Origin of the sequence: Desulfonatronum thiodismutans, assembly GCF_000717475.1 — a bacterium.
Taxonomy (GTDB): Bacteria; Desulfobacterota; Desulfovibrionia; order Desulfovibrionales; family Desulfonatronaceae; genus Desulfonatronum; species Desulfonatronum thiodismutans.
The window spans coordinates 115,343-173,013 of the sequence record NZ_JPIK01000021.1 but is presented as its reverse complement, the minus strand read 5'-3'; the positions used below and the strand labels follow the sequence as shown (position 1 = coordinate 173,013).

Here is a 57,671-nt window from a genome sequence, read left to right as displayed (position 1 = left end):
CAGGCCGGAATTTCCGAGGTGGTCGTCCCGCCGCGCTCCAATCTGATCGGCAAGACCTTCCAGGACGTCCGGATGCGCAAGACCCACGGCATCTCGGTTCTGGCCGTGAACCGCGCCGGGAAGGTCATCCGCGGCAACCTGCGGGATCTGCCTTTGCAATCCGGAGACACGTTGGTGCTGCACAGTCTCTGGGAAGACCTGGCAGCCCTGGAGAAGAACCCGGACTTCGTGGTGGTCACCTCCAACTTTCCCCACGAGGTGATCCTGCATGAGAAGATGCCCCACGCCCTGGCCATTTCCCTGATCACCATGGTTTTGGTGCTGTTCAGCGATCTACGACTGTCCGTCTCCCTGATGGCCGGGGCCGCGGCCATGATCGTCAGCGGCGTGCTGACCATGGACGAGGCCTACAAAAGCGTGAGCTGGCAGTCGGTTTTTCTGCTGGCCAGCCTGATTCCCTTGGGCATGGCCGTGGAGTCCACGGGCACGGCGGCCTGGATCGCGGTGCAGACTCTCAACCTGCTGGGCGACGTTCCGATCTGGGTGCTTCAAGCCGCTGTGGCCGTGCTCAGTACGGTCTTCACGCTGCTGATGTCCAACGTGGGGGCCACGGTTCTGCTGGTGCCCCTGGCCGTGAACATCGCCGTGCTGGCTGGGGCCGATCCGGCCATGTTCGCCCTGACCGTGGCCATCAGCACGTCCAACTCGTTTCTGATCCCCACGCACCAAGTCAACGCGCTGATCATGGGCCCCGGCGGCTACCGCAACGCCGACTTCCTGCGCGCCGGAGGGATCATGACCGTACTGTTTCTTATCGTGTCCCTGACAGTGCTCAACCTGCTCTTCTAGCTCCGAGGTACACCCATGCCTATATTGACCATTTACAGTGCCGCCTACTGCCAGGAACAGGAAGTAGCCGGCGCCGTTGCCAAAGCCCTCTCCCTGAAGGTTTTGGAGGATCGCCAAATTATCGCCGAGGCCGCCTCGACCTATGGGCTTTCGGAAAACAAGTTCTACCGCGCCCTGTTCGGCAAACCGTCCGTGTTCAACACCTTCACCCGGGAACGGGAGCGCTGCGTGAGCTGCTACAAGGCCGTGGTAGCCCGGCGCCTGCTCGAGGACGATCTGCTGCTCCTGGGCCTGGCCGGTTCCCTGGTTCCCAAGACCATGACCCATGTGCTCAAGGTCTGCTTAGCCGCGGACGAGGCATTTCGGCTCCAGACCGCGGCCCGGTCCCACCACCTGGACCCCAAGGCTCTGACCAAGTTGATCGCCCAGGAGGACGAGGCCCGAACCCGCTGGACCGACTTCCTGGCTCAAAAGGATCCCGGACGATCCTCGCCCTGCGACATCCTGATCCCCATGGATGCGACCCCGGTCCAGGACGCCGCGGACCTGATCCAGGATCGGGCTCAGCGCGCCGTTACCCTGCCCACCCAGGAATCCTCCCAGGCGGCGATGGACTTCGCCCTGGCGGCCAGGGTGGAGGCGGCTCTGGCCGTCAAGGGCCATGTGCTCCGGACGGACGTGAAGCTGGGCCGGATCGAACTGCACGTGGACAAGAACGTTGTCCGGCCGGAGCGTCTGGAAGAGGAGCTAAGGGCCATCGTCCGGGACGAGGCCGGGGACGCCCCCCTGGAAGTCAGGCTGGGTCCGGATATCTACCGGACCGATGTCTATCGCCCCTTCGACTTTGAAAACCCGGCCAAGGTGCTGGTGGTGGACGATGAACGGGATTTTGCCGTGACCCTGTCCGAGCGGCTCAAAATGCGCGAAATGGGAGCGGCCGTGGTCACCAGCGGGGAGCAAGCCCTGCGGGTGGTGGAGGAAGACGAGCCCGAAGTGATCCTCCTGGACCTGAAAATGCCCGAAATTCACGGCATGGACGTCCTGCGCATGATTCGCCAAGGCCATCCCCGTGTGCCGGTGATCATCCTTTCCGGCACGGGCAACGAGAAGGATTTTCAAACCTGCCTGAACCAGGGAGCTTTCGCCTGCCTGCAAAAGCCCGTGGATTTCAAGGAACTCACTGAAACTATCCGCCGGGCTTACGCCACGCTGGACACCGAGCGGAAAAAGGGATGAGTCACCCTATCTTCCCCTGACTCTCCAACAATTGGCGAATATTCTGAATCAGCACTTCGATTTTCAATGGTTTGAGCAGATACAACGCCCCGGCGCGGGTTCCGGCCTGAAAGTCCCGCTCCGAGGTGTGCCCGGTCAGAAAGATGCAACGCATTCGCGGATGCAGAACATGGAGCTGATCCCACAACTCCAGACCGCTCACATGAGGCATCTTCACATCCAACACAGCCAGGTCGTAGTCGTTTTCTCCAGCCATGCGCAAAGCCTGATCCCCGGTGATGGCATAGTCCGCGGCAATGCCCCGAATCGCCAGCCGCTCGGCCAAGGCGGAAACAAGCTCAAGCTCGTCATCCACAAGCAGAATTCGCACTTTCCTCCTCCTTTTGCGCACGAGCCACAGGCAGCGTTACTGTGAACGTGGTTCCCCGACCCAGCTCCGACTGAACATGGATCAAGCCACCCAGCTTTTTGACCAACCCGTAGGTTATGGACAGGCCCAGCCCCGTCCCTTGCTTGGACTTGGTGGAAAAAAAAGGCTCGAAAATCCGCTTCATGTTTTCCGGCGAAATACCGCATCCATTGTCCGTTATGGAGATTTGAACCTCCGAAGGCTGGGGAACGTCCAAGGCAATGGCAATCATTCCGCCATCCTGGACCGCGGCAAAGGCATTGTTCACGATGTTCAGCAGCACCTGCTGCAGCTGCCCCTTGTCCGTATGGATCATCGGAACATTCTCCTGAATATCCAAACTGACATGGATATCCCGGTACTGGGCCTCCTTGTCCAGAAAACCCAGTACATCCCGCACCGTCTGCACCACATCCACCTGCTCCAACTGGACGTCCACATGCCGGGCAAACCCCAGCAGCCGATGGGTAATGGCGCTGCAGCGCTCCACGGACATCAGGATGGAGTCCACCAAGGACAAGAGTTTCTTGTCCTGGCCGTATTTGTCCGAAAATGAGAAGATATCCTTTATCAGGCCGGCTTTTTCATTGATCACGGCCAGTGGATTGTTGATCTCATGGGCCACGCCGGCGGCCAAGCGTCCGATGGAGGCCATCTTGTTGGTATGTTCCACCGTATGCAAAGCGATGGAGCGCTTTCTGTCCGCCTCATAAATCCGCCGCACCAATACAGTTGCCGAAGTTAAAATGACCGCCACGATGCAGGTCACGCTGATCAGCAAAAAACCAAACATTTCCATACGCAACCGCCACCAGTTGCGCATCATCTCCTGCTGTTGCTTGACCACCATGAAGATGAACGGCGTATTTTCCACATAAACGTATCCCATGTAGGCGGGGTTTTGTCGGATATCCTCGATTTCAAAAATGACCGGAACGTCCGAGTACGGAGGTACGGGGTACGAAATTTCGTTCAACACATCGCCGTGAGAAAAGCTGGGGGTTTGCAGCACGCCTTGTCTATTGACCAGAAACGCGTCCGTCGTGGCTCTCAGGTTCAAAGACTGCACCAGATTGAAGAACTGTTCCGTATCGATGGTTGCTCGAAGAATCATAATCGTGCCGTCATAACAGATCCGCTTCACGGCGATCACGAAATGCGGCACGTCTCGAAAACCGAGAAAAACATCGCTGATAAACACCCGTCGATCCAGGACTTCGGCAAACCAGTCCTGTTCCGAATAGTCCTTGCCCTTCAGATCGAACGGCCCGACATAGGCCAGCTGCTTTCCGTATCCGTCAATCAAACCGACATCCACGAATCCACCAAAAGCGGCCTTCATATTATGATAGAGTTCATGGAGAAAAAACTCGTCTGAGAGTTCTTCCAGCGAATGATCAGCGACAATGAATTCCAGCACTGCCTGACGCTGTTGCAGGAAGGACGCCAGACTCAACTTGGTATTGGAAAGCAGACTGTTGATCGGATAGACGAAATCCGCCTGCATGGCCTTGCGGTTCAGGTTGTAGTCCATGAACGTGATCACCAGCAGCGGAACCACGGATACCGTGGTCACCAGCAGGACCACCAGCTTCCAGATCCGCCGATAGTTGAATCCACCCCCATCCACCCCGGGCTCGGATGGATCGTCGGCGTCCCAAAACGCCGGTTTAAAGCGCTCCCAGAGCATGACAAGGGCGTTACGCGCCATTCTCGTGCTCGGTAGGGCTTGTTGTCCGGGCCTGTTTCTCCTCCTGGACATGGTCCGGATTCCGTGACCGGGCCTGCTCCAGGAGCCGGGTCAGGATGTCGATGTCCACCGGCTTTTGCAGGTAGGCGAAGGCTCCGGCATCCATGCAATTCCGTTCATCTTCCTTGGAACCGTGGCCGGTGAGAATGATCACCTGAACCTGGGGATGGGCCCGCTTGACTCGACGCAGAACCTCCAGGCCGTCAATTCCGGGCATTTTCAGGTCCAGGACCATCACGTCCGGCTCGTCTTCATCCACGAAGGCCAGGGCCTGCTCCCCGTCATACACCACCGCGGAGCCGATTTCCCGCATCAACAGCCGTTCGGACAAGGTGTGCACGAACTCCCGTTCGTCATCCACCAGCAGCAATTTCCCCCGTTGTTCGGGCTGATGTTGTCGGTACATGTTTTTTTGATAGAATTCCGGACTCAGGTTGATGATCACTTCCTTGACTCCAGGGACCCGGATCACGATGTCCCGCAGTTCCTCTTCCAGCTTGGAGAGCATGATCACGTTCTGGGTGATGAGCAGTTCAACCCGGCCGCTCTCCGCCTTGACCTGCCCCGCGTGCCCTTCTTCGGCCAGAGCCAGTTCCACCTCGGCCTGGAGCTGAAAATCCCTGAGCGCCTTGCGGGACAAATCGTCGGGTTGGAGCAGATCCTTTCGGGAATGCTCAACAATGGCAGCCGCGCCCTCTTCCACGCTTTTGCGATCCATGGGCAGGACCAGGTCGTACAGCGTATGGTCCCAGGGCTCCTTGCGAAGCAGCTCCTCGGTCCAGGCCGCCCGGACCCGGTCGTCCCCGGCCACCTGCTCACGGGCCAGTTCCATGGAAAGCTTCAGGTCGGCAATGGCCCGGTCCACCCGGTACCCGAACTCCGCGATCAGGCAAACGTGGAAGACGTGGTTCACGGAACGGGGCACCAGGTGTGCAAGAAAGCCCGAACAAAGGACCTTGTCCTGTTCCAGGTCCACCAGCATATCCGCCAGGGTCCGGCGGACCATGGCCAAGTGAAGCCGCTTTTCAACGGCGAAAAAAGCCCCACTCCACTTCCCCTGAAACAAGGATCGCTCTAACGCCAGGGCTTGCACCCCGAACCGGGCCTGGGTCAGCTCCAGGAGTTTCCGGTCCTCCAGCTCCACCATGCCGATCCGCTGCGTGACCAGCGCGACGACTTCTTTTTCGTGACAGAAGCTTCCGTGAAAAATACTGATGATGCCCATGAGCTTGCCTTATTGAGATTGGAGATCCGATGTCTGATTCAGGACGCAACGCCCATCCTGGACCATGCCCCCGATGTCCGTGCACAGCATAGCCCGGTAATAGGACACCTGATCCGGATTGAGCATGATCATGTCCAACTGCCGGGTATGGATGGTCAGATAACCGAGAATCCGCAAAGCCGCCAATGTTTCCTCCAGGGGGCGACCGCTGATCCGGGCGATGAGCATGTCCTCGTGGGACTCGATTTCAAAGCCTTGCTCCTCCAGCACGGACGCGATGAACCGGGTGCGCATGACCCGTCGCCGCAGGTCCGCGGCTCCGCCCTTGAACGAAAAGCGGGCGTAGTTCTCATACGCCGGATCCCCCGCCAGGGTCTCCACCGTGGAGAAATGAAAGCCCATTCTGGAGGTCAGATTGCAAAAATACCGGGAGATCATGAAGTAGTTACGCTGGGCGTACTCCGAGGCCCCATCCGCGTTGAGGTTCGGATTGGAAGCGGCCTGGAGCATCACGGACATGAACCCCCTGCCGTCCACGGCCGGTGGCCCGGCCCAGGGCTTGGCCGTGATCCCGGCCCACAACGCCTGCATGGGCTGGGACTGAATATTGGAGATATGCACGTGCGGACCCGTCACCGGATCTCGGAACCCGTCCTCCAGGTCCAGCACCCACCACTGCATGGGCACGTCCACCACCAGACGCTTGCCGGCCCGCCGGACCAGGGCCGTCTCTTGCCCAAAGGAGAACATCTCCCGGACGCTCATCTCATGGCAAAAGCGGGTGATATCGTGCAGGGTTTGGCAATTCCCGGCCTTGAAATCCGGTCCGGCCGGGTCGGTCAGGTTCAGCGGCGTGATCAGCCGGACCACCTCCTTCAAGGTCTCATGGACCGGGGTGCCTTCCATCAGTCCCTTGCGGGGCCGCTGCTGGGCCAAAAGCCGCTCCACCCGCCCGGAATGCACCCGGCGCATGTCCGCGTCCAGGGTGACCTCTTCCCCGGTCCCGAGTTTTCGCGTCGCCTCGGGGACGTTGAACAGCGCCGGAAGCCCGAACTCCCGAGCCACGTTGGCCAGATGCCCGGTGATGCCTCCGGTTTCGGTGATCACGGCCGCGGCCCGGGGCAACAGCGTGGCCCAGCGGGGATGGGCCCGCGCGGCCACTAGGACCGCGCCCGTTGGAAACCGCAATATATCGTCGTTGGCCCGGACCACGAAGACCGGCCCCGCGGCAATGCCGGGACTGGCCGTGTCCCCGCCCTGAAGCACCACGTCATCCGGGACCGTTTCGCCGGTCACGCCTCCATCCGGTGCAACGGCTTCCGCGTCCCCTTCTTGCGGCAGCTGCGTCAACGGGCGACACTGCACGATCACCAGACGCCCTTCTTCGTCCAGCACCCATTCCACATCCACCGGCGTCTCAAACCCCTCTTCCAGTCGTATGGTCGCCTGGGCCACCTCAGCGACCATGGCCCGGTCCAAGGAAGGGAGACGTCCCTCGTTCGGATCGAGGGCAACGCGGGTCACGCCTTCCTCAGGCAGACATTGAAACTTTTCCGTCTTCCGCGCCACCACTTCCTTCAATATCCGCTCCGGATCGGTCCGGGAAACAACCCACAGATCCGGAGTCACGCTGCCGTCCACCACGGCCTTGGGCAGTCCGGGCACGGCATTGATCAACAGTGCGTTTGCCCGAATGTCCGTCGGACTGCGGGAGTAGGCCACCCCGCCGGCCCGGGCGTCCACCATGGCCATGCACCCCACGCACATGGGCACGTCCTCGTCCTTGATGCCCCGGTTCAAACGGTAGGAAATGGCGGTCACGGAATACTTTCCAGCCAGAATTTCCTTAAAGGAAGCAAGCAGGTTGTTTGGGTTGACGTTCAACTCCGACCGGTATTGGCCTGCGAAGGATGCTCCGGAAGCGTCTTCCCCCACGGCGCTGGACCGCAGGGAAACTTTGACCCCGGCGCGGGTCCGCGCCTCCAGCCTACCGTAGGCCGCCTCAATGGCCCGCCGCAGATCCTCGGGAATCTCGGCGTTGATGATCGCCAACTGAATCTCCGAGCTGACCCGGTACAGGGCCGAAGGGTCCTCCATTTCCGTGGACTGGAGACGACGGTCGATCTCCTTTTGCAGCATGGTGTGGGCCATGAACCGCTCGTATCCGGCGACGGTGACCACGAATCCGTGGGGAATGCGCAGATCCGGAAAACGCTTCAGAATTTCACCAAGATTGGCCATCTTGCCGCCCACCGCGTCGGCCATTTCCTTGTCTACGGCCTCCAGGTCCAGGACGAAGTCCGTGACCGGACTGACGCGACGTCGCTCCAGAATCCCGCGGATATCGGCGCGGATATTCCGGAAGGCCGGCTCCAGATCCGCGTATCCGCCACCCGCCAGTTCCCGGAGATTTTTGACGATGGAATAGACGTCCACGGTAACTGCCGTACACCGGGACCGCACAAAGACCATGCCGAAGCTGTGCATGCCCTTCAGGGTCTGATCCAGCTCGGTCATCACCCGCAAAGCCTGATTGTTGGCTTCCAAAAGCCGCTTGAAAGAATTGTACTTGCCCTTGAACAGCGCGCCCACCGCCGCGGCCTCGACCTCGTCTATCTCCGGAGTCCGGCTGAACAGGCGTTTGATGCGGGTGAGCAGTGCGGTCATGGGGGGTGTTAGGGGCTCAACGGTTCACGGTTCAGAGGTTCAGCGGTTGCATGATGCAAAATCAAAACTCGTTATTCGGGGTTCAAATAAGGGAGTACTTGCCATCCAGAGAGATGAACGGCCGGGGGCCCACGGCAACCGTTGAACCGTGAACCCCTGAACCGTGAACCCGCCCTTTACACTTCCTTCTTCTTCCCGGCCTTCATTTTCATGCCGATCCCTTCAAACATATACAGGATGGCCATGCCCCACCACAGGGTGTAGATGACGTAAAAGACCAGACTGAAGGTCAGGATGCCGGCCTTGGAACCGGCGCTTTCAGGGACAATACCGTAAAAATTGTACCCCACTTCCACGGACTTGGAAACCACCTCGGCCACGTGCTTGGCATCCGCGAAGCGCTCCTGGTGATTGAACTCATTTTCTAAATCCTTGAACAGTCGATACCAGACATACATCAGCTCACGGGCTTCGGCCTCGCCGTAACCGTACCGGGCCCCGACCCGTTGACCGTCGTTGTGGAACATATCCCGGGAGTCCGTAATCGTGGCCTGGATGACCAAACCCAGGTCTCCGTCGACGTGTACGGTGGTCCCATCCAGGGAGACTCCGGCTCGCGCGGACTGAAGCATGGCTTGGGCCATCACGGCCCGACGCTCGTTGCCCACGTTCAGGCTGGCCTTGAATGTCTTTCCCAGAAACGGTTCATTTTTCTCTTCCATCTGCTCCATGAAGTACGCCGAGCCCTTGGAGATGGAGTTGAACAGGTTGTCCGCGGCGTGGAAGGCGTTGACCTTGTCGTCATCAAGCCCGGGAAACAACGGCGACCACATCAATCCGAAGATGATGAAAAAACTGGCGGCCAGAAACAACCCGATGTTCAGTTCCTTCTTGTTGATCATGACTATTCCTCCCCTTTCAGGATCTTCATGTTCGTAAAAAACATATAGAAGACCCACGCGGCGAAGATGCCGATAATGATGAAGAATAAAACATTGCCCGTGGCGCTGAGCGCTTTGCCCATGCCCTTGGAGATGTTCAGATAGCCCATGTCGCCCATCTTCTCCGGCAACACGAACAGTCGGTTGATGAACCCGCCCAGAATGGTCGTGGCGTAGAAGCCGCGGATGTAGATGCCCTTGACCACCTTTGTGGTCATGGCCCCGATCTGGATGCCGATCAGTGAGCCCAGCAGCATGCCCATGGCCAGAGTGTAGAAGATGAACCCATAGATGGCGTACTGAGCGATGGAGGCGTAGCCCGCGGTGAAGATGATCTGCAGGATGTCCGTGCCGATGGTGGTGAAGGAGGACACGCCCATCAGGTAGACGAAGATGGGGAAGGTCAGGAAACCGCCGCCCACGCCCATGATCGCGGAGACAAAGCCGACCACCGCGCCGCAGATGGCCACGAACCAGGCTGAAAGCTGCTTGCCTCCGGGAACCAGATCCTGGTCAAAGGAGATCATCGGGGGAATCTTCATGGCCTGAATCTTCGCGGCCACCCCCGGCCCGCTGGGCGCGGAGCCGTGCGCCTCATGGCCGCCGCTGCCGCCGTGGACGTCCACGATATCCACCTTGCGCGCCCGCAGGAAGTCCAGCATGGCGTAGGTGCCCAGAAAGCCCAGCAAGACCACGAACATCACGCTGATGAAGGTGTCGCTAAGAATCGGGTTGATTTCGTACAGGGTCCTGTTGACCACGCCGCCGCCGGTCACGCCCACGCCCGCGCCCACCAGAAAGGCCACGGCCAGGGCCACGGAGACGTTGCCCAACTTCCTGTGGATCACGGTACCCATGATCGCCTTGGCGAAGATGTGAAACAGGTCCGTGCCGACGGCCAGGATACCCTTGATCCCGGCGCTCATCAGGGCCGGGGTGATGATGAAGCCACCGCCCGCGCCGATGCATCCGGTGATCAGGCCGGCAAACATGCCGATCAGGATCGAAATATAGAAGATGAAGGGGGAGTAAAAGCTGGGCATGTAGGAATATTTGCCGCCCAGCATCTCGGGCAAATCCGCGTGGGACAGCCCCACGCCGATGGCACAGGGAATAAGCAGAAGCATCAGAATGAACATCCGCTTCCTGCTCCTGAGAATGTTCATGGACGTATCATAGTCCCACTTGGCGTATTGGACCGCCCCGAGGTGCATCATGGCGGCCAGGTTTCTGAAAAATCGCATTGTTGGATTCCTCCAGGGAAGAAGTTCATATGAGGTGAACGATCCTCGAACAGAGCGAGCGTGTTGGCTATCCTGGTCTTGCCTCACCCCCTTCGCCACGGCTCCGGATCGCTTCGGAGATCTTGTCCAGCAGTTCATCAATGGGACAGGGCTTCATCATGTAATCGAACGCCCCCAGTTCCATGCCTTTATCCGCGGTTTCCAGCGTGGCGTGCCCGGTGAGCATGATCACGGGAACCTCGGAATTGATGCGCTTCAACTCCCGCAACGTGGTCACTCCGTCCATGCCCGGCATGCTCACGTCCAAGACCACGGCGTCAAAAATCTTGGCCTGCATGGCTTCCAACGCCTTTTCCCCGGTGTCCACGCCCTCGGCCGCGATACCGCGCAGCCTTAGCCGCGTGATGACGGTTTCCAAAAAGGTCCGTTCGTCGTCTATCAAGAGAATGTGCATGACGCCTCCTCGGGTTTGCTCAGCGCGGTTCCAGCATCTTGCGGCAAGAATCCATGATCTCGGCGTAAAAGGACTCCACGGGATAGAGATTGAACAGCTTGAACCGAACAATGCCCACCACCATGGCAAAAAGAATGACCGCGGTGCGAAACGGCTTGCAGTCCCGAATGGTGCCGTCTTGCTGGCCCTTTTCGATGCCTTCGATAAATAACTCTAGGAAGCAGTTGTAAATTTCCTCGATGCACTTGCGGCAATCCGGATTCACGGCGGCGAGCTGGTAGGGGTAGTTTCGGAACAAAAGCAGAAATTCGAACTCCATGGTTTCCGAGAGCGTGAAAAACTGGTGCACCGCGCGCTCCACCAAATCCATTCCGGTCCCCTGCTTTTCGATATTCCCCGAGACTTCCCGCAAAATATCCTTCTTCACCTTGATCAGCAGTTCGATCAGGATGCCTTCCTTGTTCTTGAAGTGATGAAAAATGGTTCCCTCGGCGGCACCGCTGAGCTTGGAGAGATCGGCGATGGACGTATCCTTGAAGCCGCGTTCGGCGAACAGCTTCGAGGCCGCGTTGAGGATTTCGATGCGATAAGACACGGCGAACTCCTTAGTTTGATAAATTTCGAACAAGCTCCCGAGTGAGTACTCGGTCAGTTCGATTCGGCCTTATCGATTTCAAAAAAACTTGTCAAGCGCCAAACGTAGTCGAACCAAGTTTTCAAGGAAAAAGCATTTCCGGAGCGCCCTTCCCAATGACAATCCGCCAGCTTGTCGAAATCATCGCTCAAAGGTAAGAAACGGCTGGCTCAGCCGAGCAACCAACCTTTTCTCCAATCCCCTATGCCCTTCGGGCCACTGGAAACCGCCCATGAAACGCAAAAACTCACCCCCAAGCAGTGTTGCCAAGCCTCAAAAAATCATGGTTGTCCTGCATGAGGACGATGTGGCTCCCCGATTCGACTTGGCCCTGGGGCTATTCATCGCCGAGTTCGCCCCCGACGGAGACAAAATCATGGAAAAAACCCTGGTCCTGCCGCATCCGTCGGCAGAGGATCTTTGCCGCCTGATTCTCACCGAAAAGATTACCGTGCTCATCTGTGGCGGAATCGAGCAGGAGTACTTCGACTACCTGACCTGGAAAGAAGTCCGGGTCATCGATTCCGTCATCGGAGACTACCAGTGGGCCGTGAGCCGACACCTGGAGTCCCACCTCCAGTCCGGCGACATTCAACGACCAGCCTGACACAGAGCCCCCTTCCCTCCCTTCCCTCTCCCCTGCTCCACCCCCACCGCTTCAAAATGTTTCAATTAGGGACACCCTAATTGATTCATTTCGATTCATCTTGGCACTCTTCACTCACTTTCGTTTTCTATCACACTGATATCATTACTTGTTACATCTGGCACATGATTTGCTCACCTCTTTGCATTCAGGATGAGGCCAAGGACTTCCGAAGGCATTCACTCTGAAGATCCACGTTCGCGAGGCCGCTGCCCGACCCTGTTCGAGAATCGTTGTCAAAGGAGAGTCAATGTGCCTGCTTGTCATCGAGACCGATCATCTTGTTCGCGATAATTTGACCCATCATCTGCGCCAACGGGGTTTCACGGTGCGCACGGGGCAAAACAGGGCCGGCGTTGCGCATATTCTGAAAGAGTGCGCCGTTGAGGTGGCCCTGCTTGGTTTGGAGGGAGTTGGACGCGAGGGACTGGAGTTCCTGCGGGACATCCGCGCGGCAAGCCCCATGACCAGGGTAATTCTGATGACGCCCCCGGACTGTCTGCACGACGCCATCGAGGGCATAAAAATGGGTGCCTATGACGATGTCCCGGTACCGTACGACATCGACCTGCTCTGCGTGAAGATCAAGCGGGCCGCTTCGCAAGGGGCCAGACGTACAAAACCTCCCTGATTTCGGAAAAGCGGCTATGGAAAGCGATCGATTCCGCGTTCATCGCGGGCGACCGAGATGTAAAACCACGCAACCCGCCGTAACGCCGAGGCGTGAACGACGATGTAACCAAGGAGGATAAACGAGTGAACACCACATTTACCATTCGCGAACTGATGCGTCCGGTGGAGCAGTTTCCACGCATTTCCGGCCGGTCCTTTTTTCATGAAGCCATGCTGGCCCTGCAAAAAGCCGACGAGGCGTTTCAATCCGGAAATGCCAGGCAGCGTATCCTGCTGGTGGAAGACGAAGCGGGAAGGATCATCGGCAAGGTCACCCCTATGGACGTGGTCCGGGGACTGGAGCCCAAGTACGACAGGGTCGAAAATTTCAGCGACGACATCCGCTACGGCGTGCCCCAGGTCGTTCAGTCCATGAAGGAGGAACTGCGCCACTGGCAGGAACCGCTTGACGATCTGTGCCGCAAAGCCGCGGAAGTCCAGGTGGCAACCTTCATGAACAAACCGGAACCGAATCAGACCGTGAACATCGACGAGAAGATGGACAACATCCTGCACACCTTCGTCACCTCTCGCCGCAATTCCCTTTTCGTTGCGGAAAACAACGCCATCGTCGGCCTGCTGCGCTTTTCCGACCTCTATGCGGCGATCTGCAAAGTCGTTCAGTCCTGCGGCCTCAAAACGCCCGCGGCATAGCCGCCGTGCCGCGGCAATATCACCGGTGACCGTTCATAAACAGAATCCACCTCACTTTTCTCAAGGAGCAAAAATCGTGAGCACCATACAGGCAACGCCATCCAAGATCGATTACAAGCGGCTGCTTTTTCTCTTTCTCGGCATCTTTCTGTTCACAATCGTCTACTATGCCCCACCTTGGCCCGACGCCGTGGACCCCATGGGCAAATCATTTGTTCTGTCCAAGGAAGGCAAGGCCGCTATAGCCCTGTTCCTTCTGGCCGGGACTTGGTGGGTGTTCGAGGTTCTGCCCATCGGCGTGACCGGGCTGACCATCGGCGTGGTCCAGGCTCTGTTCTTCATCCGCCCGGCCAGCGCGGCCTTCAAGGACTTCATGGACCCCTCGGTGCTGTTCATCTTCGGCTCCCTGGTCATCGGGATGGTCTTCACCAAGGTGGGAATCACCAAGCGCATGGCCTACAAAATGCTCTCCATCGTGGGCGAACGTACTTCCATGATCTACCTGGGCTGCTTCGTGGTCACGGCCCTGCTGACCCATGTCATGGCCCATACCGCGGTGGCCGCCACCATGTACCCGCTGCTGCTGTCCATCTACGCCCTGTACGGCGAAGGCGACAAACCCACCAAGTTCGGCAAGGGGCTGTTCATCGGCATGGCCTTCGTGGCCGGCGCGGGCAGCATCATCACCCTGCTCGGCGCGGCCCGTGGCATCGTGGCCCTTGGTTTTTACAATGAAATCACCGGCAATGAGATCACTTTTCTGGAACTCAGTTACTACATGGCTCCAGTGGGCTGGTTGATGGTCTTCACGCTTTGGGGACTGATGATGGTTCTCTTCAAGCCGGAAAAGTCCAGCATTGTCGGCCTGCGGGACAAGGCCAGGCAACTCAGTCGGGAAATGGGACCCATCAGCCGCAATGAAATCATCGCCGGTTTCATCATTCTCTCGGTCATTGTTTTCCTGTCCCTGCAGTCCTTCATCCCGGCTCTGGCTCAGTTCAACAAGGCCGCCGTCCTGCTGGTTTCCACAGTTCTGTTCTTCATCCTGAAGATCCTGGATATCAAGGACCTGGAAGACATTCCCTGGAACATCGTTCTGCTCTTTTCCGGGGCCATGAGCATGGGCTTCTGCCTGTGGCAGACCGGGGCCGCCGAGTGGCTGGCCATCAACTGGCTGAGCTTTTTCCAGAACGCCCACTGGTTCATCTTTATCCTGGCCATGGCCTTCTTTGTAATGGTCATGACCAACTTCATCATGAACGTGGCCGCCATCGCCATTTCCATGCCCGTGGCTCTGGTGGTCGCTCCCTACCTCGGCATGGCTCCGGAAGTCGTGGTCTTCGCATGCCTGATCACAGCGGGCATGCCCTTCCTGCTCCTTGTGGGCGCGGCGCCCAACGCCATTGCCTACAATTCCAAGCAGTTCACCAGCGGAGAGTTCTTTGTCGCCGGAATTCCGGCCTCCATTCTGCTCATGGCTCTGGTGGGACTTGCGGTTTTGCTGATCTGGCCGTTACTGGGCATGCCGGTACTGCTCGCCCCATAGGCGTTCTGTAACCCCTCAACTCGCGGCCCCCGGTCCGAAAACAGACCGGGGGCCCACCTCCTTATTCCCGCTCCTCACGCCGGATTTTAACAGCCGGACGTTTTCCTTCGATTTCAACCCGCTCAAGCCGTCTTGATTTACGTGAAAAAAAAAACTATCGGAGAATGTCTCGAAATGAGACTAGCCTTGGGGTGGGGATTTGACATGGCTTTCCATGACGAAACAATATGAAACGCCACACGTCGAATTCGATGCGATGGATACTCGTAACACGTTGAAGCCGCTCTCTATTTACGCGCTCCAACAAAGATCCGCTTAACCGTCCTAAGGCCGCGACAAAGGCCAAGCATGTCGATGAAAACCTCCATCGGCATGTGCTTTTTTGAACAAACTGTTCCAGGCCCGTCCATGGCGGCGATCCGGCCGATGGAGAACCAATGCCCCTGCTTGTCGTCGAATCCGACCAGCTTTTTCGGGACAATTTGGTCCATCATCTCCACCAGCGCGACTTTACGGTCTATACCGGTGAGAATCTGGATGACGTTTTGCGTCTACTCGGGGAACGAACATTCCGCGTCATCCTGCTCGGCTTGAGCGGAGTGGGACGTAAAGGACTGGAGATGTTGCGCTCCATCCGCGCGAACAGTCCGCTCACCAACGTCATCCTGATGACCACCCCGGATTGTTTGCAGTATTCCATCGAAGGGATGAAGATGGGTGCCTTCGACGATATCCTGGCCCCCTGCGACATCGATTTGCTGTGTGCCAAGATCAAACTGGCGGAAACCAAACCACAACCTATATTCCCCGATGCTCCGAACACCTGACGGGGAGGCAAACAGGAGGCTCTCTCGTGGAAACGACGTTGCAAATCAGCGAACTTATGCGTCCCGTGGATCAATTCCCACGGATTTCTGATCAGGCTTTTTTTTACGAAGTCATGCAGGCCCTGGAAAAGGCCAATGAGGAATTTCTGGCCGGCAAGGCCAAGCAGCGCATCCTACTGGTGGAGGACCAAAGCGGTTCCGTTGTGGGCAAGATCTCGCCCAAGGATGTGGTTCGTAGCCTGGAACCCCAGTACGACAAGATCGACAGCTTCAAGGACGACATCCGTTACGGCCTGCCACAAATCGTGGAAAGCATGAAGCGAGACTACATGTTGTGGCAGGAGCCTCTGAGCGACCTTTGCAGCAAAGCCGGAGAAATCAAAGCCGAGCGGATGGTCAGCAAACCCGGGGCCGTCGATTCCGTAAAGCTCACCGACCGCATGGACTCCGCGTTCCACCTCTTCGTCACCACCGGCCACGATTCGCTGTACGTCATGGACGGCGAAAACATCGTCGGCCTGCTGCGCTTTTCCGACATCTACACGGCCATCTGCAAGGTGGTTTCAGCCTGCGGCCTCAAGCCCTCCCAGGCATAACCGACCATACCCTTCACAAAAATAGAATCCCCGAAAACCTTTAAGGAGGACGAGGCGTGAGCGCTGCACAAGCAACCCCATCCAAAATTGATTTCAGACGGCTGTTTTTTCTTTTTCTCGGTCTGTTTCTGTTCACAGTGGTCTACTACTCTCCACCCTGGCCCGACGCCGTGGACCCCATGGGCAAAGCCTTCGTGCTCTCTCCGCAGGGCAAGGCCGCCTTGGCTTTGTTCCTGCTGGCCGGGACCTGGTGGGTCTTCGAGGTCTTGCCCATCGGCGTGACCGGGCTGACCATCGGCGTGGTCCAGGCCCTGTTCTTCATCCGCCCTGCCCAGGACGCCTTCAAGGACTTCATGGACCCATCGGTCCTGTTCATCTTCGGCTCCCTGATCATCGGCGCGGTGTTCACCAAGGTGGGCATCACCAAACGGCTGGCTTACAAAATGCTGATTATCGTGGGCGAGCGAACGTCCATGATCTATCTCGGCTGTTTCGTGGTCACGGCCCTGCTGACCCACGTCATGGCCCACACCGCGGTGGCCGCCACCATGTACCCGCTGCTGCTGTCCATCTACGCCCTGTACGGCGAGGGCGACCGGCCTACCAAGTTCGGCAAGGGGCTGTTCATCGGCATGGCTTTCGTGGCCGGTGCGGGCAGCATCGTCACCCTGCTCGGCGCGGCCCGAGGCATCGTGGCCCTGGGATTCTACGAAGAAATCACGGGAAAAAGCATCTCCTTTTTCGAATTGACCTTCTACATGTTTCCCATCGGCTGGTTGATGGTCTTCCTGCTCTGGGGCTTTTTCATGGTCTTTCTCAAGCCGGAAAAGGCCGTCATTCCCGGACTGCGGGACAAAGCCCGGCAGCTCAGCGCGGATATGGGACCGATCACCCGCAATGAGATCCTGGCGTCCGTGATCATCTTTGGCGTGATCCTGTTCCTGTCCCTGCAATCCTTCATTCCAGCCCTGGCTCCCTTCAACAAGGCCGCGGTGCTCCTGGTTTCCACGATTCTCTTTTTCATCTTGCGAATCCTGGACATCAAGGACCTGGAAGACGTACCATGGAACATCATCCTGCTCTTCGCCGGGGCCATGAGCATGGGATTCTGCCTCTGGCAGACCGGGGCCGCGGAATGGCTGGCCATCAATTGGCTGGGCTTCTTCACCGAGGCGCATTGGTTCGTCTTCGTCATGGCCATCGCCTTCTTCGTCATGCTGATGACCAACTTCATCATGAACGTGGCCGCCATCGCCATCTCCATCCCGGTGTCCCTGGTTGTCGCCCCCTACCTGGGCGTGGCTCCGGAAGTCATTGTTTTCGCCTGCCTGGTCACCGCGGGCATGCCCTTCCTGCTCCTGGTGGGCGCGGCGCCCAACGCCATTGCCTACAATTCCAAGCAGTTCACCAGCGGTGAATTCTTCGCCTACGGCATCCCGGCCTCCATCATGCTCATGGGCCTGGTAGGCTTGGCCGTGCTGTTGATCTGGCCGCTGCTGGGCATGCCGATCCTGCTGGATTGATCCGGCTGACCGACATCACCCCAACCCTCCCGGCCCGCTTTTCGGGCCGGGAGGCTAACCATAAAAAAATGGAGAACCCTACATGAAGTGCAAAGAAGAAATCAGCGCCCTGTTCGACAAGTGGAATCAGGCCGTGCAAAGCGGCAACCCGGACAACGTGGTGGCCATGTACGCCTTCAACGGCATCCTGCTGCCCACGGTGTCCAACCAGGTCCGCCACAACCACGCCGAAATCCGGGACTACTTCGTCCACTTCCTGGCCAAGAAGCCCAGCGGCGTGATCAATGAAAGCAACATCCGGGTCTACGGCGACATTGCCATCAACTCCGGCGTGTACACCTTCACCTTCAGCCCCGACGGCCAGGAACCCTTCTCCGTGGCCGCCCGGTTCACCTACGTCTACCAGTGGTTCGGCGACCACTGGCTGATCGTGGAGCACCACTCCTCGGCTATGCCCGAGAAGTAAAGCGAAACCATCAGGACGGAGGAGAGCGTCTCCTCCGTCCTTTACCCCGCTGAACGTACGATTCAGCACTCTGCCGCTTCATATGCCGCATTGAGATGCCACGGCGGTAACGCACGTCCCACGGTTGAAAAAAACTACAGCATGTTCACCGGATCAAGGTCCAAGGCTACGCGCAGGGGGGAGGATGCCGGGAGAGCAGTGCGCATGACCGTGAAGGCTTCACGCAGGTTTTGCCAGGACATGGCCTTGAGCAGGCACTGGAAGCGTTTACGTCCATTAAGCAAACCCAAAGGGGCCGGGGCCGGGCCGAGAACCCGGAGGCCCAGACGGGCTCCTTCCCGGCGCAGGTGTTCGCCGGCCGTGGCCACCAGGGCCGCGCCCTGCTCCCATTCACGGGGATAGCTCAACCGGACCATTGCCAGCTTCACGAAGGGCGGGTAGGCGAATTTGCGGCGGCGCTCCAGCTCCTGGGCGAAAAACCCCTCGTAGTCGCCGGTCCGAATGTGCTCCCAACAGGGATGGTCCGGATTGCGAGTCTGAATCAGCACCCGGCCCGGCCGATCACCCCGTCCGGCCCGCCCTGCCAATTGGACCAGCAATTGAAAGGTCTTTTCCGCGGCCCGGTAGTCCGGAAGGTTCAGCCCCACGTCCCCGTCCACGGCCACGACCAAGGTCACGTTTGGGAAATGATGGCCCTTGCTGAGCATCTGGGTCCCGACCATCACCTGGGCTCGCCCCTGTCCAAAGGCCTTGAGGATCTGGTCCAGGCTGCCCTTGCGTCGGGTGCTGTCCCGGTCCAGGCGAACAATCCCCAGCCCAGAGGCCCCAAGGTTTTCCAGGTACTCTTCCAGCCCCTCGGTTCCCTCGCCCATGGGCAGGAACCGGGTCCCGCCGCACTGGCCGCAGCCAAAAGGGAAAGGCTGGGCAAATCCGCAATAATGGCACAGCAGGCGTTCCCACCCTTTGTGATAGGTCAGCCCCACTTCGCAACGCGGACACTTGGGGGCCGTGTTGCAGTCCAGGCAGGAAACCAGCGGGGCAAAGCCGCGGCGGTTGAGCAGAAACATAGCCTGCTCTCCGCGCTGCAGCACGGCTTCCAACTCGGATCGACAGACCTGGGAAAGCGGGGCGGAGCGCGATTCCGGGCGCATGTCCACGAGTTGGATTTCGGGCAACGGCTTGCGGCTTACCCGATGACGCAGCGTGACGCGGCTGATTTCGCTCTGGTCCGCGGCGTAATAGGTCTTGATGTCCGGCGTGGCCGACCCCAGCAGCAGCAGACCGCCGTGCTGCTTGATCCGGAAGTAGGCCACTTCCTTGGCCTGATACGTGAAGCCCTCGTCCTGTTTGTAGGAGGCGTCGTGCTCCTCGTCCATCACGATCAGCCCCAGGTTGGCGAAAGGCAAAAAAAGCGCGGATCGAGTACCCACAACGATCTGGGGCGTGGCCTGATGGCGCAGGGCGCGAAACACCCCCAGCCTGGCCCCGGCGGGAAGCGAACCGTGATACCAGTGTCGAGCCGTTCCGGGAAAGAACCGATTCACCTCATTCCATAACTGGGCGGACAAGGCCACCTCCGGAGCCAGCAACAGCACGCTCCTCCCCTGGGCCAGGGCGGCCCGAGCCAACCGCAGATACAGCAAGGTCTTGCCGCTGCCGGTCACGCCGTGGACTAAGCGAACCTTAACTTGCTTCGGGGAATCATGAGCACTCCGGACATCTTCTGGTGCATGGTCCAGGGTCAGACGCAGATCTGCTTCCAGAGCCCCGAGCGCCTCGGTCTGCTCGTCGGTGAGAGGACACCCTTCGAGGGGGGAGCTGCCCGAGGAGGCATCTGGAAGGATGCCTGGGCAAGATTGCTCGGAACCGCGTGGGGCATCTGGAAGCTCTCGGGCCGCCCCGTCAGCCTGCCGGTGAGCCTCTTGGGCGGAAAGAACCGGCACGGCCTGAATCAGCCCCTTGCTGACCAAGTCCGTCAAAACACGCTTGAGACCTTGTTTCGTCTCACGCACGAAACAAGAGCCTTCGTCAGTCCGGTTTCGGTCCGTTTCCCCGACGCACGGAGCCTGCGCGCTCTCCGACTCATGGTGTGCGGCGTGGGATTGATCCTGAACAAGGGCCACGCCCTGGGCGATACCAACCAAGGAAGCGCTGCCGTGGGCGAACAGGTGTTCCAGAACGGCTTGTTGCCGTTTGGCCCTGGGACGCAGGCCCCAGGGAGGATCGCGCAGCAAGGTATAGAGGACCTCGTCGTCCCCCTTGCGCTGGTTTTGCTCCAGACAGAGCCGGCCTTCCATCCACGCCTGCCCGAGCCGCGCCGCCGCCTCAGGGGGAAGACGGCTCATTTCCTCCAAGGTCCATCGCCGTGTCGTGGGCCCGTCCACCAGCCTGAACCGTGGTTGCCCGGAACGCAGGGCCTTGGGCAGGATGCTGGAAAGGACGAGCCCCTCCGGGACCATCTGGCGTCTGGCCAGATGCCGGACCAAGTCCAGAACAGCGTCCGTCAGGAGCAGTTCCTGGTCCAGGGGCCAAATCATGGGCTTCAAGGTCCGCCCCCCCCCGTCTTCGACCGCGGAAGGCTCCATGATCACCCCCATCCGCGTCCTTTTGCCCACCGGGACCATCACGCGTTGCCCGGAGGCCCAGGCCGATGGTGGCAGGCAGTCCGGCGTCGTATAGGTGAAGACGCGGTAAGGCGGGCTGCACAGAGCGACGTTCCAAGCCTGACTCATGGCGCTTGTCCCTCAAAATTAACCAAACACGTGTCCATCAGCCCCAAATGGCTCCTTTGCCGTCGAATTGTCCGGGGGAAGAAACGCAACGAGCCGACCGCACGCCACATGGTGCAGCCGGCTCGAAAAACCGGGGGAATGAAAATCGAGTCCGCCGCGATCAACTATTGAAAGGAAGCAAATTCTTCAACTTGCCCACCAACTCGTCGCGCAAAGTCTCGTCCTGCAGGGCAAAGTAGATGTTAGCCGTGAGATAGTCGCTCCAGTCGCCCACGTCGAATCGCATCCCGCGCATCTTCACTGCCAGGAGGCGGTTCTTCTGAGCCAGTTTCAGCAGAGCGTCCGTGATCTGAATTTCCCCGCCGTGACCCGGCTCAGCCCCTTCGAGGTGCTCGAATATTTCCGGCATGAGCACGTAGCGTCCGACCACCGCCATTCGGGAAGGCGCCTGAGCCGGAGCCGGCTTCTCCACCATGGAGCGGACCCGGTAGACTCCGGGAGCAAACTCCTCTCCATGGATGATGCCGTAGCTGCTCACCTTGTCCGCGCCGACCTCGATCACGCCGACTACGGACATGTTTTCGGACAGGGCCACGTCCATCAACTGCTTAATGCCCGGCTCCATGTTGAAAATCAGATCATCCCCGAGCATCAGGGCGAAGGGCTCCTGCTTGATGACCTCCTTGGCGCAAAGCACGGCGTGTCCCAGCCCCAATTGCTTTTTCTGGCGCACGGATATGATGTTGACCATCTCGGCCACGGCACGAACTTCTTCCAAAAGCGCCGTTTTCCCGGTGCGTTGCAGCAGATCCTCCAAGGCCCAGTTGTAGTCGAAATGGTCCTCAATGATTTTCTTATTGGAATTGTTCACGAAAACCACGTCCGTCAGCCCGGAATACATGGCTTCCTCAACGATGTGCTGCACGGCCGGTTTTTTGAATACCGGAAGCATTTCCTTGGGAATGTTCTTGGTTGCCGGCAACGACCTGGTTCCCCAACCAGCCACGGGAATGACGACTTTTCTGATCTGCATCGGAACAATCTCCTTCGTTTGGATCAATGCCGGCGGATATCTCTGGTGAAAACGCCACTGAGGGACACGCCCGGCATTGATGCGAAAAACTCGAAACTATCTAATATTTCCAGCATTCAAATGGGTTACAGCAACATCTGGAAGGCAAAGCGTCAAAAAAAGCAAGCCGTTGGAATTTTTTGTCGGTAGCTTTGCCTCCGACAATCGACTTAAGTTTAAACCCATTCGAACAAACAGTCTATCGCAAAGACGTTTGCAAGACGTCCACCAGTTCATCGGCAAGCCGTTGAACCAGGACGGAATCCTCGCCTTCCACCATGACCCGTGCCACCGGTTCGGTGCCGGAGTAACGCAGCAGCACGCGCCCCCTGGTCCCGAGCTTTTCCTCTGCCATGGCCACGGCCTTGGCCACTTCCGGGGATTGTTCGAAGGGGATCTTGCGCTCCACGTGTACATTGATCAGCACCTGGGGAAACGGCTTCAACTGCCCCGCCAGTTCGGACAGCGGCTTGCCCTTTTCCTGCATGATCCGCATCAGCTGCAGGGCGGCCAGGATACCGTCCCCCGTGGTGCAATGGTTCAGAAAGATCAAATGGCCGGACTGCTCACCGCCGAACACCGCACCTTCGCGGCGCATGGCCTCCACCACGTAGCGATCGCCCACGGGCGTGCGCAACAGTCTGCCGCCATGGTCCCGCATGAACAGTTCCAGAGACATGTTGCTCATCACCGTGGCCACAAGGGTGTTGCCGGGCAACGTGCCGTCCTGCATCATGTCCTGGGCGCAGATGGCCATGATCTGGTCGCCGTCCAGCACGGTCCCTTGCTCGTCCGTGACGATCAGCCGGTCTCCGTCGCCGTCCAGGGCCAGACCGATGTCCGCCCCGGATTCCAGGACGCGATGCGCCATGAGTTCCGGATAGAGGGAACCGCACTTGCGGTTGATGTTCAGTCCGTCGGGCTCCGTGCCGATTTCCTCCACCTTGGCCCCCAGTTCCTCGAACAGCAAGGGGGCGACCTTGTACGTCGCGCCGTTGGCGCAGTCCAAGACAACCTTCACCCCGTCGAAGGTCATGGTTGAAGGGATGGTGTTTTTCAAAAACACCAGATACCGTCCCAGACTGTCCTGAATCCGGGCGGCTTTGCCCACGTTTTCCGGCTGTGGATACTCCCAATCCGTATCCGGAGAGAGAATCAACTCCGAAATCCTGTCTTCCATGGCATCGGCCAACTTGAATCCCAGATTGTCGAACAGCTTGATTCCGTTATCCATGAACGGATTGTGCGAAGCGGAAATCACGACTCCGACGTCGGCGCGCATGTTGCGAGTCAGAAAAGAAATGGCCGGGGTGGGCATGGGGCCAACCAGATAGACGTCCATGCCCGCCGCGCAAAATCCGGAAGTCAGGGCCGTCTCGAACACGTACCCCGACAAGCGCGTATCCTTGCCGATCACCACCCGGTGTCGCCGCGAACCGTTGCGCATCATTTGACCAACGGCCAACCCCAGCCGCAAGGCGATCTCCGGAAGCATGGGAAAAATGTTCACCTGGCCGCGCATACCGTCCGTTCCAAAAAGACCTTTTCGCATTGGGCACCTCGCTCTATCGCTCGTATGTCTGCTTTTTATTGGTTCAATCAGTCACCGGCGGCTTCAACGGAAGGACCGGCTTCTTCAAGCTCAAGAGCCACCCGGATCCGTTCCGGCTCACTCTGCGTCAACGTCACTCCGGCAGGCAATTCAACCCGGTATCCCACCTCATGCTCACCAACGGGCAACTCTCCCAGAGGCGCGGCCACCACCCGGACCTGATTCTCAATCCCAGGATCGCGGGCCAGGGATACCGGAACGGAGAGCGTCAGGCGGATCAAGGCCGGCTCCAGCTTCATGACCATGCCCGAAGGCCGCGTGGCCTGGATTTCTCGATCCAGGGACAATTCAGTCCGCTTCTCGCCAAAATCAAGCTGCACCAGCACCCGGCTGGGGCTGGCCTCCACTTCCGCGGGCAAGACCAATCCAACGGTCGTTTCTACTTGCCCAGGGCGGCCGCTCTCCACCTTGACGGGCTGCGTTTCCAACACGTCCACGGGCTCCACCATCTCCTGGGGCCCACGAAGCGTCACTTCCGGCGGTCTCAGCGCATATCCGCGCAACTCGAAGTCGTCATCCAGTTCGACCACGACGTTCTTGGCCACGGGAACAATTTTGGTCATCAATCGATCCACAAGCAATTCCGCCCGGGAAGGTACGATTTCCACCACTTCGATGGCCCGGGACAAGTTCAAATTGCGGGTCTCGAAGTCAAGCAGGTTAACGCCGGCTTGCAGATTCGCCAGATCCAACGGGTAATAGGCATTGCGCATGTCGATGGTCCGGACCATGGGGCGCGGCCCGCGGACCCGGACCTCGATCCGGTTGACCATGCCCTGCCGCACGACGTATCCTTGCGGCATATTGACCATTTCCACGGGCACCTGAATCCAGGCGTCCACCTTTTCCCGCCCTGAGACGAGATACCAGGAGAACACGGCCAGAGCAAAGGCCAGGACCAGATATTGCCAATTGGCGCGTGGTATCATGAATGCTCCAGAACTTCGCGCAGCACGTCCTTGAGTTGGGCTTCATTCAGGTCTTCAGTCAACCGGCCGCCCTGAGCAATGGAGATGATGCCGCGCTCCTCGGAGACCACCAGGGCCACGGCGTCGGTTTCCTCGCTGACCCCGATGGCGGCCCGGTGCCGGGTCCCGAGCTTCGCGGAGTGATCCACGCCTGAGGACAACGGCAGAATGCAGCCCGCGGCCTCGATTCGCCCCCCCCGGACCACCACGGCGCCGTCGTGTAACGGAGTGTTCGGATAAAAGATGGTCACCAGCAATTCCCGGCTCAAGTCGGCCTTGATCTCCACACCCCGGGCAATGATGTCCCCCAGGGGAATGCTCCGCTCAAGGACGATCAGTGCTCCGATGCGCGACTTGGCCATGTTCAGGGCCGAAAAAACGACTTCGTTCACCAGCCTGTCCGAAACCTTGCGCCGCCGCCACAGGCTTCCGGCCCCCAGTTCGGAAAGGGCCTTGCGGATGTCCTGCTGGAAGAAAATGATAATCACCAGGAAGAGCGAGCCGAGAAAATTGGCCAGCAACCAGTTCAGGGTGAACAAGCCGAACTCGTCGGACAGGTAGAAGATAACCAGGATCAGGACCAGGCCGTAGATCACCGAAACGGCCCGCGTCCCCTTGATCAGCAGAATCAGCCGGTAAAAGGCAAAGGTCACCAGACCGATGTCCACCAGGTCCCGAATGCTGATCGGAATGCTGAACGGCGTCTCTAGCATGCCGGACCTCCCCCGACGCGCAGGGCCTTTTCAACCCGCAATGTTCGCGCCGTGGCTCGCACGTCGTGCATCCGATGGATCCGCACGCCCCGAGCCGCGAGCAAGGCCGCTGCCACCTGGGTGACCGTCCCTCGCTCCTCCAGTTCCAGACCCAAAAGATCCTTCCAGAGCGACTTGTTGGAAACCCCAACCAGAATCGGGCGGCCCAGTTCCTGAAACACTTCGATGTTGCGCAGCAATTCCAAATTGTGCTCCAGCCGCTTGCCGAATCCGATACCGGGATCGAGGACCACATGCTCTTCCGGCAGCCCGGAACGCCCCAAGGCTTCCATCCGCTGCTCGAAAAAGAGACGCACTTCGTCCACGATGTCGTCGTACCGGGGATCTTGCTGCATGCTCTCCGGGCTGCCTTGGGCGTGCATCAGCACGTAGCCGGGCTTGAACTGGCCCAGGACGTCCATAAGTTCCGGGTCGAACCGACAACCGGAAACGTCGTTGACGATGGACGCCCCGTCCTGAAGGCACCGGGCCGCCACGGCGGACTTGGTCGTGTCGATGGAAACTATCGAAGAAGCAACGGAAGATTCAGCCTCCAGAGACGCCGCCGACAGTCCGCGAACCACGGGCAGCACTCGCTCCAACTCCTGTTGAACGCCCACGGGACGAGAACCGGGGCGAGTGGACTCACCGCCCACGTCCAGGATCAACGCGCCCTGAGAAGCCAGCAACAGACCATGACGAAGGGCGGAGTCCGGCTCGACGTGCCGCCCTCCGTCATAAAACGAGTCCGGGGTGCAGTTCACCACCCCCATGATCACCGGATCGGCTAGACCGATCCAACGACTATCCTTGATTTTCCAAGAAGAAACGGGCCGCATCCGAAAACGTCAAGACCGGATCAAGACCGGTTGGTTTTCTCTGGTTCTTCCAGGGCAAACTCGTCCGCGTCGTCTGCGTCGTCCCTGTCTTCAGAACGTCCGTCAGTGGTGTCGGAAGGCACGGAAGGATTGGCGGGCTGCGCGGAGCCGGCTCTCTCTCCTTCCGCCTCTTTTTCGCCCCCGCCCATGTCGTCGCCGGGTCCAACCCCGGATGCCGCTTCAGGTGCTGCTCCAGCGTCCTTCCGGGCTGGCTTCGCGCCCACGGGGCTTATGGGCGGCAGAGGCTCGCCCTTCATCAACAGCGTGATGTCCTCGCCGGTTATGGTTTCTCGCTCCAGAAGCGCGTTGGCCATGGCATGCAGATCGTCGATGTGCTTTTCCAGAAGCTGCTTGGCCTTGCCATGTGCCCTCGTCACGAAGCCCTTGATCTCCGCATCGATCATCTGGGCGGTCTGTTCGCTGTAATCCTTCTGGTGCCCGATCTCCCGGCCCAAAAAGACATGATCGTTGTTTTCCCCCAGGGAAAGCGGCCCCAGGGTATCGCTCATGCCCCACTGACAAACCATCTTCCTGGCCATCTTCGTGGCCCGTTCGATGTCGTTGCCCGCCCCGGTGGTCAGTTGATCGAAGATGATCTCCTCCGCCACTCTCCCGGCGAGCAGCACGGCCAAAGTCTTTTCCAGATAGGATCGGCTGTAATTGTGACGCTCATCGTCCGGAAGCTGCATGGTCACACCCAGGGCCATGCCCCGGGGAATGATGGACACCTTGTGGATCGGGTCCGTGCCGGGAAGCAGACGGGCCACCAGGGCGTGGCCGGCCTCGTGGTAGGCCGTGGTCTTCTTCTCCTCGTCGCTGAGAATCATGCTCCGCCGCTCCTTGCCCATGAGCAGCTTGTCCTTGGCTTCCTCGAAGTCCCGCATGTCCAGCTGTTCCTTGCCTTGCCGGGCCGCATGCAGGGCCGCCTCGTTGACCAGGTTTTCCAGATCAGCTCCGGACATGCCCGGAGTGCCCTTGGCCAGGGATTCCAGATCTACCCCCTTGGCCAGGGGCGTGCGCTTGGCGTGGACCTGCAGAATACGCACCCGGCCACGAAAATCAGGTGCGGGCACCACCACCTGACGGTCAAAACGACCTGGGCGCAGCAGGGCCGGGTCCAGCACGTCGGGCCGGTTGGTGGCCGCTATCAGGATCACGCCCTCGTTGGATTCAAAGCCGTCCATTTCCACAAGCATCTGGTTCAGGGTCTGCTCCCGTTCATCGTGCCCGCCGCCCAGACCGGCCCCGCGCTGCCGCCCCACGGCGTCAATCTCATCGATGAAGATCAAACAGGGCGCGTTCTTCTTGCCCTGGGTGAAAAGGTCCCGGACCCTGGCCGCGCCCACGCCCACGAACATTTCCACAAAGTCCGAGCCGGAAATGGAGAAAAACGGCACTCCGGCCTCTCCGGCCACGGCCCTGGCCAGAAGGGTCTTTCCGGTACCCGGTGAACCGACCAGCAGGACGCCTTTGGGAATTCGCCCGCCCAGGCGAGTGAATTTCTTGGGCTCGCGGAGAAAATCCACAACCTCCATCAGCTCTTCCTTGGCCTCGTCCACTCCGGCCACATCCTCAAAGGTGACCTTGGTGGATTCCTCGCTGAGCATCTTGGCCCGGGACCGGCCAAAGGACATGGCTCTCCCGCCTCCGGATTGCATCTGGCGCATGAAAAAAATCCACACGCCGATCAAGAGGAGCATTGGAAACCAGGAAATAAGCACCGTAAAGTACCATGGCGATTGGTCCTCCGGCTCGGCAACCACGCGCACGTTGTTGTCAAGAAGCGTCTGCACCAGGTTCGGATCGTTGGGATTGAACGAGACAAAACGCTGTTCGTTGAGCAGGACGCCCTGGATTCGCTGCCCCTGAACCTTGACCTCGGTGATTTCACCGGCGCGCACACGGGTCAATAACTCGCTGTAACTCAGCCTTTGCTCCGGCGCGGGCGGTTGGCTGAACATGTTGAACAGAACCACCATGACCACGGAAATGGTGGCCCAGAGCAACAGGTTCTTGGAAAAATTATTCAATGGAAGACTCCTCCGGTATCAGTTTGTCACTTCAACATAATCGAAATCGTAATCGGTATTGCCATGCGCTATTCTCATCCCACGCTTGCGGATCAAGGACGAAATGGATACAAGTCACCGCTGTTCGTTCGCCAAGAAGCTAGCCCAAGCTGGTACCGGGCAAGCATGAAGCACGAATTGAGGAAGCGTTTCGTCACCGGTGTGGCGCCTGGACTTCAAATCCAGTGGACGGTCGAGAGGTCGTCGGTAGGTTCGACTCCTATACGCTTCCGCCATTTCCTCTCGACAACGGCTCATTCCACTCCGACTCCCCCACCATCACCCCGAGAGCCAAGCCCGAAGATCGGCGATTTGTCGGCGTACCGGCCCTTCCCCCGTACCCCCGGGCGCGCATCGCCGGGCTACGGCCTGGTGATAATCCAGCACCGTGAAAACGTCTTCCTCAATCAACGGAGAGAATGACCGCAACGTTTCCAGCGGCAGATCCTCCAGACCCTGCCTCTGTTCCTCGGCAAAGGCCACGGCCCGCCCGACGACATGATGGGCGTCGCGAAAGGGCAAGCCCTTGGCCACCAAGTAGTCGGCCAGCTCCGTGGCGTTGAGAAAGCCTTTGCGCAGCAGGGCCAGCATCCGTTCGGGGACGAACTCCATTTCGGCCATCATCGCGGCCATCAGCCGCAACGAGGACGACACGGTCGTGTCCGCGTCGAAAAACGGTTCCTTGTCTTCCTGCAAATCACGGTTGTACGTCAGCGGCAGCCCCTTGACCAGAGTCAGCAACGCCGTCAGGTCGCCGTAGACCCGCCCGGTCTTGCCGCGCATCAGTTCGGCCACGTCCGGATTTTTTTTCTGGGGCATGATGCTCGACCCCGTGGCAAAGGCGTCGGGCAGCCGCACGAATCCGAAGGCCGGATTGGCCCAGAGGATCAGCTCCTCGCAGAGCCGGGACAGGTGCGCCATGATCGCGCAGGCGCAGAACACGGGCTCCATGACAAAGTCCCGGTCCGCCACCGCGTCCATGCTGTTGGCGAAAATTTCGGGAAACCCCACTTCCCGGGCGACCATTTCCGGGTCAATGGGATAGGTGGTACCGGCCAGAGCCGCGGCTCCCAAAGGGCTGACCTGGACCCGCTTGCGGGCGTCGGCGACCCGGTCGAAATCACGGCGACACATCCAGGCGTAGGCCAGGAGATGCTGGGCCAGGCTGACCGGTTGGGCCGGCTGCAAATGGGTGCAGCCGGGCAGCAAGGTCCGGACGTGCTCCTCGGCCCGGCTGGCCAGTACATGGATCAGTTCGCCCAGGTACGCCTGCCACTGCCCCAGGGCTTCATCCACATGCAACCGGAAGTCCAGGGCCACCTGATCGTTGCGGCTGCGCCCGGTGTGCAACCGCTTGCCGGCTTCACCGATCAGCTCGGTCAACCGGGCCTCGATGTTCATGTGTACGTCTTCCAGTTCGTCTTTCCAGACGAAGGTTCCATCCGCGACCTCGGCTTCGACCCTCCGCAGCCCCTCCAGAATGGCGTCCACGTCCTCGGCTCGCAAAACACCCTGTCTGCCCAGCATCCGGGCATGGGCCATGGAGCCTCGAATATCCTGCATGGCCAGGCGGCGGTCCACCCCGACCGAAGCCGTGTACTGTTCCACGAGCCGGTTCGTAGCCGCCTCAAACCGTCCGCCCCAGAGCTTTTCGGTGGATACTTTTCCGGACATTACTGATTCCAGGCCCGCAGCCGCAGGGCGTTCAGCCGGATAAATCCGGCCGCGTCGGCCTGATCGTAGACCATGTCTTGCTCGAAGGTGGCCAGTTCCGGGTTGTACAGGGAAACGTCAGACTTGCGTCCCAGCACCGAGACCGCCCCTTTGTACAGTTTCAGCCGCACCGTGCCCCGGACCCGTTCCTGGGTCTTGTCGATGAAGGCCTGCAGGGCCTCCCGCTCCGGAGCGAACCAGAATCCGTTGTAGACCATGGCCGCGTATTGCGGGATCAACTGATCGCGCAGACGCATGGTTTCCCGGTCCAGGGTCAGGCCCTCCAGATCGCGGTGGGCGGTTTGAAGAATCGTCCCTCCCGGGGTTTCGTAGACCCCGCGGGACTTCATGCCCACGAATCGACTCTCCACCATGTCCAGACGACCGATTCCGTGCCGCCCGCCCAGAACGTTCAGCTCGGCCATGATCGTCGCCGGAGTCATGGTCTGGCCGTTGAGGGCCACGGGATTCCCGACCTCGAATTCGATGGTCGCGATCTCCGGCCGGTCCGGGGCCTGCTCCGGCGGCACGCACATCAGGTAGGTGTGCGGTCCGGGTTCGGCCCAGGGGTCTTCCAGCTCGCCGCCTTCAAAAGACAGGTGCAGCAGATTTCCATCGCAGGAATACGGCTTGTCCTTGGTCACGGTCACGGGAATGTCGTGCTTTTTGGCGTATTCGACGCAGTCCGTGCGCGAACGCAGATCCCACTCCCGCCAGGGAGCGATGGTCTTCAGGTTTTTATCCAGGGCAGCGGCGGTCAATTCAAAGCGGACCTGATCGTTGCCCTTGCCCGTGGCTCCGTGAGCAATGGCCTGAGCGCCCTCGGCCCGGGCGATTTCCACCATCCGCTTGGCGATCAGGGGCCGGGCAATGGAGGTTCCCAGCAGATAGCGGCCCTCGTACACCGCGTTGGCCCGCATCATCGGGAAAATATAGTCCCTGGCGAACTCCTCGCGCAGATCTTCGACAAAGGCCTTGCTCGCGCCGGTTTCCAGGGCCCGGCGCTCCACTCCGGAAAGGTCTTCTCCCTGGCCCAGGTCCGCTGTAAAGGCGATCACCTCGCAGGAATAGGTTTCCTTGATCCACTTCAGAATCACCGACGTATCCAGACCACCGGAGTAGGCCAGTACGACCTTTTCAACTTTCTGATTCATTTCCGCGCACCCGTCCTGTTCAAGTAGTTTCCGCTAGTTCTGTTCCCCAAAAACCCATTCCAGCAAGGCCTTCTGCATATGCAACCGATTCTCGGCTTGGTCCCAGACCAGGGAGGCCTCGCCTTCCATGACCTCGTCGGTGATCTCCTCCCCACGTTTGGCCGGGAGGCAGTGCAGGACCTTGCAATCCGGACGGGCCAGGGCCAACAGCCGGGAGTTGACCTGGAAGGGAGCGAAAATCTCCCGCCGCTCCTCCGCCAAGTCCTCTTGGCCCATGGAAGCCCAGACATCGGTATTCACGTAGTGGGCTTCGTTCACGGCTTCCTTGGGATCGTTGGTCACCACCACGTTGGCCCCGTTCTCCCGGGCCTGCTGCAAGACCCCCGGATCCGGCTCGTATCCCTGGGGCACGGCCAGATGAAGGGCAAAGGGGAAATGCATGGCCGCGTGCAGCCAGGAGTTGGCCATGTTGTTCCCGTCGCCTACCCAAGCGATTTTCAGGCTCGGAATGTCCGGGGTCTGCTCGAAAATGGTCAGCATGTCGCTCATCACCTGGCAGGGGTGATGTAGATCAGTCAAGGCGTTGATCACCGGAATCCCGCCGACCGAGGCCAACTCTTCGAGTACTTCCTGGGCAAAAGTCCTCACCACCACGCCCTGGACGTAGCGCCCGAAAACCCTTGCCGTGTCCCGCAAGGGTTCGTTCCGGCCGAGCTGAGACTCCTTGTTGGTCATGAACAGCACGTCGCCGCCCAGGGCTCGAATGGCCACTTCAAAGGAAATCCGCGTCCGGGTGGAAGCCTTTTCGAACAGCAGGATCAGCGTCTTGCCGTCGAGCAGGGACGAGCGCCAGTTGGCGGCTTTGATTTCCTTGGCCCTGGTCAGCATGTTCCAGGACTCGGAACGCTTCAAATCGGTTATTTGCAAAAAATGTCGAGCCATAACGCCCTCACGCGCCCCCTCAAACACCTACGGGGGGATTCAAGATGAACAAACTCCACAGCCCTGTCCGCGCCGCGAACAAGTATCGGGAGCAACTCTTGCTGAAAGAAAAATGTCGAACATAGCCTGGGGCATTGCCGGTGTAAAGAACTAATAACCGGCTCACCAGGGCATTATTGTTCTCGACCCACCGGCGCTCTGAATCGGGATCGAAATCGAAATCGTGATCGAAATCGTTTTCTGGTAACTTTCCGATTTCGATCACGATTTCGATTTCGATGGGTGTCGCCCCTCCCTGAGGGATCCCCTTGGACATCCTGCAATCTACTACCATGGAATGATTGTGATTCTACAGAGAACAAAATTGCCCTGGACGCGACATGCCGGAAAATTTGACATCCGCGGCTCTCCTGGGTCAACGTTACAGAAGAACCGTTGAACGGAGCCACCGGGCTCCGTCCCCAACCCCATGCGGCAATCCAAGGAGCAAGCATGCGTCTCGTCATCGTATCCAATCGGCTGCCCATCAATCTGGTGGAAGAGGACGGCAGGATCATTGCCAAGGAATCCGTGGGCGGACTGGCCACGGGCCTGAACTCCTACCTGGACTCCCTGGACCAGAATTCGCCCTTCAGCGACGATCCCCTGTGGGTCGGCTGGCCGGGGATGTATCTGGACGACCCGAGCCGGTTCGACTTCTCTTCCCGAATCATGGGCAAGTTCCGAATCTGCCCGGTCAACGTGACCCCGGACCAGATGGACAGCTTTTACCTCGGGTTCTGCAACTCCACCCTCTGGCCCCTGTTCCACTATTTCCCGTCCTATGTCGCATTCGACGAAGCGTCCTGGGACAGCTACGTCCAGGTCAACGACATTTTCCGCCGGACCGTGGAATCCGTGCTGCAACCGGACGACGTGGTCTGGGTGCACGACTATCAGATCATGCTCCTGCCGGAGATGATCCGCTCCAGCAGGCCGGACGTGACCAGCGGCTTCTTCCTGCACATTCCCTTTCCGTCCTATGAAATCTTCCGCCTCCTGCCCAGCACCTGGCGCACCCGTCTGCTGCGAGGTCTCCTGGGCTCGGACCTGATCGGCTTCCACACCTACGACTATTCCCAGCATTTCCTGCGCAGCGTCTCGGCCATCCTGGGCCTGGAGCACCATCTGGGCAAGATCATGGTCGGGGACCGCCTGGTCAAGGTGGACACCTTTCCCATGGGCATCGACTATCACAAGTACGCCCAGGCCGCCCGGGACCAGCGCACCCAGGATGAAAAGCGTAAACTGCGCGATTCCCTTGGATCAACCAAGATTATGCTCTCCATCGACCGCCTGGACTACAGCAAGGGCATCGCCAACCGGCTGCGGGGATACGAACAATTCCTGGAACTCTACCCGGAATGGCATGAACGGGTCGTCCTGATGCTGGTGGTGGTCCCGTCCCGGACCGGGGTAGGCAGGTACCAGGAAATGAAAAAGCAGATCGACGAGTTGGTGGGGGCGATCAACGGACGGTTCGGCAAGCTTTCCTGGTCCCCGATCATCTACCAGTACACCACCTACCCGCTGCGCGAACTGACCATGCTCTACGACATCAGCGACGTGGCCCTGGTCACCCCGCTACGCGACGGAATGAATTTGATCGCCAAGGAGTATATCGCGGCCAAGACCGACGACCAGGGAGTGCTGGTGCTCAGCGAGACCGCCGGAGCGGCCATCGAACTGGGGGAGACGTTGATCGTCAATCCCAACAGCCTGACGGACCTCGCCGAAGCCATTCACAAGGCCCTGGAAACGCCGGAGGATGAGCAGCGTCAAATCATGACCCTGCTCAAAAACCGGCTGGAGCGCTTCGACGTCAACCACTGGGCCGAAGACTTCATGAACTCCCTGCTGCACGTCAAGACCGAGCAGGAGCGGATGGAGTCCACGTTCATCAGCGCCGACGCGGCCCAGGCGGTTGTCCTCCGATGCAAGTCCGCCCCGAGCCGCCTGCTGCTGCTGGACTACGACGGCACCCTGGTTCCCTTCCATGACGCCCCGTCCATGGCCTGCCCCTCGGAAGAAATCCGGGACACTCTCCGGACCCTGGCCGCCCTGCCCGAGACCCAGGTGGTCATCCTCAGCGGCCGGGACAAGCACAACCTGGAACGCTGCCTGGGCAACCTGCCCGTGGCCCTGGTGGCCGAACACGGGGTCTGGGTCCGGGAGACGGATGGCCAGTGGCGAATGATCCGCCCTTTGCTCAACGACTGGAAGGACCAGATCCGCCCGATCCTGGAGCGCTTCAGCTCACGTGTGCCGGGGACCTTCACCGAGGACAAGGATTTTTCCATGGCCTGGCACTATCGCCAGGCGGATCGCAACCTCGGCGCGCAACGGGCCCGGGAACTTGCCGAAACCCTGCGCGGGCTGGCCTCCAACGTGGGCATCCAGATTTTGCAAAGCCCCATGGTGGTCGAGGTGCGCAGCGCCGGGATCAGCAAGGCCGTGGCCGCCATGCACTTCAGCTCCAAGCGGGAGTGGGGCTTCATCCTGGCCATGGGCGACGCGGAAAGCGACGAGGAAATGTTCAAGACCCTGCCGGACCATGCCGTGACCCTTCGTGTCGGCCACGACCTGTCCCACGCCACCTACAACATCCGCAACCCGCGGGGGGCTGGAGTGCTGCTGAAGAATTTTACATTGTGATCAGTTGATGTGTGCGGGACAAGCGAAGCGCATCAGGCAACCGCAAAAAATCCGTATCGACTCAGCTCATTTTATGTCTGCTCTTGCCCCGGCAATCGGGGGCGGGATCGGAGTCGGAATAGGGAAATAATGGAACGCATCCCAGCGTTTTCGATCCCGATTTCGACTCCAACCCCGGCAACGAAATGACTCTGCGCTGGTATAGTTACAAAAATCGTAACTACTTAGTAAATCCTGGGTTGAGCTCATTTCCGACTCTGGATTCCCGCCTTCGCGGGAATGACGTGTTTTTTCCATGCCGCCTCCCAAGCAGTCATACCCGCGAAGGCGGGTATCCAGACCGCATTTCCTCGAATGAGCTGAGTAGTTACCAAAAATCCTTCACTTCACGTAAATCTTGACCAGGTTCGTGGCCACGCGCTCTTGGCGGGGCTTGGGCTGGCCGGCGGTGATGACCACGGCCTCGCCGGTGGCGAAGAAATCCGGGTTGCTGTCCACGAAATACTCGGTTCGGTCCAGATGGTCCGAAAGCTGTTCCTTGATGGAGTGCGGCAGCACCCCTTTGGAGAAATTCAGGAACTGACGCGCCGGATAGTCCGGGCACAGGGCATGGATCGGCTGCTCCGGGCGACAGGCGCTGAGATGGCGGATCGTGGCCCCGGAAATGCTGTGGGCCACCAGGGCGCGGACCTGGGCCTTTTCCGCCAGTAGGCAGGCGGCATAGGCCAGGAACCAGGCCGGATCGGACTGATCCTTGGGCGCCTTCGGTCCCCGATGGTGCTTCGCGCCGAAACGTTCAGCCTCCAGGCCGATTTCCCGCATGGTCCGGACCGCCTCCAGGGGGTGATTGCCGATGGCGGTTTCCTCGGAGAGCATCACGCAGTCCGTCCCATCGTGAATGGCGTTGGCCACGTCCGTGATTTCAGCCCGGGTCGGCATGGGGTTGTCCACCATGGACAGCAGCATCTGGGTGGCCACGATCACCGGCTTGCCGGCTTGGTTGCAGGCCCTGATGATCTCTTTTTGCAGGCCCGGCAGAGTGGCCAGGGGACATTCCAGGCCCAGATCGCCCCGAGCGACCATGATCCCGTCCACCAGTTCCAGAATCTCCTGAAGATTCTCCACGGCATTGCGTCGCTCCAGCTTGGCGATCACCGGCACCCGGTGCCCCAGACGCTCCATCTCGTTGATCAGGGAGCGGATGTCCTGGGCGTCCTGAACAAAGGACAGAGCCACCACGTTCACGCCCAGTTCCAGGCCGTAGGCCAGGTCCATGCGATCCTTGGGCGTAAATGCCGGCAGGGGACTGACTTTGCCGGGAAAGGCCACGCCCTTTTTTGACGATAACAATCCCGCGTTGAGCGCCTTGAGCAGAACCGTCCGGGCGTCGAGCTTCTCCACGATCTGGAACTGCAGGCCGCCGTCGCTGAGGGTCACCGTATCCCCCTTCTCCAGGACTTCCAGCATATCCGGCTGATCCAGATCCACCCAGCGCAATCCTTTGATGCTCTGGCCGGTGGCCTCCAGATCTTTTTGCCCACCCGGCAGGCCCATATACAGTAAATCATCCTTATGCACGTCCCAGGGAGCGTCCGCTATTTCACCGATCCGGATTTTTGGCCCCGAAAGATCCTGCAAGAGACTCAGAGCAACGTCCATCTCCGCCTCCAGCTTCTTCAGCCGGGCGATGATGGTTTCAAAATAGGACCGGTCGCCATGGGAAAAATTCAACCGAAAGATGCGCACCCCTTGCTCGATCATCCGGCGCAGCATGTCCTCCGAATCGATTGCCGGCCCTACCGTGACCACGACTTTTGTTTTCATGCGGCTGTCTCCTGAGTTGAAATAAATAATTGGGAATAAGATGTTTTACTCTGACAGTTTTGCGAAAATCCGACTCAAATAGCTCTCGCCGTCCCGCAACCGCGTGGAAGTCTGGCCCTGTTCGTTCTTCTCGTGCCAGTCCAGACGCAGGACGCCCTTCTGGATCATCCTCTCAGCAAGGTCCATTTCACCGTCGTTGGCCGCCGCCCCCTTGAAGCGTCCGAGCGGGGACGAGTCCCGGAGCAGGATAAAGGAGTGGATCGTCCAGGTTCGGCCGGTTTTGTGGCTCATCTTTTGGGCCAGCTCCTTCAGATGTCCGCTGGTGGCCACCCGGACCTTGTCGTTCATCGCGTCCGGTCCACGCAGGCCAAGATCGCTCTCATCGCTGATTCCCGACTGCCCCTTGGGGTCGAAGAGGGCCAGGGTCGTCTTGCGGCGTTTTTCATCGACGATCCACAACACGAAGTCCGGATAGAATACCCTTGTTTCGCCTTCGAGATACAGGCCGATGGAGCGCAGGGACTCCACATTGCGCATCAGGTAGAATTCGCGGTGGTCGCGGGCGTACCTGATCTCGATGAAGTCCAGGATGTCGCGGAGAAACTTGCGCTCCCCGGCATTGAGCCGGTCCGGGGCAATGCCGATCCGGCGCAGCTTGTGCTGCTTGAGCAGATATTGCTCGACCTCGCCCAGCAAGGGCTCGTAGATGTGATACTCCCCCCGGTTCTCCTCGAACTGGAATTGGAGCTGCTTCCACGCGCCGGGTTGCTTTTCAAAAGCCTGCTTCTCGGCCTCCTTGGCGAACTCAAAGGTCACGGTGTAGCGGTCGATGAAATCGCCGGGGGTGGTGGCCGTCTTTTGTTCCACCGGGCCGAAGCGGTAATTGCGCTTGTCGATGTCGTAGCGGACCTTGTGGAAGATCTTTTCCAGAACATCCCGTCGCGTCTCGTCCAGCAGGCGCTCGGCCACGGACCAGGAGCGGTCGTCCAGGGGCTGATCGTACAGCACCTCGCCGACGGCCGGCAGAATGTCCGCATGGCGCAGACATCGGGTCCGCCCGTCCCGGCGCAGATAAAGCTGAACCCGTTGCTGCCGGGACCAGGTCAGCAGGCGTTGGTGCAAGTCATCGACGGGCAGAAAGGCCGATTGATGCTCCAGGCAGTGCATCAGAGACAAATTCACGTTTTCCCCCGCCGCGTTGCGGTTGGCCCGGTAGTCCAGCCCGAAGCCCGGATTGGGAAGCGTGCCGCTGACGGTTTGGCCGTCCTGCACATGCTCCCACTCCCAGGCGTGGCTGCCCGCATCCAGGGTCACCCGCAGCGGTGCGTCGAATTCGGATTGTCCGACCTTGAAGGTCTCCAGCTTGGCTTGATACTGCGCGAAGGAAAGCTGCTTCTTCCTGCCGACCCTGACCACGCCCGGTTTGACGTCAATGGAAAAGGGGCCGGAAATGTAGGAAATCTCCTGCTCCAGAGCCTTGAGAAAGGTTTCCAGCCAGGAGCGTCTGAGGCTGTAGACGTTCAGCGTTTCCAGGCGGCGCAACTGGTTGTCCGGGGTATTGTCCCGGACCAGGGCGGGATAATCAAGGTTGTGCTCCAGGTTCCGGCGCTTGCCGTCGCCGCGCAGGCCCTTGAGGCGCACGCCGCGGCCGAAGATCTGAATGATTTTGTTGCCCTTGGTCGAGCCCAGATTGATCAGCCCGATGATCGAGACGCGGAAGCAGTTCCAGCCCTCGGCGAACTTGCGGCTGCCCACCAGCACGTTGATGGGCGAGGCCGGGTCGTCGATGGCCGAAAAATGGTACCGGGGGTTGACGATGCCCGCCTTGGCCAGGGTGACCAGCGGCTCCCCGCCGGAAGCGCTCAGTTGGGGATGCTCGCCGCAATCCGCGAAGAACCTGTCGCCGTTGCCCACGTTGATCAGCCCCCAGTACCCGCCGTCGCCCCAGGACAGCCAGATTTCGTCCTGGATGCCCGGGGAGCGGGTCAGGGTCAGCCTGCCGTCGTACTGGTCGTTGAAGATGGTCTGGTACTGCCCGCGCTCCTCGGGCCGCAGATGGGCCAGCCAGACCACGAACTTGCGGATGTCCGAAACCTCGTCCCTGTCGCTGCCCTCTTTCCTGGAATCTTCCACCGTGTTGCCCATGAAGGCCAGCAACGGCTTGTCCGCAAAGCGTCCGGCAAATCCGCTCCGCCCGGCCTGCCAGGTCTGGCTGACGGCCAGATGGGCGTGGGCCGTGAGTTTGTCGTGCAGGGTGGCGAAGGTCGCGTCGAAAAAGTCGGCCTCGCTTTTTCCCAAATCCGCGAAACGGTCGTCGTTCAGGGATTGCAGGGCATAGTCCTTGCCGTAGCCGTCCTTGAAGAAGCGGTAGTAGTTGTAGTCGTAGACAATCTGTTCCTCGTATTCGCGCACGTGCTGTTCGGCGATGCCGTGATAGGTGGCCGAATACTCGAACAGAAAGCTGTTTTCCGGCCTGAGCAGATCCTGGCGCAGCCTCTTGAATGCGCCGATTTTCTCCCTGCCCCCGCCAGCCAAGCCGATATGCCCCTCGTCCACCAGCACCAGGCGGAACAGGCGTCTGCTTTCCGGCATGTTGAAAAAGCCGGGCTCCCGGTTCAGCAGCGCCCCGGTGGTGGCCACGATCAGCTTGATGCGGTTGTTGCAGAGGCGGTTCAACCGCCGGACCAGCTCGCCCAGCTCCCGCTCGTGCTGCTGGATGAGATTCACGCCCGGGGTGGTCAGGATCAGTTGCAGCTCGTCAAAGGCCTGTACTCCGCCGATATGATCAATGAACTGCAAAATGTTCAGATGCATCAAAAGGGTTTTACCGCTGCCCGTGGCCATCCAGTACACCAGGGCCTTCTGATCGACATACCCGCTTCCGGCGCGTTTTTGGCTGAGAACGTACTCGGTGAAGTACAGGGCCAGGATCTGGTAATAGCGCAGATGAAACGGACGGGTCGCCTGGAGCCGGTTGTACTCGGCCAGCCAGCCCTGAATCCTGCGCCCTTCGGTTTTCGGCAGGCCGCTGTGCTGCCTGGACGCGAAGGATTCCACCTGCCGCTGGTACGCACGGTCGTTCCCTTCGGCGGATTGATACAGGTCGCCAAGCAGGTCGCGCTTGAGGCGATTGTAAAGCTTCAGCTCCATAAGATAACAACCTTTTCCGTCATTGACGCCCCGGCAACTCGCTTCCTTCGTTCACGCCGGGCTCCCGGTCCTGCATTTCTTCAACAATCTTTCCGTCTTTCATCACGATCACCCCAATCCCGGCCTGCCCTGCTCATTCCACTGTTCTACCCGTCGAATACGCCTGATCAGCCCGGTTGGGTTTGTCGGGGTAGCGCAACTGCAGCAATCCATGGGCAACCATCGGGGTCAGAAATCGTGATCGCAAATTATCCGGATTGCGGCGCAGAAGAGCCGCAAGATCACGCCGGGTCACCCAGCGGCCCAGGCACAGATCGAGAATGATCCGTTCCATTTCATCCGGGGGAAGGCGTTGGGAGTGCCTTGCCGGGCCCGCAATCCGCTCTGCTTCCGGGTCGTTGGACCAGAAATGACCGACACTCCGTTCGATTCCGGAATCCTTATGTACGGAGTCAATGCTCTTATGTACGGAGTCAGCCTCCTTATGTACGGAGTCAATGCCGTTATGTACGGAGTCAGCCTCCTTATGTACGGAGTGCCCCATCAACGGCACAAGACTGACGTGCCCTCGTCCGGAGCCGGGGAGACTTCCGGGCAATCGGTAGCGTGACCAGCGCCCCTGGCCCTCCTGATGCAAAGCCCTTTTGGCCACAAGTCCCTGCAGAAGTCGCGTCATGTCGCTGGCATGGCTTCCCGTGATCTGTCGCAACCGGGCATTGTCCACAGCGCCTTCGATATCCGCTGTCACCAGGGCCTGCACCTCCAATTTCATGAATCTTCCGAATCGGGTGCCGAAAATTTCTTTCAAGCGGGCCAGGGATTCCTCCGGAATCAGACTGATCATCGGCAATACCCATAACACTCTGTCGGGTTGCACCTGTTCCCGGACGATGGGAAGCCGCCAGTGCTGGGATTCCCAGCCCTGCCTGATCTTGTCGATCCCTGAGCCGGCCTTTTCCGCACCGCCGATCATCATGAAGATGGTTTGCAGGGACTTGTTGCGGCACTCGCTGACATTTCCGCGCATCAACTGGTCGAATGAAACCAACAAGGTACCGGGGTTGGAAAATTCGAAACGGTTCTTGAATTTTTCCACGACAACCCCGCCCACTCCCTGGTAGTCGGCATGAATCAGGGCATTGACCAGGGCCTCGCGGATCGCTTCGTGAACAATGGTTTCCCCGCGTCGAAACAGATCGCCGCCAAGCTGGAAAGGAAGCTTCAAGTCCTGGGTCAACCGCTGGATCACCTTCAGGTAAAACTGAAACAGGTTTGCCGTCCAGGTGCCGTCAACGGTCAGCCGATCAGTCCAGCGGACTTCAGGATCAATGGCGTACTTCTCCCGATAATCCAGGTGAAATCGGGGCAATGCTTCGCGGATTGCCTCATCCGTGCCGAACATCAACAGACCGGCGACAGTCAATCCCTCCAAGCCGCTGCGCCGATCCCGCCGCCAACCGCCCAATTTGGCCAGCAGCCCCTTGTCGTCTTCGCTCATCCAGGGGTGGGAAGGCTTGTGCGAGGCGAAACGTTGCCGGTACTGTTGCAGGCTCGGCCTGTCGATGTCGTCGAGCGTAAAGTTTTCGAGAATCCGGCTGTCCGCGGGCTGCTCGTCCCTGTCGGAGAGCATGCGGCTAACTTCCTGCTCGGTGCAGCGATAATCGCCGTCGAAATTTCGCCGATAGGTGCCTGTCAGGGGATTCTGGCCCAGAAAAACCGGCCGCTGGCGCCGCGCAGCCTGGGGAATGCGAATGGCGAGAATCAATCCATACGGGGTCTTGATCTCCGCCACGTCAGTATCGTTCAGGAGGTTCAGGTTGACCTTGCCCCGGTTGTTGATCGTATTCCAGAAATTTTTCCTGAGCGTTGCCGGTTCCCGAACTCCGCTGACCTGGCCGTCATCCTCCACGCCCAGCAGAATCACCCCGCCGTAGGTATTGGCCATGGCGCTGTAGGTCTCCCACAGACTCAACGGCAGGCCGCCTTTGGCCGACTTGAATTCCAGATCGTCGTTTTCCGCCCAGTCAAGCCGGGTCAGGATGTCGGTCGGGTTGACGGCCGGGGATTTGCGGCTCACCACCGCGCCCCCCGCATGAAGTCCGCGGCGCTGATTAGAACCGTGTCCATGGTCAGCCTCCGCAGGTCCGCGTCGTGGTTGACCTCCAGCCGCCGCAGCGTGGTGGAGCCGTCTTCGCGAACGTATTTGGCGAGAATGGTGTTGAGATTGGCCGTGTCGTCCTCCGCGTCGTCGATGTTCCGGAGCACGACCAGGGTGCCGTGGGTGGTCTCCACCGCCAGATAGAGCCGGTCGAATTCGCGGTACAACCGGTTAGATTTGATCCAGTAGCCCTGCAAATAGCACCAGGTTTCCATCAAATCGATGGTCTTCTCCTCCCGCTTTTTGCCGACACGGATGGTCTGGTCAAAGGGCCGGGACAGATCCAGGCTGGAGGAAAGGACGTTTTGTTCGGGCCGGTACAGGTAGCTGACAGGCACCCGGGACGGCAGGGCCGCGTCGTCCCAGGCCGGAACGAGGTTGTCGAGAACGTCTTCGTATTGCTCGAAGGCCTGCACCTTGATGATACGCCGCTGCAAGCCGCGGGTGGCTGGAGCGCCGTCCTTCCACTGGTTGGAATACATCACCCGCTTGATGCGCGGCTTGAGAATGGAATCAAAATATCCGCCCATTTCCGTCAACACAAACCGCCGCTGCTCGTCGCTGCGCATGACCGCGTGGCCGGTGGTTCCGGATCCGGCAAAAAAATCCAGAACCCATTCACCGACGGCTGTGGTCTGTTGAACAAACCTTTCAATGAGACTTACGGGCTTTGGACTTGCAAATGTTCTTGTCTTACCTGTTGTAGATGTTAGATCTTTTTCGCCATCTGAGTAATCCAGAATAACTGATTTACCAACGTTAGTTTCAACTTCATGAAGATAGCGTTTTATCTGAGGAACCTTGCTTTCATTTCTACCCCAAACGATCCTTTTATCTGCATCTAGCTCAACAAAACAGTAAGTTTGACCATCCATACGATTTAAAGGCCAAGCCCAACCTCTTTTAGGGTGAGGACATTCCCTTTTTGTTAATGGATGCAAAGGTTTATAAAAACGAAAGGCTGGGTCATTTGGATCTCTAAATTCAGCTTTTTGTGAGTCTTGCTTTACCTGTGGCATTGAAGCATCACTTTCACGCCAAATCCAAATCTTAGCTTTTTTATATTTAGCATCATTCTCTGAAACGTAACGACCTTTATCATCACGATATTCAGCATTTTTATAATTATAAAGGCCTTTCCATAGATCAAGGTTTTTATCAAATTCAATGCCCTGGTCCTCAAGATCATCCCTAAAATCTTGGCGATGCTTATCAAACAATTGAAGAAGAGCAAGCTCAATTTCTTTAATTGACGGGTAATCAGATTCAATTTGAACTAGTAATTCCATAATGTCTGAGAGTCCTGGCTTTGCCTCTCTAAACATAGACTGCTCTGCTTTTACGATGTCAAGGTCACGTGAAAAAACCTGTACATATTCGTGATTCGTAGAATAGGTCGGAGACTTATTCTTATTGCTATTCTGCGCCCAGATCAGTTCCTCCACCCGGTTGCCCGGGCCGAAGATCAGCTTGAGCTGGGTTTCGAGCTGGGTGCGTTCTTTGTCGTCGATGCTGGCGAAGAGCACACCACTCTTGCTTAAAAGCGGGTAGGCCAGTTGCAGCCGGTCGTGGATCATTGAGGCCCAGCTCGAATGGCGGAAGCTGTCCTTGTACAGGAATCCGTCGCCGCCGGTGTTGTAGGGCGGGTCGATGTAGATGCACTTGATCTGTTCGCGGAATTTTTCCTGGAGCAGGTTCAGGGCCTGCCAGTTTTCCGAGTTGATCAGCAGGCCGTCGGTCTGGGCGTCCAGGTCGTCGAATTCGGGCAAGCTGAGCAGGTCGGCCTGGAAGTCGGGGTCAGTGTCGCGGTAGAGGCTGGTGTCCACCACCAGGGTCGGGTGGGCGGCAAGCTGGTCAGGGTCAGCGACATCCACCTTGAACACCTCCCGCCATTCGTCCCGCTGGGCCTCGCTGGCCAGGATACGCAGGTGAAAGCTCGCGGGAACCTTGCCCACGGAAACCATGTAGTGGGTATCCACCACCTTTTTCTTCAGCTCGAACAGCCCTTTCTGGAAATTCTCAATGGCCGCGAGAAAGCTGATCAGAGTGTCGGCCACGATATTGAAGGCCCGGGCGATCAGGGTGGTGGCGTTGTCCTCCCCGGCGTGCAGCAGGGCGTCCAGGTCGGAGAAGATCACCTGCCTGATGAAACGGGCTTTTTCGCGGGTCAGGAAGCCGGGCAGATCCTTGTGGATGAAGTAGTCGGAATCATTGCCCACGTAGAACCTGTTCAGATTGCGGTCGAGCTGCCAGAGAGCCTTGGCCACGGCGTCCCGTTCCAGGGCCTGTTTGCGCTCGTCGGCGTTCTTGCCGAAGTCCTTGAACTCGTCCCGGCCGGTTAGCTCTTCGCAGTATTTGTCAAATTTCAGACGCAGTTGCCCGATCCCCTTGACCGCGCCGCCGTCGGTCTTGTCGTAGTCGTCGCCCAGGTCGTTGAACAGCGGCTTGCCGGGCGGGTCCTCGTTTTTTCCCGGCTTCTTGTAGAGATAGGGCGTGAGGTCCGTGTCAGCGGCCAGAACGTCCCGCCACAGGCGGGAATAGATTTCGGTCTTCGGGGTGGACGCGGCGGCCAGGGCGAAACGGACCCGCCACAGGGTGCGGGCATTGCCCTGGGCGTCCATCTCTTCCACCGGCTGAATGTCCAGCAGGCGGTAGTGCTTGATCGCTCCATCCTTGTTGTTGTTCCGTTCCTCAGTCCCGGCCCCGCCATCGCTCCCGCTGAGCCGAAACTCGATCCACTGCCCGTTCACCTCGCAGCGCACGCTGTGAAAACCGTTGCCGGTCTTGATGTAGTAGCTGTCCTTGTGCTTCCAGTGAAACAGGGTGTCGGAGCCGTCGTAGTCCGCCTCATAGGCCACCTTGAAGGCGCTGGCTGCCCGGGTGTTGTAGCCGAAATCGCCGTGCTGGTAGTACAACTCGAAAAAGTTCAGCAGGTGATTGTAGACCCGGACTTCGAGATCAGCGACGGAAAGCCGACGGGTTTCGATGAAGATCTTGAATTGCGCTTCCACCTGCTCGCGTTCCTGTTCATCGGCCAGACCCAGCATGACCCGAAAATCATCCTGCACCGCCCTGTCGGCTGGCGCAGCCTCCAGGGCTTTCCACTTGGCGCTTCCTTTATCACCAAAGGTCGCGGCAAACGCCGCAAGCCAGTTCCGGGCCGCCTCCCCCTGGGTGTTGTGTACGCCGCTCAAGGCCCGGGTGACCGTGGTCCGCAGGCTGTTTTCGCCGTCCCCGTCAATGAACGTCTCGATAAACCGCCGCTTGAGGCGAATGATGCGGTAAATGCCGAAGTCCAGGTCGTGATCCTCGAACTGGAACATTTCCTTGAGAAAGCCGCGCAGTTGGTCAAATTCGGTGGTCATTGAAAATCCCTGGAAGAATCAATGGGTAGGACATTAGGCTCCGGACGTGGGCCAAGGCATGCGCCAAGATATGCGCGAAAGGTTGCTCATATCGTCAAACTTGCCAGTTTGAAAAGCTCTCGATCAAGGCCTTGACGGCCTTGATCGAAGTATCGAACACAGAACCATAAGGCTGTTTTAAGTTGTCATGTGTTTCGCCATTTCAGGGCTCTTCTTGTTTTGTCACCACGGTCCCAGGGCGTTGCCCTGGGCTATCGTATGCCGCCCCGTTGGGGCTACGAGGCAACCCTGAAAGGGGCCCACGAGACGACACAAATTACTCGAGAGGCGGGAATCAGGGGAGGCACTGCCCTCATTGCTTCACCGCCACAGGTCGCTGACAGGGGTTTGCGGGGTGAATCGCCATGCGGCCTGGGCTTGGAACAGTTCGGCGGTGGCCAAGGCGTCGGTCAGGGCGTGGTGCGGGGAGTAGACGGGCAGGTTGTAGCGGGTCCGGCTGGCCGCGAGGCGCAGGGATTGCTTGTCACGGCCCCACAGGCGGTTTTTCAGGTAGGTCCACCATCCCTTGTCGTCCGGGCGATGGAGGCGGGCCTCAATGTCCATGGTATCGATGACCGGAAAGATGATTCCCTCATCCCATCGTTGTCGCACCGCGGCATCCAGGAATCGGCGCTCAATCCGCCGATAGTGCACGACGACGACGGTTTGAGAAAGAGCCCTGATCAATTCGGGCAAGACTTCCTCTATGTCGGGGCTTTTCAGAACATCAGAATGGGTAAGGCGATGGAAGACCACCGATTCCTTCTTCAACTCCCTGGCTGGGTTGACGACCCAGTATCGAGCGCGACTGCCGAATATTCGACGCAACGTGAACGGGACGAGGCCGATGCTGACAATGGCGTCTTTGTCGGGGTCAAAGCCGGTGGTTTCAAAATCCAGCGCCACCATCGGCACCTCGGCCAAGGCCGTCCCGGCTTCGACGACCCCGGCTTTATAGAAGTCCCGAATCAAAGGGTGCCGGGCCTGGGCCCGCCGTTTTTCGTACAAGTCTTTCCAAGGAATTGGCTCGCTCTTTCGGCGCTTCCTTTTCTCAGGACGTGGAAAAAACACGCTTTGTCCCTCTATAACGCCCTTTGGCGGGGCGCACTTTGAGATAGTTCTGGGCGTCGTTGAGGACTTGGAAGGCTTCCTTGAGGTTGCGACGGTCGAACTGGCTCAAGTCTTCGGGATTGATATTGTTGTCCACCTTCTGTTTCCGGCTGATTTGGTCGGCATGGTGTCGCTGACGGACCACGGACATGATTTCCATGGCGTCGCGCAGGGCCTCAGCCCGGCCTGGCGGCAGGTGGCGCGCATCCTTGATGTCTTCCAGCCGCTCAAAGGTATTCTGAGCCGTGGACCCGACAGCCAGCGCATGGACGCGGACCAGGGCCGCCAAGGGGGCCGTGCCGCGTCGCTTGAGATTCAGGGAATTCTTGTGCTCCCCATCCTGCTCGAGCACGAAATCCTTGAAAAAACCCAGGGGAGGAGTGCGGTACAGGGCGGCCCGCCCCAGGGAACTCAGAAACAGATTATGGTTCGCGGCCTGGCGGGCGATCTGTTGCCGGAAAGGGATAACCCATTCGGTATGTCCCCAGACCCCGTCCAGATCGAAAAACATCGAACTGTTCAACATCGCCTCCTTGGAGGGATAGGCGATCCAGTCCGCGAAATACTTCTTCCACACATGCCGGGGCTGACGCCATTTGTCCGTGGTGGCCATCACCCCGCCTTTGCAATAGGCAAACCCGTTGGCAGCCAGTCCGTCGGAAACAAAAGCCGCCAGTTTTTGGAAATACCCATCGTGTTTGGCGGCATCAAAACTGTCGTCCAAGACCAGGGCGTTGTCCTGGTCCCCGCCGGGCAGCAGCTCGTCCCTGGCCATGGATCCCAGGGTCAGAAAACAGCAGGGGATCGGCGGGGGGCCGAGTTGCTCCTCGGCCAGTTCCAGCAGTCGCTGGAAAATACTGCGCCCGAACACGGTCATGGCACTGCCGACCATGTGTGAATTGGCGTCCTCGTTGACCATGCGCACGAAACTGGCGTCGATATCTTTTCCCAGGTTCACCAGTTCTTCCTGATTTTGGGCTCGCAAAAGCTTGGCCACCACGAACAGACTGTTCTGGGATTCGTAACGGATCAGATCGGACAGCGCGATCACTCCCACGGCTTGCTGGGAGCGCATCAGGGGCAGGTGATGCACGTTGTGGCGCAGCATGGTCAGCATGGCGTCGAACACATACAGGTTGGCGTCAAGAGTAACCGGGTTGGCAGACATGATGGCCGTGATCGGCGTATCGAACTCCAGCGCGGGCGAGATGAACCGGGTGCGCAAGTCCTGGTCCGTCACGATACCGACCACGGTGGATTCACCATCCTCGTTCATGTCCGTGACCAGCACTGAAGAAACGCGCTCTTCGGTCATTTTTATCGCGGTCTGATGCACGCTGGCCGTCTGGTCGACGCTCACCGGTTCACGCCCGATCAGCCTGCTCACCTTGGTCCGCATCATCTCATTGGACTGCTGAGCTCTGGAAATCGCCTGCTGGAGCCGAGAGTGGTCTCCAAACTCGACGAAATCGGCAAAGACGTCATGCTGATCGCACAGCTCGTCGAAAATCGTCTCGGGAATGATATACAGCAAGGTGTCTTCCAGCGCTCGTGCCGGGAAGCGCACCCGGTTGCGCATCATCAGACCCGTTTGCCCCAAAAGTTCCCCTTCTCCCAACCGGTTGAAAAACTCTCCATCGCGGCGGAAAAGTTCCACCGCGCCGCTACGAATAAAATAGAGGTCATGTATCTCGTCGTTGAGCAGCAAAATATCGCTGCCCGCCTTGTAATAAGCCACATCAGCATTCGCGGCCACGCGGGCCACGGCCTCCTCCGGCAGGGCGTCAAAAGGCTCAAATCGTCGCAGGTGGTTTGCGATTTCTATCTGTTCGACTTCCATGGGATTTGCCGCGTGCGCGATAGTTTTGGTTAACCAACGGCTGAATAAACCTTATCCGACAGTCCGTTCAAAAACCCCAAGTGCAAGGAGCAAAAAAAGCTCAAGGTCGAAGCGTATTTTTTCATACGTAAGAGTTTGAACTTTTTGCAGTGACGCAGCAATTGGGAGTTTTTCAGCGGACTGTTAAACCCAGGCCGGGAGCGGAGCTGGAGAGTCGAAAACGATGTCCCGCCCCGGGTATGCATTACTGAATCGAACGGACTCAGGACTTCCGGTCAGACTTTCTTGAGACGCGGCTCCGAGGCCAAGCCCTTGATCAGCGACCAGCAGGCCACCAGCAGCACGATGGTGAACGGGAAGCCCGTGGAGACCGCCATGGCTTGCAGCGCCACCAGCCCACCGCCAAGAATCAGGGCAATGGCCACCAGCCCCTCGAAGGTACACCAGAAAACGCGCTGCACTACCGGCGCTTGCACCTTGCCGCCGGCACCGATGGTGTCGATGACCAAGGAACCTGAGTCCGAGGAAGTCACGAAAAAGACCACCACCAGGATGATGCCGATGAACGATGTGATCTGGGCCAGCGGGAGAACGTCGAGCATGGCGAAAAGCTGCAACGGCAAGGCGGCATCCGCGGCAGCCGTGTAGCCGTCTCTGACAACCTGACCAATGGCGGTGGTCCCGAAAACCGTCATCCACAACACGCAGGCCGCGGAGGGTATCAGCAGGACCGAGATGAGGAATTCGCGTACGTTCCGCCCCCTGGAAACCCGGGCAATGAACATCCCCACGAACGGCGACCAGGAAATCCACCAGGCCCAGTAGAATGCCGTCCAGCCTTGGGCAAAATTGGCGTCTTCGCGGCCAATGGGGTTGGCCAGGGCCGGCAGATGCTGGAGATAGCCGGCCAGATTGGTGAAAAACCCGGTCAGGATGGCCAGGGTCGGTCCCACGATGATCACGAAGAGCATCAACAACGCGGCCAGGACCATGTTGATCTGCGACAGGCGCTGCACCCCGGCTTCCAAGCCGGCAACCACGGAAATCAGGGCCAGCAGGGTAATGCCGATGATTAACAGGACCTGCATCGTGCTCCCGTCGGGCAGATTGAACAGGTAGCCCAGCCCCGCCGCGGCCTGGGAGGCACCAATCCCCAAAGAGGTGGCCAGTCCGAAGAGGGTCGCGAAAATGGCCAGAATATCGATGACATGTCCTGGCCAGCCCCAGACTCGTTCACCGAGGATGGGGTAAAAAATGGAGCGGACCGTCAAGGGCAGACCCTTGTTGAAACTGAACAGGGCCAGACCCAGGGCCAGGATCGAATAGATCGCCCAGGGATGCAGGGCCCAGTGATAGATGGTGGCCGCCATGCCCAGGCGGATCGCGGCCTGGGTATCGCCCGCGGCCCCGCCCAGAGGGGCCCAGTCCGTGCGGATGCCGTTCTCACTGGCTGTTCCGCCCAGGGCGCTGCTGAAATGGGACAAGGGCTCGGAAACCCCGTAGAACATCAGGCCTATGCCCATCCCCGCCGCAAAAAGCATCGAGAACCAGCCGAGATACGAAAAGTCCGGGGTGGCCTCGGTGCCGCCGATCCGGACCCTGCCCAGGGGGGAGACGATCAGAAACAGACAGACCAGGACGAAAATATTTCCGGCGCTGATGAAAAACCAGTCCAGGTTTGAGGTCAGCCAATTGCGCAAGCTGCCGAACAGCGGCTCAGCCTGGGTTTGAAACAGCATCGTCACCACGACGAAAATGACGACAACAGCCGCTGCGGTGCCGAAGACCGGGTTGTGGATGTCCACGCCGTACCGACCGAGTTTGTAGGATACATTGTCCTGGCCGATGGTGTAGTCCGTGTCGATGGGATTGACCTCGCCTTCGGGCGGGATCATGTCGATGGATTCCTGTGTTTCCTTCTTTTCAACCATTACTCCTTCCCTCCCTGTTCATGTCCTCTCCAGCAATATGCCCCCTACTCCAATATGAACCGAGGTGCAAAGAATGAAAAAAAAGCCGCGGTCCATCGAATCGAATACCAATGTGGAGAACTGTCACTGCCTGAACAGTCCCGCGATCCTCCGCTCCAGCTCTCTCAAGGTCGCGGAGTCCGCGAGGCGTTGGTCCAGGACGTGGATCCGGGCTTTGTCGCCCTGAAGGTCCACGGCGGCCGTGCCCGGCAGGAGACTGACCACCCAGAGGAAGAGCACCCGAGCCGACTCGGATTCAAGGGCGAAGACATGGGTGATCACGGTGGGCGTCACGTCAACCCGGAGCCGCATGGCCCGCGAGGCCACGTCCAGGCCGCCCAGCAGGGATTGCCGCAGAAAGTACGGCGAAAAACGGATCACGGCCAAGGGCCGGAGGGGCCAGGACCGGGGCGGGAGCAGCCGGAAGCTGGCCGGCACGGCCAATCCGACGCCGAGAAGTCCAAGGACGGAAAAGAGTGATCCGCCTTCAGTCAGAATCCACCAGAGCAGGCTGAATCCCAATATCCGGACCATGACGCCGCCCGGGCCGGGAAAACTCCACGACGACTCGGGACTTGGAGCCGATTCAGACGAATTATCCCTGGACTCAATTCTCGGTTCCGCCATGGCCGTCTCCTACCGCCCACTCCAGCAAGTCAAAAAAACAAAACAGACAAAGCTTACTTCAGCGCTTCTCCGCCGTCTTGTATACCGAACCACGCTCACGCTTCCCCACTGCGACGACCACGACCACGAAAACCGTATCACGGACTTCATAGACCAGACGATATCCGGCACTTTTCAGCTTGATCTTGTATCGATTGGCGCCTCTGGACAGACGAGAGGCGGGGACATGCGGGTTATGGAGTCTTTCCTGGAGCTTGCGTTTGAATTGTTCTCGAAGATGTTCGTCCAGCTTTCGCCACTCCTTCAAGGCCTGCTCCTTGAACCGCAGCTTATAATTCATCAAGGGCCACTTCCAATTCCGGCTGATCCTTGCGGGCATCGGCCAATGCGTTCAACTCCAGATCTTCCAGCCTGTCCATCAGGGACTCGTAGGCCCGCGACGGAACACAGTAAAAGGCCGGCTTGTTCCGGTTCAAAATCGCCACGGCAAAGCCGTCGCCCGCCTCCACGGTCTTCATGGGATTTTTCTTAAGATCGGATATGCTGGCCGTAACATCCGTGAGAACGAGATTTGTCGGCATGAGACGTCTCCTGTTTTTTTTGTTCAAGACCTAATATAAGACCTCGGAAAAAGTCTCGTCAAGTTTGGGCCGGACTTATAGCCTGCGGCAACAACGACCTCAGTGTTCAGGGTCAAAAATAACCCCACCATGCGGCTAGATCGCTCATAAAAAAGCACTCTAATACGTCCCCCTGTGTCGTATACATCCGGACGCGTTTTGATAACATTCACGTAAAAGCTTAATGGGAAAGCGCAGCGGCGAAGGCCTTGTCCGCTCAGGCGGAAGAGGCCCGACAAGGTGCGAAACGTGAAAAATAAGGATATTGCTCATCCAGGCTGCCTCTCGGTGGCTTGCGCGGATCCCCCCAAGGGCTGGTCCGGGGACGGTGGGGCCGAATAACGGAGCCCCCCCTAACAAATATCCCCAAAAACCTGAATCCGTGGGCGATTGTGCGTCCATGGCGACTCTGATGACCTGAAACAATGTCGAAGCACCCAAAAACTCATCTTCAATCCAACGCCACGCATACCGACGTGCCGACTATCCACAAGCTTGGCAGTCGCTTGCGATATTTACGTTCAGTAAAGAACCTGACCCAGGCCGAAGTGGCGGAAAAAGCCGGGCTCAGCCTCCGGCAGGTCAATCGCATCGAGTGTGGGGAACGATCCCCTTCTTTCCCGGCCTTGGAGAGTATCAGTCAGGCCCTGGAAACCAACCTGCTCAACCTGTTCCTCTTTGCCGACGATATCCTGGAAAACGACCCGCCAGGAGAACACCCGGGCTTCGCGGAGACTGGCGGCGCGTGGCCAGGCGACTACTGCACGCCCGTCTGGGTTGGAACTTGGACCTTGGCGTCTTCAGACGGCAGGCGGACAAGTTGGAGTTCGTCCGTTTATTCCATGCTGGGCTATCAGCCGTACTCCGTCAAACCCACGGTAAAACGCTTCCTCAAACACATCCGTCCTGAGGATCATTCAGCGGTGCAAGAGTTCCTCGACAAAGCCGGGCACGGACAAAAGATCAGCCTGGTGCTTCAGGTGAAGACAAAATCCTTGAGTCAACGGACCTTGTGCATCAGTGTGGATACCCAGCGGACGAAAGCCGACGCGCCTGAGGATGTTTTGCTCATTCTTCAAGATATTACGGAATTTGGAGAACTTGCCAGGACCCTCGTCCACAACAAATGCGAATTGGAGGAGCATGTCCGCGAGAGGAACAGAGAACTGAGCCTTGCCGTTGAAAAGTACCAATTCGAAGCGTTGGAGAGAAGTAAAGCGCAAGCTCGACTGCGCATAAGCGACCTGATGGTCTGGCATTCCTCGAACGCCCAGGTTTTCGTGGACAAGAACGGGATTATCGGCTCGGTAAACGCCGCTTATGAACGACTGGTCGGAGCATCCTCCCAACAGTTGCTGGGCAGAATTTATGCGGACTTTCTTGTCGAGCTGCTCAGTAAGGAGTTTTATGATCAAGAAGTGAGACCGCAGCTCGTCCGGGTTTCACGGTTGGGGGAAGCTGCGTTTTGGAAAGGTTGGGTGGAAGTCAGGCACCTGGCACGTCTTTTTCTGAGGATCAGCTACTCCCCTTGTTGGGAAGGCGAAGAAATTCTCGGCCTGGTCGTCACGATCCACGACTTGACGGCCCTCGTCACATCACAAAGAGAACGAGAGGAAAGTGAAACCAGATATCGCTCACTTTACGAAGATACCCCCGCAATGCTGCATTCCATCGACAAAGATGGAAAAATCATCAGCATCAGCAATCTGTGGCTAGAAAAACTCGGTTATACACGAGATGAGGTTATAGGACGCCGATCCGTAGACTTTTTCACGGATGAGTCCAGATGTCGGGCGCTGGAAGAGAACATCCCGAAGTTTTTTGAAACCGGTTCCGCGAAAGACCTGCCCTATCAGATGGTGACCAAGGACGGGCGGATACTGGACGTGTTGATGTCCGGCGTATCCGAGTTCGATAAAGAGGGCGTTTTCGTCCGATCCATGGCCGTCACCGAGGACGTTACCGTACGCAGAAAGGCTGAAAAAGCGCTTCTGGAGAGTGAACAACGCTTCCGTGCATTGGCTGAAAACCTACCGGTGCTGCTCAATGCCGGTACGAAAGACGCACGGTTTACTTACTGGAACAAGACCTCTGAAATCATTACCGGCTACTCCAAGGAAGAGGCGATCGACAATCCCAAGGCCTTTGCCCTGATGTATCCGGACCAGGTTTATGCCGCGCGGATGTTGCGCGAATGGGAGGAAGCAGGGAGCGAATTTACCAACAAGGAGATTACGCTGACCGCCAAGGACGGAACAGCACGCCACATCGTTTGGTCCAATCTGCCCCCGGAACTGAGCTACACCGGGGACGATGTCTGGGCCGTCGGCGTGGATGTCACGCGGCGCAAGCTGTCCGAGGAGGCGCTGATGCAGCGGGAGAAGCTTCTGGAAGTCGCTGCGAGCGCCACCCTGAATCTCTTGCGCGACGTGGAGTTGGGGCCATGCGTCACCGATATTCTGGCTGGTTTGGGGCAAGTCACCAACACCGACCGGGTCTACGTATTCAGAGACCATGTGGATGAGGAAACCGGACTGCTCCTGACCAGCCAGACCTGGGAATGGGTCAACACGGGCATCGTGCCGCAAATCGACAATCCGAACTTGAAAAACGTACCGTATCTCGCGGCCTGTCCTCGTTGGCGGCAGGCAATGGAGGCTGGAAAATGCATCTCAGGGCATGTCCGACATTTTCCGGATGAAGAACGAGGCTTTCTTGAGCCTCAAAACATTCAGAGTCTGCTCGTCGTCCCGATACATTCCGACGAACGGGTTTGGGGCTTTCTGGGTTTTGATTCGGTGCGCACGACACGCGATTGGACCTTTGCGGAAGAAAACGTCCTGCACATCGTGGCCTCGGCCATCGGAGCGGCAATCGCGCGCAAGGCAAGCGAAACATTCATCAAGCAGCAGGCCGAGGCAACGAGTCGGGTCAAGTCCGCCTTCCTGGCCAAGATGAGCCACGAAGTCCGCACTCCGTTGTCCGGCGTTATGGGTCTGACGGACTTGCTTCTGGACACGCCGCTCAGTCCGGAGCAGCGGGAGTATCTCGAACTTGTCCGGGATGCCGGAAACAGGATGCTCACCCTGACCACCGACATTCTCGATCTCTCAAAAATCGAGGCCGGCAAGCTGGAACTGAAAGACGCGGCCTTCGAACCGCGTCGGACAGTGAACGACGTTGTCCGCTTGTTGGCCGGGCAGGCCCTCAACAAGGGCCTGGACCTTGCCTGGGACGTCAATGCGGCAATCCCGCGCCTGCTCGTGGGTGATGAGGGGTGTCTGCGACAGGTGTTGTTGAATCTTGCGGTCAACGCCCTGAAGTTCACCGACCAGGGCGTGGTCCTCGTCCATGCGGGCCTGGAAGAAGACCGGGCGAACAAAACTCTGCTGCGCTTCACGGTCAGGGACACGGGTCCCGGCATTCCTCCGGACCTGATCTCCGACCTGTTTTCCTCGTACAGCCAGGTCGGCAAGACGTCTCGTCATGGGGGCACGGGGCTGGGCCTGGCCATTTGCAAGGAACTGGTGGAGTTGATGGGCGGTACTATCGGGGTGGAAAGCACCGAAGGTCGCGGTTCCACATTCTGGTTCACGGCGTGGTTCAAGAAGGAGCCGGTGCCAAAGGCGGACTCCGCGTAGCCGGAGCGGCTGAGCAGAATACGCATTTTTCGGGATTAATGTCGTATCGATACCATCAAACGGAGCCCCCAGTGCCAAGCCCCATGCAACAAGGGAAGAACGTATGATTGCCGGACCAATAGCACGTCCATTCGCAGCTCCTTTTCTCCTCCTGCTCCTCTTCCTCTCGCCGGCCTGGGCTGTCATTCCCCGTGCCGGCCCGTCCCCGCCGTCCGAAAATCCGCGGGTTCTGATCCTGATCGGCCCGCAGTACGGGCTACCCATGCTGGAGGCCGTCATCCCACCGCTGGTGGGCACGTTGACGGACGGCGGGTTCAGCTTGGACGACATCTTCGTGGAATTTCTGGACCTGCAACGCAATGACGATCCGGAACACCGCACCTTAGTCCTGGCCCTGCTCCGGAACAAGCTGGCGGACTCGAGGGACGGCCTGATCATCGCCGTCAATCAGGGTGCCGTGGATTTTGTGATCCAGGAGGGCGCTGACCTTCTTCCAGACGCGCCCATGCTCATTCCCATCCAGGAAAAGCAGCCTGACTGGCGGAACGCCTCCCGCAAGCTGATCACCCTGATCTCCCGTCAAGACGCCGAGGGCACACTGCGCCACGCCCTGAATCTTTTTCCCGACACCAGGCGGGCAGCGGTGATCATGGGCAAGGATGATCACAGAGCACCTTTCGTGGAGCCGATATCCATGGCACTGGCGGCGTTGCCGCGACAACTGAAAGTCGAGACCACGGCCCACCTTTCCTGGGATGAAATGCTGAAACTGGTTGCGAACCTCCCTCGAGACGCCATTGCATTTTATGGGTCCTACTTTGAGGACATCACCGGCCGCTCCTTCGTTCCGGCCGAGGTTGCGGGCAGGGTGGCGGAAAAGGCCAACGTCCCGGTCTTTGCCTTCCGGGACATGCACATCGCCCAGGGGCTGACGGGCGGTAGCGTGGCCATCACTTCCGATCTGGGCCGCCAGGCCGGGCGTATCGCCCTGGACTATCTGCAAGGCCGCCTCCGGCTGACACACCCGGTGACGGCCTTCGACGTCCCCAACGCTCCCCTGTTCGACTGGCAGCAGCTCCAGCGCTGGGGCGCGGACGTCCGAAAATTGCCGGAGAACACGATATTCCTGAACAGACCGACATCCTCTTGGGATGAACACATGGACGCCGTGTTTGTTGCGGTGGTCAGCTTTACCCTCCTGCTTCTCCTGGCGGCCGCGTTGATCATCATCAACCGCCGCCAAAAGGCGGCCCTGGTCCGGCTCAGGCAGACCGAGAAAAGCCTGTGGGACAGCGAGGAACAGCACCGCTGGCTGTTTGAAACCATGGCTCAGGGCGTGATTTATCAGGCCGCGGACGGGACCATCATTTCCGCGAACCCCGCCGCGGAGCGGATTCTGGGTCTGAGCTTCGACCAGATGCGCGGCAAGACGTCCATGGACCCGCGCTGGAAGATGATCAAGGCCGACGGCAGCGAGGTGCCTGGAACCGAACATCCGGGCATGGTCGCGCTACGCACCGGGGAAACCGTGGGGCCGGTAATCCGGGGCGTGTTTCACCCGGGAAGGAACGCCTTTATCTGGTTGTCCATCACGGCCATCCCGCTGTGCCGAGCGGGAGAATCCCAACCTTTCGAAGCCTATGCCACATTCAACGATATTACGCGACAGAAAATGCTGAACGATCAACTGGAACAGCACGTCCGGGACATGGAGCAGCGTTATGGGGAGCTGGAATCATTTCGAAATGCATCCGTGGGACGCGAACTGGATATGATCGCCCTCAAGCGCCGGATCAACGAGCTGTCCCGGCAACTGGGTCAGGCCGAGCCCTATGACCTGGGCTTTGCGGACGCCCTTCCGGAGGATGAGCGATCATGACGCATGCACCCCGGGAACGACCAGAAATCACGCTGCGTATATTTCTTTCAGGGTTGATCTGGGTGTCCCTGTTGCCCCTGCTGCTGATGGGAGCATGGCTGGCCTGGGACAGCAAGCGTACGGCGTTGATGGAGCAGGAAAATAGCGCGAAGCGTCTGGCAAGCAACTTCATGACCACAATGGACGAGTATCTGGATGCCCGGATGCAGGCACTGAACCTGCTGGCCGCCACGCCCATGCTGGACGATCCGGCGCGGTGGCCGGAATTTTATGCCCTGGCGCAATCCTTTCAGCGCTTTTTCGACGGCCATGTCATCCTGGCCGAGGCCGACGAGCCCAGGCGCATGCTCTTGAACACCCGGGCGCCCCTGGGCGCGCAACTGCCGGTGCTGCCTCGGGCGGACCGGCAATCCTCCGTTTCCATGGCCATTGCCCACGGCAGACCCGCTGTGGGCGACATTGTTTTTGGACCGGTGGCCGGGGAACCGTTGAACTGCATTGCCGCTCCGGTGGTGCGACACGG

Annotated in this window: 42 protein-coding genes and 1 tRNA gene (2 of these 43 running past the window's edge); 15 read left to right on the top strand and 28 right to left on the bottom strand. The window is 59.0% G+C overall.

What is annotated here, in order from left to right; all coding sequences use genetic code 11:
* Nucleotides 1-849: the 3' end of an SLC13 family permease gene (locus tag GY33_RS0116170; RefSeq protein ID WP_031388334.1), read on the top strand. The gene continues 1,011 nt to the left of window position 1, outside the view; the window shows 849 of its 1,860 coding nt (coding positions 1,012-1,860); the start codon falls outside the window, past its left edge; the stop codon is at nt 847-849.
* Nucleotides 850-864: 15 nt separating this feature from the next.
* A complete protein-coding gene (locus GY33_RS0116165; protein WP_031388333.1) occupies nt 865-2,085 on the top strand; it encodes a response regulator in 1,221 nt (406 codons plus the stop codon).
* A 1-nt stretch (nt 2,086) separates the two neighbouring features.
* On the opposite strand, the gene GY33_RS0116160 is transcribed toward GY33_RS0116165, so the two are convergent.
* The 8 genes from GY33_RS0116160 to GY33_RS0116125 form a co-directional block, all read right to left on the bottom strand.
* Complete coding sequence (locus GY33_RS0116160; RefSeq protein ID WP_031388332.1) at nt 2,087-2,455, bottom strand: response regulator; 369 nt, start codon at nt 2,453-2,455, stop codon at nt 2,087-2,089.
* Nucleotides 2,433-4,205, bottom strand: a complete 1,773-nt coding sequence (locus GY33_RS0116155) for a sensor histidine kinase (RefSeq protein WP_031388331.1) — start codon at nt 4,203-4,205, stop codon at nt 2,433-2,435. The genes GY33_RS0116160 and GY33_RS0116155 overlap by 23 nt, the downstream gene beginning before the upstream one ends.
* Nucleotides 4,195-5,469: a response regulator gene (locus GY33_RS0116150; protein ID WP_051822740.1), complete on the bottom strand. Its 1,275-nt coding sequence runs from the start codon at nt 5,467-5,469 to the stop codon at nt 4,195-4,197. Before GY33_RS0116150 ends, GY33_RS0116155 begins: the two co-directional genes overlap by 11 nt.
* 9 nt (nt 5,470-5,478) lie before the next feature.
* Nucleotides 5,479-8,136 carry a PEP/pyruvate-binding domain-containing protein gene (locus tag GY33_RS0116145; RefSeq protein WP_051822739.1) on the bottom strand — a complete coding sequence of 886 codons (2,658 nt, stop codon included), beginning with the start codon at nt 8,134-8,136 and terminating at the stop codon, nt 5,479-5,481.
* Between the two features lie 176 nt (nt 8,137-8,312).
* Nucleotides 8,313-9,038, bottom strand: coding sequence for a hypothetical protein (locus GY33_RS0116140; RefSeq protein WP_051822738.1), 726 nt, complete (start codon nt 9,036-9,038; stop codon nt 8,313-8,315).
* Between the two features lie 2 nt (nt 9,039-9,040).
* Complete coding sequence (locus GY33_RS0116135; protein WP_031388327.1) at nt 9,041-10,321, bottom strand: sulfite exporter TauE/SafE family protein; 1,281 nt, start codon at nt 10,319-10,321, stop codon at nt 9,041-9,043.
* Between the two features lie 67 nt (nt 10,322-10,388).
* Nucleotides 10,389-10,775: a response regulator gene (locus tag GY33_RS0116130; RefSeq protein ID WP_031388326.1), complete on the bottom strand. Its 387-nt coding sequence runs from the start codon at nt 10,773-10,775 to the stop codon at nt 10,389-10,391.
* A 19-nt stretch (nt 10,776-10,794) separates the two neighbouring features.
* Nucleotides 10,795-11,370 (bottom strand): TetR/AcrR family transcriptional regulator, encoded by a 576-nt coding sequence (locus GY33_RS0116125; RefSeq protein ID WP_031388325.1) that lies wholly within the window; start codon nt 11,368-11,370, stop codon nt 10,795-10,797.
* Between the two features lie 271 nt (nt 11,371-11,641).
* On the opposite strand from GY33_RS0116125, the gene GY33_RS0116120 reads away from it, so the two are divergent.
* The 8 genes from GY33_RS0116120 (at nt 11,642) to GY33_RS0116085 (ending at nt 18,339) form a co-directional block, all read left to right on the top strand.
* The gene (locus GY33_RS0116120) at nt 11,642-12,016 is read left to right on the top strand and encodes a hypothetical protein (protein ID WP_051822737.1); all 375 of its coding nucleotides are present in this window, start codon (nt 11,642-11,644) and stop codon (nt 12,014-12,016) included.
* Nucleotides 12,017-12,305: 289 nt separating this feature from the next.
* On the top strand, nt 12,306-12,686 hold the full coding sequence (locus tag GY33_RS0116115) for a response regulator (protein ID WP_031388323.1): 381 nt from the start codon (nt 12,306-12,308) through the stop codon (nt 12,684-12,686).
* A gap of 125 nt (nt 12,687-12,811) precedes the next feature.
* The gene (locus tag GY33_RS0116110; RefSeq protein ID WP_051822736.1) at nt 12,812-13,381 is read left to right on the top strand and encodes a hypothetical protein; all 570 of its coding nucleotides are present in this window, start codon (nt 12,812-12,814) and stop codon (nt 13,379-13,381) included.
* A gap of 76 nt (nt 13,382-13,457) precedes the next feature.
* On the top strand, nt 13,458-14,927 hold the full coding sequence (locus GY33_RS0116105) for an SLC13 family permease (protein ID WP_031388321.1): 1,470 nt from the start codon (nt 13,458-13,460) through the stop codon (nt 14,925-14,927).
* Nucleotides 14,928-15,364: 437 nt separating this feature from the next.
* The gene (locus GY33_RS20040) at nt 15,365-15,754 is read left to right on the top strand and encodes a response regulator (RefSeq protein WP_051822735.1); all 390 of its coding nucleotides are present in this window, start codon (nt 15,365-15,367) and stop codon (nt 15,752-15,754) included.
* 26 nt (nt 15,755-15,780) lie between these two features.
* The gene (locus tag GY33_RS0116095) at nt 15,781-16,350 is read left to right on the top strand and encodes a CBS domain-containing protein (protein ID WP_051822734.1); all 570 of its coding nucleotides are present in this window, start codon (nt 15,781-15,783) and stop codon (nt 16,348-16,350) included.
* A gap of 56 nt (nt 16,351-16,406) precedes the next feature.
* Nucleotides 16,407-17,873: an SLC13 family permease gene (locus tag GY33_RS0116090; RefSeq protein WP_031388318.1), complete on the top strand. Its 1,467-nt coding sequence runs from the start codon at nt 16,407-16,409 to the stop codon at nt 17,871-17,873.
* A gap of 82 nt (nt 17,874-17,955) precedes the next feature.
* The gene (locus GY33_RS0116085) at nt 17,956-18,339 is read left to right on the top strand and encodes an SgcJ/EcaC family oxidoreductase (RefSeq protein ID WP_028571243.1); all 384 of its coding nucleotides are present in this window, start codon (nt 17,956-17,958) and stop codon (nt 18,337-18,339) included.
* 134 nt (nt 18,340-18,473) lie between these two features.
* Here the strand turns inward: GY33_RS0116085 and priA are convergent, their stop codons facing one another.
* The 7 genes from priA to ftsH form a co-directional block, all read right to left on the bottom strand.
* Nucleotides 18,474-21,071 (bottom strand): replication restart helicase PriA, encoded by a 2,598-nt coding sequence (priA, locus tag GY33_RS19390; RefSeq protein ID WP_035272474.1) that lies wholly within the window; start codon nt 21,069-21,071, stop codon nt 18,474-18,476.
* 160 nt (nt 21,072-21,231) lie between these two features.
* Nucleotides 21,232-22,104, bottom strand: coding sequence for a UTP--glucose-1-phosphate uridylyltransferase GalU (gene galU / locus GY33_RS0116075; RefSeq protein WP_031388316.1), 873 nt, complete (start codon nt 22,102-22,104; stop codon nt 21,232-21,234).
* A gap of 238 nt (nt 22,105-22,342) precedes the next feature.
* On the bottom strand, nt 22,343-23,695 hold the full coding sequence (gene glmM, locus GY33_RS0116070) for a phosphoglucosamine mutase (protein ID WP_031388315.1): 1,353 nt from the start codon (nt 23,693-23,695) through the stop codon (nt 22,343-22,345).
* A gap of 47 nt (nt 23,696-23,742) precedes the next feature.
* Entirely contained in the window at nt 23,743-24,684 is a 942-nt protein-coding gene (locus GY33_RS0116065) for a CdaR family protein (RefSeq protein WP_031388314.1), read from the bottom strand.
* On the bottom strand, nt 24,681-25,436 hold the full coding sequence (cdaA, locus tag GY33_RS0116060) for a diadenylate cyclase CdaA (RefSeq protein ID WP_031388313.1): 756 nt from the start codon (nt 25,434-25,436) through the stop codon (nt 24,681-24,683). The genes GY33_RS0116065 and cdaA overlap by 4 nt, the downstream gene beginning before the upstream one ends.
* Complete coding sequence (gene folP / locus GY33_RS0116055) at nt 25,430-26,314, bottom strand: dihydropteroate synthase (protein WP_031388312.1); 885 nt, start codon at nt 26,312-26,314, stop codon at nt 25,430-25,432. Before folP ends, cdaA begins: the two co-directional genes overlap by 7 nt.
* Before the next feature lie 20 nt (nt 26,315-26,334).
* Nucleotides 26,335-28,383, bottom strand: coding sequence for an ATP-dependent zinc metalloprotease FtsH (gene ftsH, locus GY33_RS0116050; protein WP_084185247.1), 2,049 nt, complete (start codon nt 28,381-28,383; stop codon nt 26,335-26,337).
* Between the two features lie 181 nt (nt 28,384-28,564).
* On the opposite strand from ftsH, the gene GY33_RS0116045 reads away from it, so the two are divergent.
* Nucleotides 28,565-28,658 (top strand) — tRNA-Sec (locus tag GY33_RS0116045).
* 43 nt (nt 28,659-28,701) lie between these two features.
* On the opposite strand, the gene argH is transcribed toward GY33_RS0116045, so the two are convergent.
* From argH to argF, 3 genes are read right to left on the bottom strand one after another with little or no spacing between them, the layout of a single operon-like run.
* The gene (argH, locus tag GY33_RS0116040) at nt 28,702-30,096 is read right to left on the bottom strand and encodes an argininosuccinate lyase (protein WP_031388310.1); all 1,395 of its coding nucleotides are present in this window, start codon (nt 30,094-30,096) and stop codon (nt 28,702-28,704) included.
* On the bottom strand, nt 30,096-31,289 hold the full coding sequence (locus GY33_RS0116035) for an argininosuccinate synthase (protein ID WP_031388309.1): 1,194 nt from the start codon (nt 31,287-31,289) through the stop codon (nt 30,096-30,098). The genes argH and GY33_RS0116035 overlap by 1 nt, the downstream gene beginning before the upstream one ends.
* A gap of 33 nt (nt 31,290-31,322) precedes the next feature.
* On the bottom strand, nt 31,323-32,231 hold the full coding sequence (argF, locus tag GY33_RS0116030) for an ornithine carbamoyltransferase (protein ID WP_031388308.1): 909 nt from the start codon (nt 32,229-32,231) through the stop codon (nt 31,323-31,325).
* 492 nt (nt 32,232-32,723) lie between these two features.
* Here argF and GY33_RS0116020 point away from each other — a divergent pair, with 492 nt between their 5' ends.
* Nucleotides 32,724-34,925: a bifunctional alpha,alpha-trehalose-phosphate synthase (UDP-forming)/trehalose-phosphatase gene (locus GY33_RS0116020; RefSeq protein ID WP_031388306.1), complete on the top strand. Its 2,202-nt coding sequence runs from the start codon at nt 32,724-32,726 to the stop codon at nt 34,923-34,925.
* 381 nt (nt 34,926-35,306) lie between these two features.
* On the opposite strand, the gene pyk is transcribed toward GY33_RS0116020, so the two are convergent.
* The 10 genes from pyk to GY33_RS0115965 all read right to left on the bottom strand — a co-directional run bounded on the left by pyk (nt 35,307) and on the right by GY33_RS0115965 (nt 51,589).
* A complete protein-coding gene (pyk, locus tag GY33_RS0116015; protein WP_031388305.1) occupies nt 35,307-36,749 on the bottom strand; it encodes a pyruvate kinase in 1,443 nt (480 codons plus the stop codon).
* A gap of 45 nt (nt 36,750-36,794) precedes the next feature.
* Nucleotides 36,795-39,899, bottom strand: a complete 3,105-nt coding sequence (locus GY33_RS0116010) for a DEAD/DEAH box helicase family protein (protein WP_031388304.1) — start codon at nt 39,897-39,899, stop codon at nt 36,795-36,797.
* A 133-nt stretch (nt 39,900-40,032) separates the two neighbouring features.
* On the bottom strand, nt 40,033-41,976 hold the full coding sequence (locus GY33_RS0116000; protein WP_084185263.1) for an RNA-binding domain-containing protein: 1,944 nt from the start codon (nt 41,974-41,976) through the stop codon (nt 40,033-40,035).
* Nucleotides 41,973-45,422, bottom strand: a complete 3,450-nt coding sequence (locus GY33_RS0115995; RefSeq protein ID WP_031388302.1) for a site-specific DNA-methyltransferase — start codon at nt 45,420-45,422, stop codon at nt 41,973-41,975. Before GY33_RS0115995 ends, GY33_RS0116000 begins: the two co-directional genes overlap by 4 nt.
* A 360-nt stretch (nt 45,423-45,782) precedes the next feature.
* Nucleotides 45,783-46,532, bottom strand: a complete 750-nt coding sequence (locus tag GY33_RS0115990; RefSeq protein ID WP_084185245.1) for a 3'-5' exonuclease — start codon at nt 46,530-46,532, stop codon at nt 45,783-45,785.
* Nucleotides 46,513-48,411 carry a putative nucleotidyltransferase substrate binding domain-containing protein gene (locus GY33_RS0115985; RefSeq protein ID WP_031388300.1) on the bottom strand — a complete coding sequence of 633 codons (1,899 nt, stop codon included), beginning with the start codon at nt 48,409-48,411 and terminating at the stop codon, nt 46,513-46,515. The genes GY33_RS0115990 and GY33_RS0115985 overlap by 20 nt, the downstream gene beginning before the upstream one ends.
* A 275-nt stretch (nt 48,412-48,686) precedes the next feature.
* Entirely contained in the window at nt 48,687-50,342 is a 1,656-nt protein-coding gene (locus GY33_RS0115980) for a BCCT family transporter (RefSeq protein ID WP_035272470.1), read from the bottom strand.
* A gap of 123 nt (nt 50,343-50,465) precedes the next feature.
* A complete protein-coding gene (locus GY33_RS0115975; protein ID WP_084185243.1) occupies nt 50,466-51,008 on the bottom strand; it encodes a Na+/H+ antiporter subunit E in 543 nt (180 codons plus the stop codon).
* A 58-nt stretch (nt 51,009-51,066) separates the two neighbouring features.
* Nucleotides 51,067-51,348, bottom strand: coding sequence for a type II toxin-antitoxin system RelE family toxin (locus GY33_RS0115970; RefSeq protein WP_031388297.1), 282 nt, complete (start codon nt 51,346-51,348; stop codon nt 51,067-51,069).
* Nucleotides 51,338-51,589 carry a type II toxin-antitoxin system Phd/YefM family antitoxin gene (locus GY33_RS0115965; protein WP_031388296.1) on the bottom strand — a complete coding sequence of 84 codons (252 nt, stop codon included), beginning with the start codon at nt 51,587-51,589 and terminating at the stop codon, nt 51,338-51,340. The genes GY33_RS0115970 and GY33_RS0115965 overlap by 11 nt, the downstream gene beginning before the upstream one ends.
* Nucleotides 51,590-52,053: 464 nt before the next feature.
* Here GY33_RS0115965 and GY33_RS20035 point away from each other — a divergent pair, with 464 nt between their 5' ends.
* The 3 genes from GY33_RS20035 to GY33_RS20030 form a co-directional block, all read left to right on the top strand.
* On the top strand, nt 52,054-55,269 hold the full coding sequence (locus GY33_RS20035) for a PAS domain S-box protein (protein WP_051822733.1): 3,216 nt from the start codon (nt 52,054-52,056) through the stop codon (nt 55,267-55,269).
* A 103-nt stretch (nt 55,270-55,372) separates the two neighbouring features.
* Nucleotides 55,373-57,148: a PAS domain S-box protein gene (locus GY33_RS0115955; protein ID WP_031388294.1), complete on the top strand. Its 1,776-nt coding sequence runs from the start codon at nt 55,373-55,375 to the stop codon at nt 57,146-57,148.
* Nucleotides 57,145-57,671, top strand: partial view of an ATP-binding protein gene (locus tag GY33_RS20030; RefSeq protein WP_051822732.1) — the start only. Its footprint extends 2,239 nt past the window's final position; the window shows 527 of its 2,766 coding nt (coding positions 1-527); the start codon lies at nt 57,145-57,147; its stop codon lies off the right edge, out of view. Before GY33_RS0115955 ends, GY33_RS20030 begins: the two co-directional genes overlap by 4 nt.

Bases quoted from the DNA above. Each gene is read 5' to 3' on its own strand.
- GY33_RS0116165 (WP_031388333.1), top strand. From the start codon at position 865: ATGCCTATATTGACCATTTACAGTGCCGCCTACTGCCAGGAACAGGAA.
- GY33_RS0116155 (WP_031388331.1), bottom strand. From the start codon at position 4,205: ATGGCGCGTAACGCCCTTGTCATGCTCTGGGAGCGCTTTAAACCGGCG.
- GY33_RS0116150 (WP_051822740.1), bottom strand. From the start codon at position 5,469: ATGGGCATCATCAGTATTTTTCACGGAAGCTTCTGTCACGAAAAAGAA.
- GY33_RS0116145 (WP_051822739.1), bottom strand. From the start codon at position 8,136: ATGACCGCACTGCTCACCCGCATCAAACGCCTGTTCAGCCGGACTCCG.
- GY33_RS0116140 (WP_051822738.1), bottom strand. From the start codon at position 9,038: ATGATCAACAAGAAGGAACTGAACATCGGGTTGTTTCTGGCCGCCAGT.
- GY33_RS0116135 (WP_031388327.1), bottom strand. From the start codon at position 10,321: ATGCGATTTTTCAGAAACCTGGCCGCCATGATGCACCTCGGGGCGGTC.
- GY33_RS0116130 (WP_031388326.1), bottom strand. From the start codon at position 10,775: ATGCACATTCTCTTGATAGACGACGAACGGACCTTTTTGGAAACCGTC.
- GY33_RS0116120 (WP_051822737.1), top strand. From the start codon at position 11,642: ATGAAACGCAAAAACTCACCCCCAAGCAGTGTTGCCAAGCCTCAAAAA.
- GY33_RS0116115 (WP_031388323.1), top strand. From the start codon at position 12,306: ATGTGCCTGCTTGTCATCGAGACCGATCATCTTGTTCGCGATAATTTG.
- GY33_RS20040 (WP_051822735.1), top strand. From the start codon at position 15,365: ATGCCCCTGCTTGTCGTCGAATCCGACCAGCTTTTTCGGGACAATTTG.
- GY33_RS0116085 (WP_028571243.1), top strand. From the start codon at position 17,956: ATGAAGTGCAAAGAAGAAATCAGCGCCCTGTTCGACAAGTGGAATCAG.
- priA (WP_035272474.1), bottom strand. From the start codon at position 21,071: ATGAGTCAGGCTTGGAACGTCGCTCTGTGCAGCCCGCCTTACCGCGTC.
- galU (WP_031388316.1), bottom strand. From the start codon at position 22,104: ATGCAGATCAGAAAAGTCGTCATTCCCGTGGCTGGTTGGGGAACCAGG.
- glmM (WP_031388315.1), bottom strand. From the start codon at position 23,695: ATGCGAAAAGGTCTTTTTGGAACGGACGGTATGCGCGGCCAGGTGAAC.
- GY33_RS0116065 (WP_031388314.1), bottom strand. From the start codon at position 24,684: ATGATACCACGCGCCAATTGGCAATATCTGGTCCTGGCCTTTGCTCTG.
- cdaA (WP_031388313.1), bottom strand. From the start codon at position 25,436: ATGCTAGAGACGCCGTTCAGCATTCCGATCAGCATTCGGGACCTGGTG.
- folP (WP_031388312.1), bottom strand. From the start codon at position 26,314: ATGCGGCCCGTTTCTTCTTGGAAAATCAAGGATAGTCGTTGGATCGGT.
- argH (WP_031388310.1), bottom strand. From the start codon at position 30,096: ATGTCCGGAAAAGTATCCACCGAAAAGCTCTGGGGCGGACGGTTTGAG.
- GY33_RS0116035 (WP_031388309.1), bottom strand. From the start codon at position 31,289: ATGAATCAGAAAGTTGAAAAGGTCGTACTGGCCTACTCCGGTGGTCTG.
- argF (WP_031388308.1), bottom strand. From the start codon at position 32,231: ATGGCTCGACATTTTTTGCAAATAACCGATTTGAAGCGTTCCGAGTCC.
- GY33_RS0116020 (WP_031388306.1), top strand. From the start codon at position 32,724: ATGCGTCTCGTCATCGTATCCAATCGGCTGCCCATCAATCTGGTGGAA.
- pyk (WP_031388305.1), bottom strand. From the start codon at position 36,749: ATGAAAACAAAAGTCGTGGTCACGGTAGGGCCGGCAATCGATTCGGAG.
- GY33_RS0116010 (WP_031388304.1), bottom strand. From the start codon at position 39,899: ATGGAGCTGAAGCTTTACAATCGCCTCAAGCGCGACCTGCTTGGCGAC.
- GY33_RS0115995 (WP_031388302.1), bottom strand. From the start codon at position 45,422: ATGACCACCGAATTTGACCAACTGCGCGGCTTTCTCAAGGAAATGTTC.
- GY33_RS0115985 (WP_031388300.1), bottom strand. From the start codon at position 48,411: ATGGAAGTCGAACAGATAGAAATCGCAAACCACCTGCGACGATTTGAG.
- GY33_RS0115980 (WP_035272470.1), bottom strand. From the start codon at position 50,342: ATGGTTGAAAAGAAGGAAACACAGGAATCCATCGACATGATCCCGCCC.
- GY33_RS0115975 (WP_084185243.1), bottom strand. From the start codon at position 51,008: ATGGCGGAACCGAGAATTGAGTCCAGGGATAATTCGTCTGAATCGGCT.
- GY33_RS0115970 (WP_031388297.1), bottom strand. From the start codon at position 51,348: ATGAATTATAAGCTGCGGTTCAAGGAGCAGGCCTTGAAGGAGTGGCGA.
- GY33_RS0115965 (WP_031388296.1), bottom strand. From the start codon at position 51,589: ATGCCGACAAATCTCGTTCTCACGGATGTTACGGCCAGCATATCCGAT.
- GY33_RS20035 (WP_051822733.1), top strand. From the start codon at position 52,054: ATGTCGAAGCACCCAAAAACTCATCTTCAATCCAACGCCACGCATACC.
- GY33_RS0115955 (WP_031388294.1), top strand. From the start codon at position 55,373: ATGATTGCCGGACCAATAGCACGTCCATTCGCAGCTCCTTTTCTCCTC.